General features: G+C 39.9%; 62 protein-coding genes (1 of these 62 running past the window's edge). 28 read left to right on the top strand and 34 right to left on the bottom strand.

The window, feature by feature from the left end:
* Together ACIQCO_RS20215 and ACIQCO_RS20210 are read left to right on the top strand one after the other, a co-directional pair.
* On the top strand, positions 1 to 404 hold the 3' portion of the coding sequence (locus ACIQCO_RS20215; RefSeq protein ID WP_400431699.1) for a metal ABC transporter ATP-binding protein. The gene continues 304 nt to the left of window position 1, outside the view; only the last 404 of its 708 coding nucleotides appear in the window; the start codon falls outside the window, past its left edge; it ends in the stop codon at positions 402 to 404.
* A complete protein-coding gene (locus ACIQCO_RS20210; RefSeq protein WP_400431696.1) occupies positions 350 to 1,225 on the top strand; it encodes a metal ABC transporter permease in 876 nt (291 codons plus the stop codon). Before ACIQCO_RS20215 ends, ACIQCO_RS20210 begins: the two co-directional genes overlap by 55 nt.
* Positions 1,226 to 1,331: 106 nt before the next feature.
* Here the strand turns inward: ACIQCO_RS20210 and ACIQCO_RS20205 are convergent, their stop codons facing one another.
* Both ACIQCO_RS20205 and ACIQCO_RS20200 read right to left on the bottom strand, forming a co-directional pair.
* A complete protein-coding gene (locus tag ACIQCO_RS20205; protein WP_400431693.1) occupies positions 1,332 to 2,252 on the bottom strand; it encodes a TIGR03943 family putative permease subunit in 921 nt (306 codons plus the stop codon).
* Positions 2,253 to 2,264: 12 nt separating this feature from the next.
* Positions 2,265 to 3,272 (bottom strand): permease, encoded by a 1,008-nt coding sequence (locus ACIQCO_RS20200; RefSeq protein WP_400431690.1) that lies wholly within the window; start codon positions 3,270 to 3,272, stop codon positions 2,265 to 2,267.
* Positions 3,273 to 3,570: 298 nt separating this feature from the next.
* Here ACIQCO_RS20200 and ACIQCO_RS20195 point away from each other — a divergent pair, with 298 nt between their 5' ends.
* Together ACIQCO_RS20195 and ACIQCO_RS20190 are read left to right on the top strand one after the other, a co-directional pair.
* The gene (locus ACIQCO_RS20195; protein WP_400431687.1) at positions 3,571 to 3,942 is read left to right on the top strand and encodes a hypothetical protein; all 372 of its coding nucleotides are present in this window, start codon (positions 3,571 to 3,573) and stop codon (positions 3,940 to 3,942) included.
* Between the two features lie 298 nt (positions 3,943 to 4,240).
* Positions 4,241 to 4,678 (top strand): GNAT family N-acetyltransferase, encoded by a 438-nt coding sequence (locus tag ACIQCO_RS20190; RefSeq protein ID WP_400431684.1) that lies wholly within the window; start codon positions 4,241 to 4,243, stop codon positions 4,676 to 4,678.
* A 27-nt stretch (positions 4,679 to 4,705) separates the two neighbouring features.
* Here ACIQCO_RS20190 and ACIQCO_RS20185 read toward each other — a convergent pair whose 3' ends face one another.
* Complete coding sequence (locus ACIQCO_RS20185) at positions 4,706 to 5,434, bottom strand: NAD-binding protein (RefSeq protein ID WP_400431681.1); 729 nt, start codon at positions 5,432 to 5,434, stop codon at positions 4,706 to 4,708.
* 169 nt (positions 5,435 to 5,603) lie between these two features.
* On the opposite strand from ACIQCO_RS20185, the gene ACIQCO_RS20180 reads away from it, so the two are divergent.
* The gene (locus ACIQCO_RS20180) at positions 5,604 to 6,092 is read left to right on the top strand and encodes a hypothetical protein (RefSeq protein WP_400431679.1); all 489 of its coding nucleotides are present in this window, start codon (positions 5,604 to 5,606) and stop codon (positions 6,090 to 6,092) included.
* A gap of 72 nt (positions 6,093 to 6,164) precedes the next feature.
* Here ACIQCO_RS20180 and ACIQCO_RS20175 read toward each other — a convergent pair whose 3' ends face one another.
* The 14 genes from ACIQCO_RS20175 to ACIQCO_RS20110 all read right to left on the bottom strand — a co-directional run bounded on the left by ACIQCO_RS20175 (position 6,165) and on the right by ACIQCO_RS20110 (position 17,711).
* Positions 6,165 to 6,398 (bottom strand): hypothetical protein, encoded by a 234-nt coding sequence (locus tag ACIQCO_RS20175; RefSeq protein ID WP_066087128.1) that lies wholly within the window; start codon positions 6,396 to 6,398, stop codon positions 6,165 to 6,167.
* Positions 6,399 to 6,430: 32 nt separating this feature from the next.
* On the bottom strand, positions 6,431 to 6,649 hold the full coding sequence (locus ACIQCO_RS20170; RefSeq protein WP_400431871.1) for a hypothetical protein: 219 nt from the start codon (positions 6,647 to 6,649) through the stop codon (positions 6,431 to 6,433).
* 63 nt (positions 6,650 to 6,712) lie between these two features.
* Positions 6,713 to 6,943: a hypothetical protein gene (locus tag ACIQCO_RS20165; RefSeq protein ID WP_400431676.1), complete on the bottom strand. Its 231-nt coding sequence runs from the start codon at positions 6,941 to 6,943 to the stop codon at positions 6,713 to 6,715.
* Positions 6,944 to 7,182: 239 nt separating this feature from the next.
* Positions 7,183 to 7,860, bottom strand: a complete 678-nt coding sequence (locus tag ACIQCO_RS20160) for an SOS response-associated peptidase (RefSeq protein ID WP_400431868.1) — start codon at positions 7,858 to 7,860, stop codon at positions 7,183 to 7,185.
* 128 nt (positions 7,861 to 7,988) lie between these two features.
* Positions 7,989 to 8,702 carry a trehalose operon repressor gene (gene treR / locus ACIQCO_RS20155; RefSeq protein WP_400431673.1) on the bottom strand — a complete coding sequence of 238 codons (714 nt, stop codon included), beginning with the start codon at positions 8,700 to 8,702 and terminating at the stop codon, positions 7,989 to 7,991.
* Positions 8,703 to 8,716: 14 nt separating this feature from the next.
* Positions 8,717 to 10,384: an alpha,alpha-phosphotrehalase gene (gene treC / locus ACIQCO_RS20150; RefSeq protein ID WP_400431670.1), complete on the bottom strand. Its 1,668-nt coding sequence runs from the start codon at positions 10,382 to 10,384 to the stop codon at positions 8,717 to 8,719.
* A gap of 252 nt (positions 10,385 to 10,636) precedes the next feature.
* Positions 10,637 to 12,061 (bottom strand): PTS system trehalose-specific EIIBC component, encoded by a 1,425-nt coding sequence (gene treP, locus ACIQCO_RS20145; protein WP_400431667.1) that lies wholly within the window; start codon positions 12,059 to 12,061, stop codon positions 10,637 to 10,639.
* A gap of 585 nt (positions 12,062 to 12,646) precedes the next feature.
* Positions 12,647 to 13,912 carry an FtsW/RodA/SpoVE family cell cycle protein gene (locus ACIQCO_RS20140; protein WP_400431664.1) on the bottom strand — a complete coding sequence of 422 codons (1,266 nt, stop codon included), beginning with the start codon at positions 13,910 to 13,912 and terminating at the stop codon, positions 12,647 to 12,649.
* Positions 13,912 to 14,310, bottom strand: a complete 399-nt coding sequence (locus tag ACIQCO_RS20135; protein ID WP_400431662.1) for a PadR family transcriptional regulator — start codon at positions 14,308 to 14,310, stop codon at positions 13,912 to 13,914. The genes ACIQCO_RS20140 and ACIQCO_RS20135 overlap by 1 nt, the downstream gene beginning before the upstream one ends.
* Positions 14,300 to 14,848, bottom strand: a complete 549-nt coding sequence (locus ACIQCO_RS20130; protein WP_400431865.1) for a sigma-70 family RNA polymerase sigma factor — start codon at positions 14,846 to 14,848, stop codon at positions 14,300 to 14,302. Before ACIQCO_RS20130 ends, ACIQCO_RS20135 begins: the two co-directional genes overlap by 11 nt.
* 252 nt (positions 14,849 to 15,100) lie before the next feature.
* Positions 15,101 to 16,291 carry a M14 family zinc carboxypeptidase gene (locus tag ACIQCO_RS20125; protein ID WP_400431659.1) on the bottom strand — a complete coding sequence of 397 codons (1,191 nt, stop codon included), beginning with the start codon at positions 16,289 to 16,291 and terminating at the stop codon, positions 15,101 to 15,103.
* 103 nt (positions 16,292 to 16,394) lie between these two features.
* Entirely contained in the window at positions 16,395 to 16,820 is a 426-nt protein-coding gene (locus tag ACIQCO_RS20120; protein WP_400431657.1) for a DUF1731 domain-containing protein, read from the bottom strand.
* A gap of 54 nt (positions 16,821 to 16,874) precedes the next feature.
* Complete coding sequence (locus ACIQCO_RS20115) at positions 16,875 to 17,303, bottom strand: NAD-dependent epimerase/dehydratase family protein (protein WP_400431654.1); 429 nt, start codon at positions 17,301 to 17,303, stop codon at positions 16,875 to 16,877.
* A gap of 15 nt (positions 17,304 to 17,318) precedes the next feature.
* On the bottom strand, positions 17,319 to 17,711 hold the full coding sequence (locus tag ACIQCO_RS20110; protein WP_400431651.1) for a thiol-disulfide oxidoreductase DCC family protein: 393 nt from the start codon (positions 17,709 to 17,711) through the stop codon (positions 17,319 to 17,321).
* Between the two features lie 326 nt (positions 17,712 to 18,037).
* On the opposite strand from ACIQCO_RS20110, the gene ACIQCO_RS20105 reads away from it, so the two are divergent.
* A complete protein-coding gene (locus ACIQCO_RS20105; RefSeq protein WP_400431648.1) occupies positions 18,038 to 18,685 on the top strand; it encodes a phosphatase PAP2 family protein in 648 nt (215 codons plus the stop codon).
* A gap of 97 nt (positions 18,686 to 18,782) precedes the next feature.
* On the opposite strand, the gene ACIQCO_RS20100 is transcribed toward ACIQCO_RS20105, so the two are convergent.
* From ACIQCO_RS20100 to ACIQCO_RS20085, 4 genes are all read right to left on the bottom strand, one after another.
* The gene (locus tag ACIQCO_RS20100) at positions 18,783 to 19,451 is read right to left on the bottom strand and encodes a DUF2642 domain-containing protein (protein WP_400431645.1); all 669 of its coding nucleotides are present in this window, start codon (positions 19,449 to 19,451) and stop codon (positions 18,783 to 18,785) included.
* 194 nt (positions 19,452 to 19,645) lie between these two features.
* Positions 19,646 to 21,136: a hypothetical protein gene (locus ACIQCO_RS20095; protein WP_400431643.1), complete on the bottom strand. Its 1,491-nt coding sequence runs from the start codon at positions 21,134 to 21,136 to the stop codon at positions 19,646 to 19,648.
* Positions 21,137 to 21,195: 59 nt separating this feature from the next.
* Positions 21,196 to 21,714: a hypothetical protein gene (locus ACIQCO_RS20090; protein ID WP_400431641.1), complete on the bottom strand. Its 519-nt coding sequence runs from the start codon at positions 21,712 to 21,714 to the stop codon at positions 21,196 to 21,198.
* Between the two features lie 156 nt (positions 21,715 to 21,870).
* Positions 21,871 to 22,941, bottom strand: coding sequence for a CotH kinase family protein (locus ACIQCO_RS20085; RefSeq protein WP_400431639.1), 1,071 nt, complete (start codon positions 22,939 to 22,941; stop codon positions 21,871 to 21,873).
* A gap of 315 nt (positions 22,942 to 23,256) precedes the next feature.
* Between ACIQCO_RS20085 and ACIQCO_RS20080 the strand changes: the two genes are divergently transcribed.
* From ACIQCO_RS20080 to ACIQCO_RS20070, 3 genes are all read left to right on the top strand, one after another.
* A complete protein-coding gene (locus tag ACIQCO_RS20080) occupies positions 23,257 to 23,616 on the top strand; it encodes a hypothetical protein (RefSeq protein WP_400431637.1) in 360 nt (119 codons plus the stop codon).
* 27 nt (positions 23,617 to 23,643) lie between these two features.
* Complete coding sequence (locus tag ACIQCO_RS20075; RefSeq protein ID WP_400431635.1) at positions 23,644 to 23,829, top strand: hypothetical protein; 186 nt, start codon at positions 23,644 to 23,646, stop codon at positions 23,827 to 23,829.
* 150 nt (positions 23,830 to 23,979) lie between these two features.
* Positions 23,980 to 24,177: a hypothetical protein gene (locus ACIQCO_RS20070; RefSeq protein WP_400431633.1), complete on the top strand. Its 198-nt coding sequence runs from the start codon at positions 23,980 to 23,982 to the stop codon at positions 24,175 to 24,177.
* 124 nt (positions 24,178 to 24,301) lie between these two features.
* Here ACIQCO_RS20070 and ACIQCO_RS20065 read toward each other — a convergent pair whose 3' ends face one another.
* Positions 24,302 to 25,648 (bottom strand): D-serine ammonia-lyase, encoded by a 1,347-nt coding sequence (locus tag ACIQCO_RS20065; RefSeq protein WP_400431631.1) that lies wholly within the window; start codon positions 25,646 to 25,648, stop codon positions 24,302 to 24,304.
* A 153-nt stretch (positions 25,649 to 25,801) separates the two neighbouring features.
* On the opposite strand from ACIQCO_RS20065, the gene ACIQCO_RS20060 reads away from it, so the two are divergent.
* From ACIQCO_RS20060 to ACIQCO_RS20045, 4 genes are all read left to right on the top strand, one after another.
* A complete protein-coding gene (locus tag ACIQCO_RS20060) occupies positions 25,802 to 26,215 on the top strand; it encodes a MerR family transcriptional regulator (RefSeq protein WP_400431629.1) in 414 nt (137 codons plus the stop codon).
* Between the two features lie 107 nt (positions 26,216 to 26,322).
* Positions 26,323 to 27,612 carry a hemolysin family protein gene (locus ACIQCO_RS20055; protein ID WP_400431626.1) on the top strand — a complete coding sequence of 430 codons (1,290 nt, stop codon included), beginning with the start codon at positions 26,323 to 26,325 and terminating at the stop codon, positions 27,610 to 27,612.
* 143 nt (positions 27,613 to 27,755) lie between these two features.
* On the top strand, positions 27,756 to 28,124 hold the full coding sequence (locus tag ACIQCO_RS20050; RefSeq protein ID WP_400431623.1) for an ArsR/SmtB family transcription factor: 369 nt from the start codon (positions 27,756 to 27,758) through the stop codon (positions 28,122 to 28,124).
* Positions 28,117 to 30,252, top strand: a complete 2,136-nt coding sequence (locus ACIQCO_RS20045) for a heavy metal translocating P-type ATPase (protein WP_400431620.1) — start codon at positions 28,117 to 28,119, stop codon at positions 30,250 to 30,252. The genes ACIQCO_RS20050 and ACIQCO_RS20045 overlap by 8 nt, the downstream gene beginning before the upstream one ends.
* A 153-nt stretch (positions 30,253 to 30,405) precedes the next feature.
* Here the strand turns inward: ACIQCO_RS20045 and ACIQCO_RS20040 are convergent, their stop codons facing one another.
* Positions 30,406 to 30,744, bottom strand: a complete 339-nt coding sequence (locus tag ACIQCO_RS20040; protein WP_400431617.1) for a YmaF family protein — start codon at positions 30,742 to 30,744, stop codon at positions 30,406 to 30,408.
* Positions 30,745 to 30,943: 199 nt separating this feature from the next.
* Here ACIQCO_RS20040 and ACIQCO_RS20035 point away from each other — a divergent pair, with 199 nt between their 5' ends.
* Positions 30,944 to 31,648 (top strand): DUF421 domain-containing protein, encoded by a 705-nt coding sequence (locus tag ACIQCO_RS20035; RefSeq protein WP_400431614.1) that lies wholly within the window; start codon positions 30,944 to 30,946, stop codon positions 31,646 to 31,648.
* Between the two features lie 71 nt (positions 31,649 to 31,719).
* Here the strand turns inward: ACIQCO_RS20035 and ACIQCO_RS20030 are convergent, their stop codons facing one another.
* The 6 genes from ACIQCO_RS20030 to ACIQCO_RS20005 form a co-directional block, all read right to left on the bottom strand.
* On the bottom strand, positions 31,720 to 32,058 hold the full coding sequence (locus ACIQCO_RS20030) for a hypothetical protein (RefSeq protein ID WP_400431612.1): 339 nt from the start codon (positions 32,056 to 32,058) through the stop codon (positions 31,720 to 31,722).
* Between the two features lie 77 nt (positions 32,059 to 32,135).
* Positions 32,136 to 33,308, bottom strand: coding sequence for an MFS transporter (locus ACIQCO_RS20025; protein ID WP_400431609.1), 1,173 nt, complete (start codon positions 33,306 to 33,308; stop codon positions 32,136 to 32,138).
* A gap of 171 nt (positions 33,309 to 33,479) precedes the next feature.
* The gene (locus ACIQCO_RS20020; protein WP_400431606.1) at positions 33,480 to 35,108 is read right to left on the bottom strand and encodes a PhnE/PtxC family ABC transporter permease; all 1,629 of its coding nucleotides are present in this window, start codon (positions 35,106 to 35,108) and stop codon (positions 33,480 to 33,482) included.
* Positions 35,105 to 35,863 (bottom strand): phosphonate ABC transporter ATP-binding protein, encoded by a 759-nt coding sequence (locus ACIQCO_RS20015; protein WP_400431603.1) that lies wholly within the window; start codon positions 35,861 to 35,863, stop codon positions 35,105 to 35,107. Before ACIQCO_RS20015 ends, ACIQCO_RS20020 begins: the two co-directional genes overlap by 4 nt.
* 14 nt (positions 35,864 to 35,877) lie before the next feature.
* Complete coding sequence (locus ACIQCO_RS20010; RefSeq protein ID WP_400431600.1) at positions 35,878 to 36,777, bottom strand: putative selenate ABC transporter substrate-binding protein; 900 nt, start codon at positions 36,775 to 36,777, stop codon at positions 35,878 to 35,880.
* Between the two features lie 218 nt (positions 36,778 to 36,995).
* Positions 36,996 to 38,549, bottom strand: coding sequence for an ABC-F family ATP-binding cassette domain-containing protein (locus tag ACIQCO_RS20005; RefSeq protein ID WP_400431597.1), 1,554 nt, complete (start codon positions 38,547 to 38,549; stop codon positions 36,996 to 36,998).
* A gap of 201 nt (positions 38,550 to 38,750) precedes the next feature.
* Here ACIQCO_RS20005 and ACIQCO_RS20000 point away from each other — a divergent pair, with 201 nt between their 5' ends.
* The 5 genes from ACIQCO_RS20000 (at position 38,751) to ACIQCO_RS19980 (ending at position 43,207) form a co-directional block, all read left to right on the top strand.
* A complete protein-coding gene (locus ACIQCO_RS20000; RefSeq protein WP_400431594.1) occupies positions 38,751 to 39,218 on the top strand; it encodes a hypothetical protein in 468 nt (155 codons plus the stop codon).
* Positions 39,219 to 39,318: 100 nt separating this feature from the next.
* On the top strand, positions 39,319 to 39,525 hold the full coding sequence (locus ACIQCO_RS19995) for a spore germination protein (RefSeq protein ID WP_400431591.1): 207 nt from the start codon (positions 39,319 to 39,321) through the stop codon (positions 39,523 to 39,525).
* Between the two features lie 130 nt (positions 39,526 to 39,655).
* The gene (locus tag ACIQCO_RS19990) at positions 39,656 to 40,654 is read left to right on the top strand and encodes an NAD(P)H-dependent flavin oxidoreductase (protein ID WP_400431588.1); all 999 of its coding nucleotides are present in this window, start codon (positions 39,656 to 39,658) and stop codon (positions 40,652 to 40,654) included.
* Between the two features lie 330 nt (positions 40,655 to 40,984).
* Positions 40,985 to 42,175: a glycine C-acetyltransferase gene (locus ACIQCO_RS19985; protein WP_400431585.1), complete on the top strand. Its 1,191-nt coding sequence runs from the start codon at positions 40,985 to 40,987 to the stop codon at positions 42,173 to 42,175.
* An 87-nt stretch (positions 42,176 to 42,262) separates the two neighbouring features.
* Positions 42,263 to 43,207: an L-threonine 3-dehydrogenase gene (locus ACIQCO_RS19980; protein ID WP_400431582.1), complete on the top strand. Its 945-nt coding sequence runs from the start codon at positions 42,263 to 42,265 to the stop codon at positions 43,205 to 43,207.
* A gap of 115 nt (positions 43,208 to 43,322) precedes the next feature.
* Here ACIQCO_RS19980 and selD read toward each other — a convergent pair whose 3' ends face one another.
* Positions 43,323 to 44,378, bottom strand: a complete 1,056-nt coding sequence (gene selD / locus ACIQCO_RS19975) for a selenide, water dikinase SelD (protein WP_400431579.1) — start codon at positions 44,376 to 44,378, stop codon at positions 43,323 to 43,325.
* A 133-nt stretch (positions 44,379 to 44,511) separates the two neighbouring features.
* Here selD and ACIQCO_RS19970 point away from each other — a divergent pair, with 133 nt between their 5' ends.
* Positions 44,512 to 44,751: an Rdx family protein gene (locus ACIQCO_RS19970; protein WP_400431576.1), complete on the top strand. Its 240-nt coding sequence runs from the start codon at positions 44,512 to 44,514 to the stop codon at positions 44,749 to 44,751.
* A 79-nt stretch (positions 44,752 to 44,830) separates the two neighbouring features.
* On the opposite strand, the gene ACIQCO_RS19965 is transcribed toward ACIQCO_RS19970, so the two are convergent.
* Positions 44,831 to 45,229, bottom strand: coding sequence for an Hsp20/alpha crystallin family protein (locus ACIQCO_RS19965; protein ID WP_400431573.1), 399 nt, complete (start codon positions 45,227 to 45,229; stop codon positions 44,831 to 44,833).
* Between the two features lie 104 nt (positions 45,230 to 45,333).
* On the opposite strand from ACIQCO_RS19965, the gene selA reads away from it, so the two are divergent.
* Positions 45,334 to 46,752, top strand: coding sequence for an L-seryl-tRNA(Sec) selenium transferase (selA, locus tag ACIQCO_RS19960; protein ID WP_400431570.1), 1,419 nt, complete (start codon positions 45,334 to 45,336; stop codon positions 46,750 to 46,752).
* 137 nt (positions 46,753 to 46,889) lie between these two features.
* On the opposite strand, the gene ACIQCO_RS19955 is transcribed toward selA, so the two are convergent.
* Positions 46,890 to 47,027 (bottom strand): small acid-soluble spore protein P, encoded by a 138-nt coding sequence (locus ACIQCO_RS19955; RefSeq protein ID WP_024026873.1) that lies wholly within the window; start codon positions 47,025 to 47,027, stop codon positions 46,890 to 46,892.
* 114 nt (positions 47,028 to 47,141) lie between these two features.
* On the opposite strand from ACIQCO_RS19955, the gene ACIQCO_RS19950 reads away from it, so the two are divergent.
* Entirely contained in the window at positions 47,142 to 47,411 is a 270-nt protein-coding gene (locus ACIQCO_RS19950; RefSeq protein ID WP_066087228.1) for a hypothetical protein, read from the top strand.
* A 50-nt stretch (positions 47,412 to 47,461) separates the two neighbouring features.
* On the opposite strand, the gene sspO is transcribed toward ACIQCO_RS19950, so the two are convergent.
* Positions 47,462 to 47,614 (bottom strand): small acid-soluble spore protein O, encoded by a 153-nt coding sequence (gene sspO / locus ACIQCO_RS19945; protein ID WP_066087231.1) that lies wholly within the window; start codon positions 47,612 to 47,614, stop codon positions 47,462 to 47,464.
* 329 nt (positions 47,615 to 47,943) lie between these two features.
* Here sspO and acnA point away from each other — a divergent pair, with 329 nt between their 5' ends.
* From acnA to abc-f, 3 genes are all read left to right on the top strand, one after another.
* Positions 47,944 to 50,649 (top strand): aconitate hydratase AcnA, encoded by a 2,706-nt coding sequence (acnA, locus tag ACIQCO_RS19940; RefSeq protein WP_400431565.1) that lies wholly within the window; start codon positions 47,944 to 47,946, stop codon positions 50,647 to 50,649.
* 59 nt (positions 50,650 to 50,708) lie between these two features.
* Positions 50,709 to 51,686, top strand: a complete 978-nt coding sequence (locus ACIQCO_RS19935; protein ID WP_400431562.1) for a phosphotransferase enzyme family protein — start codon at positions 50,709 to 50,711, stop codon at positions 51,684 to 51,686.
* A 261-nt stretch (positions 51,687 to 51,947) separates the two neighbouring features.
* A complete protein-coding gene (gene abc-f, locus ACIQCO_RS19930; protein ID WP_400431559.1) occupies positions 51,948 to 53,678 on the top strand; it encodes a ribosomal protection-like ABC-F family protein in 1,731 nt (576 codons plus the stop codon).
* 100 nt (positions 53,679 to 53,778) lie between these two features.
* Here abc-f and ACIQCO_RS19925 read toward each other — a convergent pair whose 3' ends face one another.
* Positions 53,779 to 54,819: an NAD-dependent epimerase/dehydratase family protein gene (locus ACIQCO_RS19925; protein ID WP_400431556.1), complete on the bottom strand. Its 1,041-nt coding sequence runs from the start codon at positions 54,817 to 54,819 to the stop codon at positions 53,779 to 53,781.
* Positions 54,820 to 54,997: 178 nt separating this feature from the next.
* Here ACIQCO_RS19925 and mtnA point away from each other — a divergent pair, with 178 nt between their 5' ends.
* The 3 genes from mtnA to ACIQCO_RS19910 all read left to right on the top strand — a co-directional run bounded on the left by mtnA (position 54,998) and on the right by ACIQCO_RS19910 (position 57,526).
* Positions 54,998 to 56,047, top strand: a complete 1,050-nt coding sequence (gene mtnA, locus ACIQCO_RS19920; RefSeq protein WP_400431553.1) for an S-methyl-5-thioribose-1-phosphate isomerase — start codon at positions 54,998 to 55,000, stop codon at positions 56,045 to 56,047.
* A gap of 21 nt (positions 56,048 to 56,068) precedes the next feature.
* Entirely contained in the window at positions 56,069 to 56,869 is an 801-nt protein-coding gene (locus tag ACIQCO_RS19915; RefSeq protein WP_400431550.1) for a class II aldolase/adducin family protein, read from the top strand.
* A 120-nt stretch (positions 56,870 to 56,989) separates the two neighbouring features.
* Positions 56,990 to 57,526: a TlpA disulfide reductase family protein gene (locus ACIQCO_RS19910; protein ID WP_400431547.1), complete on the top strand. Its 537-nt coding sequence runs from the start codon at positions 56,990 to 56,992 to the stop codon at positions 57,524 to 57,526.
* The last annotated feature ends 145 nt before the right edge of the window (positions 57,527 to 57,671 follow it).

Genomic DNA, 57,671 nt, shown 5'->3' with positions numbered 1-57,671 from the left:
AAAAAGGAAAGTGGTTCAAGCGCTTAAACTGTCAGGATGTACAAATAGTAGAGAATGCCTTAAAGATGGTGGGGATGTGGGAGTTTCGTCACCATAAGATTGGATCATTATCCGGAGGGCAAAAACAAAAAATTTGTATTGCCCGGACTTTAGCGTCGGAACCAGACTTACTTGTGTTAGATGAACCAACAACTGGTATGGATGCTAGCAGCAGAAAGGCGTTCTACGAATTTTTGTCTCATCAAGTAAAGGAACATGGAAGAACGGTTATTATGGTGACCCATAATCAGGATGAGGTAGATCCATATCTTACAAAAACACTGCAGTTGGAAAGGGGGGAACATGGGGGATGGAAATGCTTAGTCTTGAATTCATGCAGCGGGCTTTATGGGCTGGAGGAGTAATTGCCATCATTGCGCCTTTACTTGGCGTGTTCCTGATCTTAAGGCGGCAGGCATTAATGGCCGATACCCTTTCCCATATCTCACTGTCAGGAGTTGCGATTGGTTTTTTTATTCATATCAATATTACCTTTTCTAGTATTTTAATAGTCGTCATCGGTGCGATAGGAATTGAATATATGCGCCGTGCCTACAGGACTTATTCTGAAGTATCGATAGCCATCTTGATGGCTGCAGGACTGTCGTTTGCCTTATTTTTGATGAGTATCAGTAGTGGCGGGACGCCTACTTCAATCGATCAATACCTATTTGGCTCGATTGTAACGATTAGTCCAATACAGGTAAAGGTACTAACAGTGGTTGCAGCTTGCATCCTCCTATATTTTATTGTGCTCAAAAGACCATTATATTTGATGACTTTTGACGAAGACACCGCCTACACTAGTGGGGTTAATACGAATTTGCTTTCTCTTTCATTTAGTATTATCACAGGACTGGCAATTTCGGTGATTATTCCAACCATAGGAGTATTACTGGTTTCAGCTTTACTTGTCCTGCCGGCAGCTTTTGCGATTCGCTTGGCAAAGGGATTTACCATGGTAATTCTTGTTGCTGAATTCACATCGATTGTTAGTATTTACGCCGGTCTCGTTTCTTCATATGAATTAGGAACGCCTCCCGGGGCTACGATTACACTCATCTTAATTCTGATTTTATTGGTAGGTTTTTTTGTGCAGAAGATGGTTCTCTATTTCTCCAGGGTTTTGAAAACGAGGAGCAGAAAAATCATTCAAATACAGCAAACAAGATCATTTGACAATTAGGTAAAAGAGCTTAGAAAATCTAAGCTCTTTTTTTCAATAAGTGACGGCTTCTGAACGTAAAGTTAGCGATTCCGCCAGTAAAACCTTGCAAACACTATATATCGACCTATTCTATTCTCACCCCAGCATCATAAACGTACGGCTGTTTAGGTACGGGAATCATTTTATAATCTTGGATATTGATAATCGGAATAGGAGCCCCGTCGAATATAGTTTGATTGATTGCACCCGTCACTTGGATCCATTTGTCTTTTGGCAAGTTGGCTATTTTCCCTTTCGCCATGATGCCGTATACTGAGGCATCTGCTACACAACAAGTGATTCCATAGCGGGCAATGACGATTTGATCTTGGAAGAAATTTTTTTCCCGATAGATAAATCCCTTAATAGTAATCGTTTTGCCTAACATTTTCTCCATGTTTTCTTGAATAATATTGACCATTGGAACGTAGGTGTCGTCAGTAACATTAATGCTAGTAGCCTGTAAAAGGTTGCTAGTTAATGATGAATACTCAGCTTGTGATAATGGTTCCGGCATTTCCGCGGATGAAGGGGCGGGAGAGGAATCAGGTTGACCTGGATCAGATGATTCCTTATTCTTTTTTGCTGGTTGAATTTTTGTCATATCCTGCGTATCTGCGCCAAGTTTTAGGGTTCGATTCTTGGCAACAGAGCTGTCGAGGACATGATCGGCAAAAAGGAGTCCGGTGGTAATCGGAATAATAAAGATCGAATAAAGGAACAAACTCTTTAATTTCGATTTTGGATAGGAATGTTCTCCCTCACACTCACAATCGTAGTGTGCATTTTCTTCAGAGGTCCCTCGAAATATTAATAGAACCCCCAATAATAGAATAACAAATAGTGTAAAGTAAATAAAACCGTCCATCTTCGGTGCAATAAAAAGAGTGATATTATTCGTAAGGAGTAGTTTCAATAGCAGGAGCATAAATCCGATCAGAATAATTCCCCTAATTAGATGGTGATAGGTTTTTTTTTCGCTTTTCATTCTTTTCATTCTTTTCATTATACAGACCTCCTACCAAACGGTTAATTGAAAAATATATACCGTGACATAAACGACAAAGGGGATCACAACCATAAGGAATAAGACAAACCTTTTTTTAAAATAAGCAAATAACATGAACGTATTTTTTATATCCAGCATCGGGCCAAACACAAGAAAAGCAAGCAATGAACCTTTTGTAAAAGTGGAACCAAAGGAGGAAGCAATGAAGGCATCGGCCGCAGAACAGACAGACAACACATAGGACAAGCCCATCATCACTCCTGGCGCCCCGGACGTACTTGTCCCAAATGATAACAATACATTCCGATCGAAAAAGACCTGAAACAGACTTGCCAAAAAAGCACCGATAAATAAGTATTTGCCCATATCAAATAGTTCATCACTGGCATGATAAAAAGTTGCCAATAGCTTATTTTTCTGAGAATGATGATTGTCGTGATCGTGAGGATGATCTTGTTTCTTAGTCCTCAAGACGTCAGCTTTCCTGAAATATCGGTAAACAATCAATCCAATGATGATCGTACAGATAAAACTAACAAACATTCTTGCATTTGCCATATATGGCGTACTATTAAAAGCAAAATAGGTGGATGCATAGACAACAGGGTTTATAATGGGTGCGCTAAGCATAATGGCAACACCTACATGTGCAGGCATTCCTTTCTTGATCAATCGTCGAACAACTGGAATGATTGCACATTCGCAGATAGGAAAAATGATACCAATTAGGGCAGCAGGGATAACGGCCAAATAAGCATTACGAGGCATTAGTTTCTGAATCATATTTTCTGAGACAAAGGATTGAATGATCGCTGATACAAAGACACCCAACAAGATAAACGGAATCGCTTCTAAGATGATGCTAAGGAAAATCGTGTTGACATTGAAAAAAGCGCCAGGGAATTTATCGAAAATAGCCAGTTTATTTACTAGCTCTCCAAAAAGAAATAGAAAAATAAAGAGACAAAATAATAGAATGCTTAAACTACCTTTTAAGAACTTAGTTAAGTAGAACAAAATAATAGATCCCTCCTTAGCTCTATTGTTCCTACCATAATAGTATGTTCTTCTAGTAAGATAATGACTTCTTTAAAAAATTAGAAGAGAATAATCCCTCTATGTAACTGTCTTATTATTTTTAAAACGTAATTATTACTATTTATTTTTTTGAGGATTTTAATGAATCAGAAACCCTTGATTTTCGCTGCGACATCCACTATCCAATTTGTTTCGTAAAAAATAGGACATTTGCCCATGCCTTTTCGGGATTTCGACATAGTCTAGACTGTAACCTAAATAAAGGAGAGATGCTCGAATGTATGATACGAGACAATTTATGGGCGGTTTTGGAGGCATGGGAGGATTTCCAGGTGTTGGTGGCTATAGCGGCATGGGCGGATACCCAGGTATGGGTGGATACGGCACTGTAGGCGGCTATGGAGGATATCCAGGAATGGGCGGTTTTGGAGGCTATGGAGGATATCCAGGAATGGGCGGATACCCAGGCTATGGCTGGCATGGCGGCATGGGCGGATACCCAGGTTATGGCTGGCATGGCGGCATGGGCGGATACCCAGGTCATGGCTGGCATGGCGGCTGGGACGGATATCACGGACATGGTGAACATGGAGGCTGGGACGGCTATCATGGTCATGGAGGCATGGGAGGATTTCCCGGCCAGCATTGATGGAAGCTTTTAACACCGCAGTTAATATAAAATGTTTGTAAAATTGAAATTTGCTTTCCTTTTGAAAAATCCTTGAGAAATCAAGGGTTTTTCCATTTAACAAGTTATTTCCTTTAGCAACTACCAATTAATTTTGTTTTAAAAATTATCTTAACAGTCTGATGGGTTTTAGAAGGAATTAAATAAAATATAAAGAATATACAACTAAGAAGACCGAATTTAACAGGCATTATTCATTTGATTTTCTTTGTTAAATCTGAGAATTAGGTGTAGTCAAATAATAAAGGAGACTATCTAAATGATGATCCAAAAGGCAACATTACATGACCTTGATGCTTTAACTGAACTATTTGATTTGTACAGACTGTTTTATCAGCAAAAATCTGACCTAGGAGGGGCAAGGGGCTTTTTGAAGGAAAGATTAACGAACGATGAATCGATGGTATTTATTGCCTACGACAATCAAAATCCGGTTGGTTTTGTGCAGCTTTATCCATCGTTTTCCTCGGTGAGTATGAAGCGGTCATGGCTGTTAAACGATTTGTATGTAAAGGAAGAAGTCCGCGGACAGGGCGTAGGGGGAAATTTACTAAAAGAGGCAATCCACTTTGCCGCGAGTACGAGTGCAAAAGGAGTTTTGTTGGAAACCGCTGAGGATAACAAAAAGGCGCAGCGACTGTATGAAAAAGTTGGCTTTAAAAAAGAATCCAATTACTTTTATTATTTTTCGATTTAAATAATCGGATGCAAGTATTGCATCCCATTATTGAATTTTATTTTTGTTTAATTGGTCAAGGGTATCTTTGTCACAAATTACGAATAGCTGGGCATCCTCAGGAATTTTATCATCAAGTTTTTGGTTTATTTGCAGGTCACCGCGGTCGGCAACGAGTGTCGCGCCTTTGCCGAGAAGGTCAAAAAAGGCATCACGGTATGTCAGCCATTCAGGTTGTTTAGGAATCTCGTACATTGCTTCCTCATATTGTGTGCTCATCAGTTCCGAAAACATATGAGTAACACCATGAGAAAATAATGACCTTACTGCTGCATGAGAAATCATTTCTTCGGTCGGAATAAATTCATCGACTTTCACATGCTTGAATAAGGGAATATGGTTTTGATGAATGACCTCAGCAGTAACGTGGATGGACTTATGGTATCTTTCCTCGATGGTTGTGATGGCGGTCGCGATTAATAACGTTTTGCCATCAACGAGAAGCGGATCTTTTCTTGCATAGTTGTCTTGGGTAATTTGGTCAGCAAAAATAATGACCCCGGTTGCTTTTGGTAAATTTGCATCCAGTAGTGTTTTCTCATCGCTCGCATTCCCACGAACATAAAACAGTCGCTCCGCCATTATAGGGACCTTTTCCACATCATCAATGATGACAATATCGATTTTTTTATCAGATTTAACTATTTCTTCGATTGCTAATATTGATTTTGCACTCCAGCCAATCAGGATAATATGGTTTTTGCCTGTGTATTTCATTTTCCCTCCCATTTTAAGTTTATCGATTAGATAAATAGAATTAATCACTTTTCCAATAAAAACGCCGACAAGTCCAATTCCTGAGATATAAAGGAAAATGGTATATTTCCAGAAAGATTTTGCATAAAGAATGGAAAGGGCTTAAGTTGATTTAAAGGGGGTTAAACACATGAGGCAGCGTACAGTTTATTTAGTTTTTTGGATTATGTTAATGATTTTAAGTATTATGGGATTTATTTTAATTGACCTGTGTACAATTAACCCAACACAGATTTCGGGAAATGGAAATGTTGCCATTTTGTTTACCATCCCAACCGTACTATTTTATCTCCTATTTCTCTTTAACTTTGTCAGATGGTTTATAGTGGTCGTTCATGAATTTACACTTAAGCAGCGGCTCATCCTGCTCATAACTTTGTCCATAACCTTCATCGTCCTCATCTTACTGGAAATAGACTTTGTCCAAAATTTGATAGATCTGCTGGGTGGAGGGCCGGAGGATCCTGAATCGAGGATTTACCAATTTGGCTGGTACAATCAGTATACGAATACGCTCTTTTTTAACTGGATCACCTTTTGTATGGGAATCGTTTTTAGTATTTTTACAGCATTATGTTTTAGGAACTTAAAAAAACAATTGACGTCTTCGATTCATTAATATCAATAAAAGTGGGAAGAGTGATAACACATAAATTAGCCCCTATCCAAACCAGATAGGGGTAATTGATTTTTAAACGATGCTATTTTTGGTGATCCATGTATCGCTAATGTCAGAATCTAAGATATAGGAGATAGGGATGATCATGGAAACCAAATCTCCATTTTGTTCACCATAACCTTGGTTTCGTTTGTATGATACGAAATGGTCAATAAACTGGTTAGGTCCAAAATTGAGGACGGATGCGTGGTCGATTGAATTGACTTTTACACCTCCGAGATTTACCACCATCGGTGCGAATACCAAAATATCACCCCTTGTGATTAAACACATTACAGTTAAATAATGCTGTTCTTTGCTGAATTGGTATCATTAACATCAGGGTCAACCACCCATGAAATTGGGATATTTACAGGAGAAATGTCACCGTTCTGTTCGCCAACTCCCTGATTTCTTTTGTAAGAAACAAACTGATCGACAAATTGGTTAGGTCCCAAATTAACAAAAGCTGAATTATCGACTGAATTTACCTTAAATCCTAAAAAATTGATGGCCATTGGTGCGATATTCAAATTGCTCACTCCTATACCTTAAATTGTTTTGATCAAATGGAAATCATGTTAATAGTTATTCTTTATCACCGGCTTATCGATAATTTCATCATCGAAAGTAATATGAATGGGGCAAAAATCAAGAGTTAAATCGCCAATTTGCTGGCCAAATCCTTGATTTTTTTTCGCAAACGTATTATTTCCTTTTAGAAAATTTTCTCCAATGGATACGGCACTTTTATGTTCGGCACTGTTAATTTTAATACCGCCAATATTGACTTTTGTGGGGATAAAAAACATCTTTTTCTCCTTTCCTTGTCACTATTCGGAAAAAGGACGTCATTTAATCATGTGTATTTTTAAACTATATTCTCTGAAAATGATAATAAGACCATCATAATGGTAAGGCTGCAACGGACATTAAAAAAAAAGCGGCCGGAGCCGCTTTGTAAGAAGGAAAAACTTTATGGGTTAGTACATCATATGAACTAGCTTGGACTTGCTTGTAGTGAACATGTCCATTTTTAAAAAATATTTTTTTAACAAATTTTTTGAATCAGATCAATCGAGTTATTCTTAGGTGAGTTCACGAGCGTAGATACCTCGTATGTCTCCATTAATTTTTCATCGAAGGGAACTAGTAATGAATGGAGCTGATTGGAATCCGAAATGGACGGGTCCAGCCAAGTTTTTTCATTTTCCGGTAGTAAAATAACAGGCATCCGGTCATGAATATCCTTCATTAATTCATTGGGTCCCGTTGTAATGACCGAGCAGGTGTAAAGTGTTTTTCCCTCCGGCGCTTTCCAGCCCTCCCAAATACCGGCCATGGCGAACAAATCATTCGATTTTAGTTTGATGCGCATCGGTGTTTTCGTTTTATCTTCGTGGCGTTTCCATTCATAAAAGCTATCGGCAATAACTAAACAGCGTTTCTTTTTGAAAGCGGCGCGAAAGCTTGTTTTTTCAGCGATTGTTTCAGCCCGGGCATTGATCATTTTATTGCCAATGGATCCATCCTTTGCCCATGGCGGGACGAGACCCCATTTTAAAAAGCCCATACGATTCTTTTTCCCATCATGGATTACAGCTAGAACTGCCTGTGATGGGGCAATATTATAGCTTGGCGAATAAAGCTCTTCCTCCATGAAGGATTGAATATCAAAGCGATCGATGATTTCTTCGAATGTAGCTGTTAAAGTAAATCGGCCGCACATGCACATCACCTCGGTAATTGATACCATCATTGTAGCAAAATTTATGGATAAAATCTTTAAGCGTAGTCCAACAAACGGGAATGAGAAAAGACCTGCTATCAACTGACTAGCAGGTCTTTTCTCCATTGTTATCGTGTTCTCCGGGCAAAGTCAACAAAGCGGAATTTATCAGGACGATGCCTGGATTCGGTGTATTGGAAGAGGGTGGCATCATCTAGGTAAACATAGTTTTTAATGACGACCACATTGTGAAAGCCTTCAAGGTTCATTAGTGCAAGGTCTTCTTCATTTGGCTCTTCAACAACAATTTCCTTTTTCGCAAAACTAATCGAGAGGCCCAAATCGTTTTCAAGATACTGATAAATCGAATCGGCACAAATATCTTCCGTTAAGTTTGGCACGAATTTTTTGGATAAGAAATCCTTATCTAAAATAATTTTTTCCCCGCCCATTTCCCGAGTGCGAACAACCTTCCAAACAAAATCTTTACTTGAAAGCTGGAGCTGTTTTCTGATCATACTATCGGGCTTGATTAAAGCAAGCTCGTGGACGATGGTTTTTGGCTTGGTGCCCATTTTTTTCGCTAATTCCTTAAAGCTGACGAGTCCGGAAACGGGAAAATCAAATTTACTAATGTCGATGACAATCGAACCTTTTCCTCTCACTTTTTGAATATAGCCATTTTGCGAAAGCAAATTTAACGCTTTTCGAATTGTTTCCCTCGAAGTATCGAATTGATCCTTTAAGTCGTTTTCAGAGGGGAGAAGTGTCTGCGCCGGGATTTCTCCGCTTTTAATTTGCCGGGCAATTTCGTTATAGATGGTTTGGTACTTATTTGTCATCTCGACAGCTCCGTTCAATTTTTCAGGTGGTACACAATCGACTCATACGGCCGCAAGAGAATTTTCTGACCAAACGGGGCAGAATCCTCATAGTTAGAGATTAGCACCTTACTATCATAATCATCAAGCTGTAAATGAGCAGGAAGGACGAATACCTTTTCGTTGTCGTAAAAATGATTGATAACGAGCAGTTTTTCCGTTCCGCTTGTTCTTACATAAGCAAAAATTTCGCCATCATTGTCTAAAATAAGCTCGAAATCACCGTCTGTTATCACGTCATAGTCTTTTCTTAATTGAATTAGCTTTTGATAGTGATAAAATATCGAGTCTGTATCGTTAACGGCTTTTTCAGCATTAATTTCTTGATAATTCGCCGCTGTCGCAATCCAAGGGGTTCCTATCGTAAATCCACCGTGTTCACTACCATTCCATTGTACGGGCGTCCTCGAATTGTCCCGTGATTTTTGCTTGAGGATTTCAATAATCTCTGCCTCATCCAAGCCTTCCTGTTTCTTGAGGTTAAACATATTTAAAGTCTCAACATCGCGATAGTCTTCAATCGACTCGAATTTCGGATTGGTCATCCCGATTTCTTCGCCTTGGTAAATATAGGGCGTTCCCTGCATCATATGCAGCGAGTTCGCCAGCATTTTAGCTGACTCCTTGTGATATTTTCCGTCATCGCCGAAACGTGAGACGACACGAGGCTGATCATGATTACACCAGAAAAGGGCATTCCAGCCGCCGCCTTTGTACATTTCCACTTGCCAGTTGGTTAGAATTTTTTTCAGAGCCTGGAAGTCAAAGTCTGCTTTTGTCCATTTATCGCCATTAGGATAATCGACTTTTAAATGATGAAAACTAAACGTCATATTAAGTTCTTCCTGGTCAGGGTTCGTGTACTTAATACAATTATCAATCGAAGTAGACGACATTTCGCCAACCGTCATAATATCGTATTGTGAAAAAACCTGTGCGTTCATCTCATGAAGAAATTCATGAATGCGCGGTCCATCTGTATAAAATTTGCGCCCATCACTGTTATCTTGAGGGAACTGCTGATTCTTAGAAATAAGATTAATTACATCAAGCCGAAAGCCGTCGACACCTTTTTTCAGCCAAAAATGCATCATTTCGTATAAAGCTGCGCGGACCTTTTCGTTTTCCCAGTTTAAATCCGCTTGAGTAACATCAAACAAATGAAGATAATACTGTTTAGTCGCCTCATCATATTCCCACGCTGAACCGCCAAACTTTGATTCCCAGTTAGTCGGCGGTTGTCCGTCCAAGTCATCCTTCCAAATGTAGAAATCACGGTATGGATTGTCCCTGGACGATCTTGCCTGTTTAAACCACTCATGCTCAGTAGAAGTATGGTTAATAACGATATCCATGATAATTTTCAAACCGCGTTTGTGGGCTTCTTCCAACAGCTTTTCAAAGTCTTCCATTGTTCCATATTCTTCGTGAATGGAATAATAGTCACTAATATCATACCCATTATCACGCCCAGGCGATTGATAGATAGGAGTTAACCAGAGAACATCCACTCCGAGTTTTTTTAAATAGTCTAGTTTTTCAATAATACCCTGAATGTCGCCAATGCCGTTTCCTGTTGTATCGTTAAAGCTTTTTGGATAGATTTGATAGACGACTGCTTTTTTCCACCATTCTTGTTGCACAATAAACACCTGCCTGTTTTATTTGAAAAATTATAAGAAAAAGGAGGGAGGAATCTCCCTCCATTACTGGAGTTTTATTTATTTTTTGGGTGTAAAAAGTGAATGTTGAATTCCGTTCCAGGCGCTTCGCTTTCCGCGGGGCGGGCGGTGAGCCTCCTCGGCGCTAAAGCGCCTGCGGGGTCTCACCTGTCCCGCTGATCCCGCAGGAGTCTCGCGCCTGAAACGAAGATCAACATTATTCTTTAACACAGACTATTTTTTGAAAGAAAATTTATTCATCCTTGTTTTGGCGAAGGCAATGGTCAAAATGAATGGTACGACAATCGCTATAACCATGGAAATGGCGAACATTACCATATGCTGCGGCTGAATGGATAAGAATCCAGGAATTCCGCCGACACCGATTGAGTTGGCCATGACATTGCTACCTACGGAAATGACTGCTGCAGCCATTGATCCCAGCATAGCAGCTAAGAATGGGAAGCCATATTTCAAGTTAATCCCGAACATGGCCGGCTCTGTTACGCCTAAGTAACAAGAGATTGCTGCTGGAATCGATACTTGCTTTTCTTCTTCATTTTTCCAATTGATGAAAATCATTGCAAGAACGGCAGAGCCTTGAGCAATATTGGATAAGGCAATCATCGGCCATAGGTTTGTGCCTTCAAACTGATTCATCAATTGAAGGTCAATCGCATTTGTCATATGGTGCAAACCAGTGATAACAAGCGGTGCATAAGCAAAACCAAAAATAGCGGCAAATACCCAGCCAAAAGCGGATGTTAAGCTTGAATATACCACATTTGAAATAGCAGAACCGATGCTCCAGCCGATAGGGCCTAATACTGTATGTGCGATTAAAACTGTTGGAATTAAGGCTAAGAACGGAACCACAATCATTGAAATCGAATTTGGTACAATTTTTCTAAGTCTTGTTTCCAAGAATGCTAGTAATAAGCCGGCTAAAATAGCAGGAATGACTTGTGCTTGGTAACCAATCATCTTAATTTGCGTAAAGCCGAAATCCCAAACCGGAATATCTTTTGCTCCCGAGACGCCATAGGCATTAAGCAATTGTGGAGAAACGAGTGTAATACCAAGGACGATACCCAGTATTTGCGAACCGCCCATTTTCTTCGTCACCGACCAGGTAATTCCGACTGGGAGGAAGTGGAAGACTGCTTCACCAATCAGCCAGAGGAAGGCATGGACACCGGCCCAAAACTGGGAAACTTCAACAATGGTTTTGGTTCCATCTTCAAGTAATTTGATATCGCCAATCACGTTTCTGAAGCCGAGGATCAAACCTCCGACAACAAGAGCGGGAATTAATGGTGTGAAAATATCTGCAAGATGCCCCATCATCCGCTGTAGCCAATTCTGATTTTGTTTGGCTGCAACTTTTGCTTCTTCTTTAGATGTCCCATCTACACCGGCAATTTTGACAAAGTCGTTGTAAAAGCTTGAGACTTCATTTCCAATAATTACTTGAAATTGACCTGCTTGGGTAAAGGTACCTTTTACAAGTTTAATTGATTCAATTTCTTTAATATCTGCTTTAGTTGGGTCGTTTAAAACAAACCGCATTCTTGTTACACAATGGGTAACGGCAGCAATGTTTTCTTTTCCGCCAATGTGGTCCAGTAGTTCTTTAGATGGCTCAGTGTACTTACTCATTTGTCTTTCCCCCTGTTTAAATGGAATTTTAACCCCAATTTTATCTCTATCCTTTTTATATACAGGCTTGTTTGCGTTTTCATCCAATTGTTTTGCTTGTATATACAAGTTTTGATTACGTTTTCATTTTAACTTGTATATACAGGTATGTCAACAAGGATTTTTTTATTTTATTTATAGATGTTGCTTGGGTTTGATTTTGAAAAAGGGGGGAGTATTTGGGTTTCAGTTTTCAAAAATCAGCGTAAAACCCCTAACTTTAGTTATGGGGATACGCATTAAGTAATCCAAACGGCATGTACCATCGCATGCCATTTGGATTACTTTCACTCTTTACAGCTTTAAACATTGAAAGAATATTTCGAAAATGGTAAGATAGTGATGTTAAAATTCTTCTGAGTTTTGACCTCCTAATGAAGAACTTAGTCTAGACCACTAAGTCCTTATTTGAACCTTTGACTTTTGATCAGGGGTTCTTTTTTCTGATATAGAGAACCAAAAATAAATAAAATAAGAGTAAGGATTCATACGCGAATCCTTACTCCTGGAGTCCTATGTTCATTTTCTCAGGATCTTAATTTTGTACTAGTTAATGATCAAATTCTTCCGCCGGTAAATGCTCAGCGCTATTCCGATCACCAAGCTATTGATTAGGATCGGAACGGTCCCGTAGCTGATAAATGGCAGTGACATGCCGATAATGGGCAGGAGTCCAAATATCATTCCAATGTTATAAAGTAATTGGACGGAGTAGATGGTTAACCCGCCAATGATTAGTAATTTTCCAAACTCGTCTTTGATGTTTACCGCCATAAGCGCCATTTTGACAATGATTACTGATAAAATCGCTATCAGGAATAGCGAGAACCCCCAGCCTAATGAATAAGTTAGTGTTAAATAAACAAAATCTGTATGTGATTCAGGAATGAACAGACCGTTTTTTGGAATTGACTGAAAGCCCCATGTCACTTCCTTAAGAATTTTCTCCGCCTGAATCGCTATGTATCCCTCGGATGATGGGAACTTGTGTGGGTCTAAAAATGCATAGATTCGGGTTTTTCGGTATGGAACCATTTGATTCCATAAAACAACTGTCGCAAGCACAGCGGTGGTGGCAGCCAGCAAGGTTGTTATTACGATCTGTTTCCTGCTGCTGAACCAATACATAAACATTACCATCGTAAAATAAACACAACAACTCGCAAAATTTAAGGTGCCAAATAATAATATAAGCGAGATGACAAATAGAATTCCAAGCAGCCACGTTTTCATTTTGGGATTCTTAAAAAACGAAGCCCAGGCAATTAGGTAAAAGGGAAGAACGATACTCGTATCAGTAGAAAATGGGCCAATTGAGAAGTAAGGACGTCCATTTATGTGCTTTAATAAAGGCAAATTCATTCCATTAGCAGCAATCAAAAGAATCACGGTGCCAATAGCGAAAAAAATCCAGCCTTTTCTTTCCCAGCTTTTATAATTGAGAAACAATAATCCGCCGACGATGAGAATCCCGAGGGAAATGCCAAAAGCCTTTGACAACCAGTTTAATGGTAAATCCGAGTTTTTTAAGACTAGCAGTGGTAAGGTTCCCAGTCCTAAAACGGTTAGAAATAAAAGGATTAACGTCCAGTCAAGCTTTGGCTTATAGATTTTATTAAATTTTGTTCCGATGGCGAGAGGACTGCCCATTTGCTCGACAGCTTTTCGTTCCGCCTCTGCAGCGGAATAACCTTCTTTTAAATAATGGCCGATATTTGCTTTTATATGCAGTTCAAGCTCTTTGGTCACGATTTTCTTGGCATCTTTTGAGCGAACGTAAGTCATGACTGAAGCGAGGAATTCATTCTTCATCATGAGCTTTCACCTTCAATTAATTTTTTTAGGAAAGGCAATTCTAAGGTGTTTTTTTCTTCAAGCTTTTTTAACCATTTCCTGCCTTTTTGAGTTAAGATGTAATACTTAAATTGGTCAGCCCAGCGGCTTGTTAATAGAGCATCCTGTTCTAATTGGTGGAGCATGGTGTAGATCAAACCTTCTTGTTCTTCAAACCTAGTAATATTTCTTGCCCTTAAAAGCTGGACCAATTCTATTCCGGTTTTTTCCGTACTGAGGAGCTGAAGGCTGGCTTCAAGAACGTTTTCCTGCTTTGTTCTGCGATTAATTGCTTCTTGGTGCTTATCGGTAAACACTAATTCTTTAAAAACAGAGTTCTTCATTGATTGCTTTAGATTCCTTAGTTTATTTTCCATCCTCAAACCCCTCCAGTTCTTCTCTTAATAGAACTTTTGCACGCTTCAACCTTGATTTAACGGTGTTTTGATTAACTCCCAAGACGGATTCAATTTCTTTTAACGACATGTCTTCAAAATAGAAGAGGTAGATGACTTCACGATATTTCATCGGCAGTTTCAATACGGCATTCGCAAGTGTTTGTTCCTCTTCGTGTTCAAGGACAGCTTGCTCAACAGTTTCGCTCGATGAACCAGTCATTTCTGTCATTTTTTCGGTTACCATCACTTTTCGGAAATACCAGCTTCGTAAATAATCCTTGCAATGGTTGGATGCGATTTTATAAAGCCAGGTTTTTAGTTTAGCGTTTTGCTTGTATGTATGAAGCGCCTTGTAGCATTTCACAAAAATATCCTGCGTCAAATCTTCCGCTAATTGTTTGTTTCGAACATATGAATAGACAAGCTGCAATATATCTTGACCGTATCTAGTCATGATTTCATTAAATAGTAATTCGTCATCTTCTGATTTAATTAAGTCGGCAACAAACTCTTCCAGGATGAACATCTCCTTTCTTTGTCTTAATAATAGACGGAGCACCATAGGTAAAAGTTTATTCTTTTCTCTATTATTGTCACATTTTGCGGTGGAGAGGGGGAGGGAATGAGTTTATTGGAGCGTGTTTTTTTTGTTAGAAGGGGTGGTCCGGTCGCCAATAGCCCTTATTGGAGCCCGTTTTCCCTGAAAAATAGCAGTCACGGTCAATAAGAATGAGAAAAAGGAGGCCGATGAATATTTTCGACCTCCCGTTTACAGATAAAGTCCCGCTAAGAAAATTCCAAGTGATTTCTGGTAGATTTCATTGAACAGCGAAATTGGCAGGGGATTAATTCCATGACCAAGTTCAATCGTGAAGCCTGGTCTCCGCCAATCTTGAATAAACCAGTCTTTGTAACCGGCGTAGCTTTCAATTGTTTTGACAGGCACATAGCCGCTGACCCTGCTAAATTCCTCCACGATGTCCTCTGACTGTGGCGGTTCGAGATTACCAAATCCCCAATAAATCTCTTCACATTGCGTATGAAAGGCTAGCACTCGGGTAAAATCCCGCTTTTTGGTCAGCTCAGCCATTGCGATTGCTTCTGGCTCGGACAAAGGTTTTTCTCCTCCATAATCTCGTGGTCCAGGATGATTGGGATTTCTTGCCTTCTCGACCTCCCATTTTGCCGGGAATTGATCATTTAAGTCAACACCGCTAATATTTGCTTTCCACCCCGAGAAATCAGTATCTCCATTATTTAAAGCCAAAACTCTGTTTCTCAAGTGTTCATTTACAGGTGGTCCGTGCAAAACGAGATCAACACCGTCTGGATTCACCATTGGAACAATGGATAAAGTGGTTTGTTCGTATAAACGGGACGTTGATAAACCGCGAATACTGTTTTGATTTGTCAGCGATAATAAATAATCATTTAAAAAGGTCATGATAACAGGAGTGGTAATCCATTCATTGGCATGAAAGGAACCGTTATAATGAACCCTTTTTCCGCCGCTACCAATGAGGATTTCCGGAATGTTTTTCCCAAGAACCGTATTTCCGATTGAAGGAACTTGCAGAAACGGGTACACCTCGAGTAATCGCTCGATATCCTTCATCAATTTAGCATAATCATATGACTGCCTGCCATTCACTAATCTCCATGTAATTCGCCTTGGAACTTTGATAATTTGAGTTTCCTTGAGATTATTTGGGTTTATTCCTGGATTCACTAGATAAACAGCGTCAAGAGGGAGATTCCGACTTTGGGCAATGCTTGCTAAAGTGTCCCCCTGGCAAATTTGATATTCTTGGGTGACGAAGCCTGGAATTCGGATTCGCTGACCAACCGAAAGGCTATTATGCGGAATAGTCCGATTAGAATCATGAATTAACTGCAAATCAATCATAAACAACTGGCTGTATTGCGATAATGTATCGCCCTGCCTAACAACAATCTCCACCTGGCAACCTCCTGATGAAAAAACAGTTTTACTAAAATGTATGCCAAATGGAATGAAATATTTGTTTGTTTTATGGGTGTCAGGCACCGTGCCAGATGTCCACTTAAATTAAGTCTTTTAACGCTGTTTCTAGATTGTGATATTGAAAGCTAAATCCTTGCTGCTGCAATTTTTTCGGAAGGCAATTCCTGCCGGTTAATGCTAAGCTCGGTTCTGTTTTCATGAAAAGATAGGCTCCGAGCCAAACAAATGGCGATGGGGCAGGGGGTGTCCACCCTTTATTTAGCACTTTTCTTAAGGTAGCCATAAATTCTTTATTGGTAACAGGATTCGGGCCAGTTGCATTATAAACGCCTTCAAATGTGTCGTTTTCGATTGCCTGCAGGAACATTTCATTTAAATCATCGATATGGAGCCAGCTGATATATTGTTTGCCAGAACCGACTGTCCCACCGAGGTTACGTTTAGCCAATTTTGTTAACGGTTCAAGAGCACCGCCATCACGACCGAAGGCAAAACCAATTCTCAACAGAGCTTGACGTGTAGCTGGCAGGGATTCCTTGAAAAATTCTTCTTCCCATTGCTAGCAAACTTCTACAGAGAACCCACTCCCGTGCGGCGAAGATTCGTCACAAATTGCTGTCGTATCACCAAAAATAGCTAAGGAGCCGGCTTGGACAAATACTTGCGGTGGGGTTTTACATGTATAAATCGCTTCCCGTAAAACTTTAACTGAATCAAGGCGGGAGGAGATAATTTCTTCTCGATTCGCCTTTGTATAAATACAATTAACGCTTTTCCCAGTAAAATTAACGAGCGCATAGCTGCCATCAATTTCTTTCGCCCAATCCCCTAAATGAATCCCATCCCATTGGACGTACTTCATTTCACCCTCAACTTTTGATTTACCTCTTGTTAGAATGATAACTTGATAGCCCTTATTGACGAGAAAAAGGGCTAATGACTTGCCTAAGAATCCAGTTCCAGCTGCTAAAATAATTCTCTTCTCCATCATTGCCTATCTCCTTTAATCTAAAAATCTATTTTTCCATTCTGGTTTAGGGAGCATGCAGCTGTCTTTTTTTCCAAACCAACGATACCTGTTTTTTGCGATTATTCCGTATAAAGGGTCTCTGATGAATGCGGGGATAATAAGGAAGACTGCAAGCAATCTCCAAGCCCCAGTTAATTTCCTGCAGACTCTTAGTGCTGCGGTTGATTTTACATGTATTTTTTCATTTTCTATAAAAACAAAACTATCGCTGTCTGTATTCAAGCCGTACTTTTTTAGCAGCGCCTGTCCTGTTTCACCTTGGAGGGAGGCAAACTTAAACGTACCAGTAGGGTCTCTTTTTATAATAAATTGCACGCTGCTGTTACAAAGGTTGCAAACACCATCAAATAATATGATTCGTACCATGCAGGACACCAACCTTAAGTTTCAACTATGTATAGGTGATTTAAGCATAGCATATTTTCATTTTCTTTACTTTGGAATTATGCACCTACGTGGAACAGCTGAGTACTATATAAGAAAAAAACACCCAATTTGCTTTTTGTAAAGTTGTCTACCTAGCGACATGATTGATGCTAGGTAAGGGGAAAATTTAATTTACAACATAATTTATAGAGTAATCTTGGAAAATATATGGATTTTTCACTAATTTATGATATTATATTAAAGGTTCGACATTTTTTCTATTAAACTGTTAATTTTGAGGGTTTTCGAGAAGGGGAGGGGCGTATTTGAAATTACTAATAAAAAAGACTCCCTACTTATTATTTTTGCTCGTGATGCCTCTGCTAGGTAAAGTTTATGAACTATTAAACACCCGAGCAAATGATGCTGTGGATCTTACAGCCACAGTTGATAAAGCCATTCCTTTTATATCCGTTTTTATCATTCCCTATATACTTTGGTATGCTTATTTGTTTTGTTATTTAGTCTATTTTTGCTTTAAGGATACCAAAATATACATTAAAACGTTGATTTTGATTGTGATTGCCGAGCTGATTTGTTTTGTGATTTACTTCTTTTTTCAGACAACAGTACCAAGGCCTACAGTGGAAGGTAACAATTTTGTTATTTACCTTGTTCAATGGATTTACGCGAACGATCGCCCAGTTAATTGTTTCCCGAGTATCCATGTACTTACGACATTTGCCATCATGCTTGCTTCACTAAACATTAAAAATAAACATGTACTAAACAACTTAACAATCCATATTTTAGGGACATTAATTATTATCTCGACTCTTTTCGTTAAGCAGCATGTGATTCTAGATATGATTGGATCCATGTTCCTTGTTACCTTCCTATATGGAATAACCTTTGAACTATTATCTTTCCGTGTTAGCAGAAAATCAGAGACCGTTTATGTGAAAGATAAATAGTTTAATAAAAACTCATAAAAAGAGTGTCGCTAAAGACACTCTGTTTGCGGTTTATAAAAAAAAGCTTGTTTACTAATCAGCCATAGGACATGGCCAATTAAGTCATATGAACGGTTTTAATATGTTGTAGATTTAAATAAACCGGATCCTCTTTCGCACTAATTAATTCCACAAAGTTATTCTTGATTCCCTGAATTTTGCCAATCACATTCTCGTTTTCGCCAATATTAAAGACGATTAATTCTCCCACTAACTTTTCAATTTGTACTTCAAAGGAGCGTGCAAATGATATGCTGCTCGGGTTAACAGGCAGACTTGCGTTGCTTAGACCGTAAGGCCGTTGATTATTGGTATATGGGATTAGCCATTTAAGATGGTTCAGCGAGATAAACATGGTCTTGTATATAGGGGAGTAAAAGACAAAGTAATTGTTCATGATGCTAATAATATAACCATGAAGTGCTTGGTTACTTGTTACATAGATTTCTGTAAAAATCCCCTTTGCGGAGGTAAGAGTTTTCCGTAATGAAATTTCTTCATTATGATTATAAATCGGTGTTGGTTCGTCATTGAAATTAATCTCATCAATTTCATCTTGCTTTAAAAATTGCCAGTTTTGTATATGAACAATTGGAATATAAAGATAATCATACCCATTGAAAATTACCCATAAATCACTGCCAATGTCCACTAATAACCCGCTGATAAATTTCTTTCCTGAAATCTCTACTTTAATATATCTTCCTCTAATATTTTTCAAATTCATTAACTCACATCCTTTCCTGGGTTTTACCAATTTACAAATAGAGAGGGCTTTAGGAACCAAGTTCATTTACGATTTAAGAATGCTGACACCTGCCCAGCTCATATTTGTAAGAATTCTTTGGAGTGCTGCCATAAGACGGGAAGTAAGATTGAAGGGAACTGTAATTTTTTTATCATTTCTTAAAGTGACTATAGCTAAAATCTAAATGTTCTTTTGCTTCTGTTTGGCCAGCCTGCAAATGGGAAAGCAGCCCTGCTATTTTCACGGGAAACGGGTTCACCGGCAAAACGGAAATTCCTCGATTCTTGCTGTTTTTGTACCCCTTCTATCCTAGTATCCTTTTTATTTGCACTTGTCACGTCTGTCCAAGAATCTCCTTTATTTGGACTTGTCACGTCTGTTCTAGTATCCTTTTTATTTGCACTTGTCACGTCTGTCCAAGGATTCTTTTTATTTGGACTAGTCACTTCTGTTCTAGTATCCTTTTTATTTGTACTAGTCACTTCTGCCTTAGTATCCTTTTTATTTGTACTAGTCACTTCTGTCTTAGTATCCTTTTTATTTGTACTAGTCACTTCTGCCTTAGTATTCTTTATATTTGAACTAGTCACTTCTGTCTTGGTATTCTTTTTATTTGTACTAGCCTCTCTTGTTTTATGTTCAGTTTTATTTGGAACAGCTTTTTCTGAAATAACCGGTTTAGAAACATTTGCTGTTTCTTGAACTTTTGCAGATTTTACTTCCTTTTTTGACTCCGGTAAAACTGATGCAGTTGTCGTTTCCGTTTTAATTGGTGAGGTTTCCTTTACAGGTTTCATTTCTTTCGGCTGCTCGCTCAGTTTCGCTTTGCTCATCTTTTGAGCTTCAATCTTTGCCTCTGTTCGAATCACTTTATTGGTAGTTGGAGTATTTACTTCTTCAGACTTCTGTTGATTACTACTGTTAAGGGCTGGGACTTCAACCTTTGTTTCGATTATAGGAGTTTCCGTTTTTATCGGTTGTGACCAAACCATTGAATTGTTGGGTTCGGCAATCTCATTAATTTCAGCAATTGGAGCAGCTGCTTCCTGCATTTCAGGCTGTTCTTTGTGAGTCGAAGCCTTTTGATTCTTTTCCGAGGAATTGCTGGCTTCATTCATTGTTAACGTTGATTTTGTTTCCTTTTTATTCTCTGACTTTTGTGCGGAAATGGTTCCTTGTTCGTTTGTTTCGTTATTTTTTTGTGCACTTCTCTTTGGCGCTTTCGGTTTGGCGGGTTTTTCTTCTTTAACAAATCCTTTTAAAATGTTTGAGACATGCGATAATTTGATTAAAATTCGCTCTTCACCATTAATTAATGTGACAAAATCGGAATCAATGTCACTTAATACGCCGCTAAACTTTTGTTTATTAACACTAAGGATACTTACCCAGGAATGTTGAAATGATTTAAGAAGTTCTGTTAAGCTCTGCGTCTTTTGAAATTCTGCAGTGGTTTCCTCGGTCTGGAACAGTCTTGTGTTTTTTGTAATCGCTTGGATTTTATCGATGTTATAATAGAAAATGTATTTATTTTCGGTCTCTAAAACCACATGGTCTGTTTCCACACCAATCAGTTTTCCTTTAAATACGTCTTCACCTACATAAAGATTTACATTGAAGCCCTTTAATAAATCCAATGCAGCTGAAAATCTTTCTAACCCCATGTATTTACCCTCCTTAAGAGATAATGGGTCGCTTCTCTAGTGGAGAAGCGACATTTTGGTTACTCGTTATTATCGTTGTTATCTTCAGAATTTTGATCATTATCCTCATTGTTTTGATTATTATCACTGTCATCAGAGTCATTTTTTTGTTTCTCTACCATCAAGCCATAGCTGATGTTTCGAATGTGCTTCATCGAATAACGGACGACTTCTTCCTTCACAATTAAAGAAGCAAAATCTTTATTTACATCATTAAGGACGCCTTCAAGGGCTTCCGTGTTTCCGCGATTAATTCTTACCCATTGATATTTGATACTTTCTAATAATTTATGGAAATTATCTCCGGTTTTAAAATCAAAGTTTTTGGGAATTTCTAATCCTAATTTCATTAAGTCCTTTGAACTCTCGGTAACACTTTTGACATGATTTGTTTTGTAATAAACAACTCCATCCCTTTCAGTTAGAAGGACGAAATAATCATCAAAAACGGCCAGTAATTTTCCTTGCCTGGATTCTGGGCCCCCCCGATCCACCCTGATTGTTTTGCCAACATGAAGGTTCATTACTTCTTTATTCATAACCCATAGTTTCCTCCTTTTATTTAAATAAACATTTACACTGCATCTATATGTATCACGGGGTGATGTTGTACTAATAAAGCCGCCTTTTTTTCGAATAATAGGTAAAAAATAGGCAAAAAAAAGTATATGATATTTAACCATATACTTCGTTCCTTATTGGAGAATAACCACTTGTTGTTTGAGATACGTATTCCTTTTCTGGATGAAATGGATGATAAATTCCTTCTCCTGCTTTAATATTTCCGGGCTTGCTTTAATACATGAATCTAGGTGAATGTACGGCATTATTGTTTGAAAAAGCTCATCAATCCTCTCTGTTTGCGTTTCAACCGTAAATTGGTAATCTAAAATCGAGGATAAAATATCGAGATAGGTTTTTTTAAACTGTGGAAAAAACAGCAATCTGCCTGTCAGGGTATTATAGCCCGTTACCGGTACAAAATCATAGTCAAGCGGCAGTCCGTGAAGGTCGCGGCCCCAGGTCCCATCATAGTCCCATGGTGTAATCTCGAAAACTCCGGTTTCACTATTTTGGTAAAGGGCATAATTATGGATAAAGCCATCGAAATTTTGCGTACAAACTACTCCTGCCAGCCACGTTAAATATTGATTGACATCAAGAATAATAGGTATTTGCTTTTCAAATTCCTCATTGCTTAAGGTGTTTGTCATGGCGATAAGGTTTTCTAACTTTGAAAGGTCTTTTTCATCACCATATTTTAGTGTGTAACCGTCATCCAAGCTCGTTTTCAGTTCATTTTCTGGAGTTAATAAGGAGAAATTTGCATGATAATTGGTGGCATAAATGATTGGCCCTAACGGCAATTTTCTTTTTTCTAAAAGATATTGATCGAAGGATTCGAGCTCTAAGTAAATCCCTTTACAAAAGCCATTTATATATAGAATAATATGTTTCGAGTGGGGAGCGGTAACCCCAATCTTGTCAAAGAAATCAAGTGAGAGTTTATTCCGGCAGAGCGTTATATCATTGAATTCTGCATTTAGGTGGATTTCATGTGCACCATTTACTGTAAATGGTTTTTGAAAAACGATATTATAGGATTTCTTTCTCTTCTTTCTAATTACATTCCCTCGGTAAGATAGTCCAATTGTGTATTGACTGCTGCCTATTTTAAGTACGGCAGGTACATGTTTATCCATCCAAATGTCTTTATCCAGTTGGTTTAGGTGCTTAGGATTAATAAAAATTTCATATTTTTGCAATTTATTTACTCCTAATTATACATGTTTTTTAGAATTGTATGCTCGCTAATTATTAATGGTTCCGTATCTTGGTCTTTGGTGTTAAATTCAAAAAAAATAAATGGATGTCTATATCAAAATCCACTTTATTCCCATAGATTATCAATGAGTATAAAATTTGGGGAAAGTGGTGGAGAATGGCAATGAGAATCGTCATGGAAGAATTGCTATCACAAGCACAAGAAAATGGTGTTGTCGGATTTTTAGATAATAATCCGGTTGAGTTCAAACTAGGAAAAAAGGGCAGTAAAGGGAAAAAGGGTAAGAGAGGAAGCCGTGGATCAAGAGGAAGTGCGGGCTCACGCGGAAGCAGAGGAAGCCGCGGATCAAGAGGAAGTGCGGGCTCACGTGGAAGCAGAGGAAGCCTCGGATCAAGAGGAAGCGAGGGCTCACGCGGAAGCAGAGGCAGCCGGGGATCAAGAGGCAGCCGGGGCACACGTGGAAGCAGAGGCAGCCGTGGATCAAGAGGCAGCCGGGGCACACGTGGAAGCCGAGGCAGCCGTGGATCAAGAGGCAGCAGAGGCTCACGTGGAAGCCGAGGCAGCCGCGGGTCAAGAGGGAGCAGAGGCTCACGTGGAAGTAAAGGCATACGCAGATCAAGAGGAAGACGCAGATCAAGAGGAAGACGCAGATTAAGACGCAGCCGCAGAACAAGAGGAAGCCGTGGCTCACACGGAAGTAGAGGAAGCCGCGGGTCAAGGGGAAGCCGGGGCTCAAGCGGGAGCAGAGGAAGCCGCGGGTCAAGAGGCAGCCGGGGCTCAAGCGGGAGCAGAGGAAGCCGCGGGTCAAGAGGCAGCCGAGGAGGCTCACGCGGAAGTAGAGGAAGCCGCGGGTCAAGGGGTCCACTAGGAAGCCGAGGCAGCCGGGGCTCAAGAGGAAGCCGAGGATCACGTGGATCAAGAGGAAGCCGAGGATCACATGGAAGCCGAGGCAGTCGTAGATCAAGAGGAAGCCGAGGATCACGTGGATCAAGAGGAAGCCGTGGATCAAGAGGAAACCGTGGCTCACGTGGAAGCCGAGGCAGCCGTGGTTCACGTGGAAGCCGAGGCAGCCGTGGATCAAGAGGAAACCGTGGCTCACGTGGGAGCAGAGGAAGCCGTGGATCAAGAGGAAGATAGGGCTCACGTGGAAGTAGAGGCAGCCGCGGAACAAGAGGCAGCCGAGGTTCACGCGGAAGCCGAGGCAAACGTAGATTAAAAGGCAAGAAAGGTCTCATCTTTGTAAGTCAGATATTACACAGGATTCATCAAGCGATGAGTCCTGTTCTAATTTTTATAAATATTAGGAATACAAGGAAAAATAAAAGCAAGATTCAAGATCATTACTGGCTGTTCACTATTCCTTTTTGATAATATTGATCCATTAATGCTTTCGGAACCATGCTCCCGCCCGTCGCCCAGGCAATATGGGTACCATTACCCGCTTTGTTCACTAAATCACACTTTTGTAAATAATCGGTTCCCTCTTTAGCTAATTTAACCGGCCCAATCAATCCCGCCAGTGCAGAAGGTTCTAAATGAATATCCTCTGTATCCACGAGGTCCTTTAACAATTTATACAAACAAGCATCACTGACTGTGTAATTTCCGCTTAAAAATGGTTCCACGGTTCTGCCGACAAATCCGGATGGTCTTCCGACAGCAAGGCCATCTGCGTCGGTGATATTATCAATACCAAGATCTTGGACCGAAATTTGCTCATGAAGTCCCGTCATTAAGCCGAGTAACATACACGGTGAGTGGGTCGGTTCGGCAAAGAAGCAGTGGACGTGGTCCTGGAACATTAATTTCAACCCAAATGCTACTCCTCCAGGGCCGCCGCCGACACCACAAGGAAGGTAAACGAACAATGGATGATTTTCATCAACAGTAATCGCTAATTCTTCTAATTGACTTTTTAATCGTAAAGCCGCCACTGCATACCCTAAAAATAAATCACGGGAATTTTCATCATCCACGAAATAACAACTAGGGTCTGCTTCAGCTTGAATTCTGCCTTCCTCAACAGCTTTACTGTAATCTGCGTCATACTCGATTACATGGACATTTTGGCTTCGAAGCAAGTCCTTTTTCCATTGCTTTGCATCAGCGGACATATGGACGGTTACCTTAAACCCTAACTTTGCACTGATTATGCCAATACTTAAGCCCAAATTTCCTGTGGAGCCTACGGCAATTGAATAGTGAGAAAAGAAGGTGCGGAACTTTTCGCTGGCTAAAACTGAATAATCATCATGAATGGATAACAATTGGTTTTCCAATGCCAGTTCTTCTGCATGCTTTAGGATTTCATAAATGCCGCCCCTTGCTTTAATCGAGCCTGAAATAGGGAGATGACTATCACATTTTAACAGGAACTCACCCAATATAGGTCCACCGAAATCTTGCTCCAATTTTTCTTTCATCGTCGGAATCTTCAACAAGGGAGATTCTATAATGCCCTTTGAAACGCTGGTCTCAGGAAAAACCTTAGCAATATAGGGGGCAAACCGTTTTAACCTATCCTCAGCACCTGCCACATCCTTTTCGGAAAGCGGAGATTTTTCGATTCCATTCAGGAATTTTTCAAGTTTTGGATTGATCCAAAATACTTCTTCCAAGGATAGGAGCTTTTCCAGCAAAGGGAGTTTTTGATTCTCTAGCCATAAGTGAATATCAGTTTTTTCCATCATATAATCCTCCAACCGTATCAGGATATATTCAGTTTATCATAAATACAGCTTAGCTAACTTACCCCAAAAACCGGCACGTTGACTGTACGGTTAATATTATGTTATAGTATTTTAATAGAAAAACAGAAAAGGGGGAAGTCCATTGGGAAGTTGTATCGAATTGGTGAAATAGCAAAGTTAATGAATATCTCTAAAAGGACAATTGATTACTACACCCAAATGGGCTTACTTAACCCGATTAGAACGGATTCTAATTATCGATTGTATGGGCGTGAGACGATTCAGATTTTAGAGCTGGTAGAACATTACAAGAATCTTAAGATGCCGCTTGAGGAAATCAAGTCTTCCATTGAAATGATTCACTCAGAAAATAGTATCGACAATCAAAAGGTCGAGCAACATTTTGAACAAATTGCGCTGATTATGGAGCATTTAAAAGAGGAATTAAAGGCGATGCAACCTATTCTACAAAAATTGAACAAGCAGCAAAAAGAACAACTGGTAAGCAAATTATCGTCGCAAGGACTTACATTGGCACAAACTTTATATTTAATTTTTAAATAAAAAAATATATGCTCGAAAATAATAAACTAACTTGGAAAAAAACGGGAGGTGTATTCCTTACTTGAAATTTTTAAGTAAGGAGACTATTGATCATTTTTAATTTGCTAATGATAGCAATCTTAATTGCTTTTACAGCGTTTTTCGTATCATACGAATTTGCTATTGTTAAAATTCGCAGCACGCGAATTGATCAGCTAGTTGCAGAAGGCAGCAAAAATGCAGCCGTGGCTAAAACAATTGTTACAAATCTTGATGAATATTTATCTGCTTGTCAATTAGGGATTACCGTTACAGCATTAGGTCTAGGCTGGCTGGGCGAACCAACAGTGGAACATATCCTGCATCCGCTATTGGTTAAATTAAACATGCCGGAATCAGTTTCTAGTATAACATCATTTATCCTGGCGTTTGCTTCGGTAACCTTCATTCACGTCGTAGTGGGTGAGCTGGCACCGAAAACGTTTGCCATTCAAAAGGCTGAAACAATCACGTTAATTTTCGCCAGACCAATGATGCTATTTTATAAAATCATGTATCCTTTTATCAAGTCATTAAATGGCTCTGCCCGCATGATTACTGGACTATTCGGTTTGAAGCCCGCTTCAGAACACGAAACGGCACACTCAGAAGAGGAGCTTCAAATCATTATATCTGAAAGCTATAAAAGCGGTGAAATTAATCAATCTGAATATAAATACGTGAATAATATTTTTGAATTCGATGATCGAAATGCCAAGGAAATTATGGTGCCAAGAACTGAAATTGTCGCTTTTGATATCTCACAATCGTTAGATGAATGTCTGAAAATCGTGACGGAAGAAAACTATACGCGGTACCCAGTCATCGATGGCGAAAAAGATAACATCGTTGGAATGGTCAATATGAAGGAAGTATTTACTGAGTATATTAAAGGAAAGAATGTTGAAACTTCTATAGAGGAATATGTTCGTCCCGTCATCCAAGTCATTGAAACCATTCCAATCCACGATTTGTTAGTCAAGATGCAAAAAGACCGGCTTCATATGGCCATTTTAATTGATGAGTATGGAGGAACCGCCGGGTTAGTAACGGTAGAAGATATCTTGGAAGAGATTGTCGGTGAAATTCGCGATGAATTTGATGCTGATGAAGTCCCAGATATAAATAAAATAAGTCCAAATACAACAATAGTTGATGGAAAAGTCCTCATTAATGAAATCAATGATTTGTTAGGATTAGACATAGACGAATCTGATATCGATACAATCGGCGGCTGGATTCTCTCGGAAAAAATGGAAGTATCAGAAGGCGATACCATTAGCTACAAGGATTATGAGTTTAAAGTTCTTGAAGTCGATGGCTATCATATTAAGTCTTTAGAGATTGTCAAAACAATCAAGCAGGAATCCTGTGCTTAAAGGAAATTTATACATTTTAAAAAAAGCGGTACACTTTATAAGGTGTTACCGCTTTTTCATTTGCAAATAAATATTTGACCATTTTAACAATAAAACATATACTAATAATCAAACAGACATTTGAATAATGGGCGGTGAACTAGATGAAACATGATGATATATGTGAAATAACCTGCGTTGATGAGGATAAAGTTAAACGCGTAAAAGAATCGGTTTCCCAGCAAAATACAATGGCTGTTTCACAAATATTTAAAGCGTTATCTGATGACACTAGAATTAAAATCGCTTACGCCTTAAGCGTTGAAGATGAATTATGTGTATGTGATGTAGCTAATATCGTAGGAAGTACGACTGCTACTGCTTCCCATCATTTACGGCTGCTGCGAAATTTAGGGTTAGCGAAATATCGCAAGGAGGGCAAATTGGTTTTCTACGCTCTTGACGATGACCATGTTAAACAACTTATTCAAATCGCATTTGAGCATCAAAAGGAGGTGGCCTCCCATGAGTAACGCGTTAGAACAACCAAATGAAAAAACCGTCTATCGGGTACAGGGATTCACCTGAGCTAGCTGTGCGGCAAAGTTCGAAACGAACGTAAAACACCTGGATGGTGTTTCTAATGCAAGTATAAATTTCGGTGCTTCCAAACTTACCGTTTATGGTGAAACAACCATAGCAGAATTAGAGAAGGCAGGGGCTTTTGAGAATATCAAAGTCATTCCTGATAAACAACGATTTGAAGAGAAAAAAGAACCTTTCTTGAAAAAATATTCAACCGTCATAGCATCATTTGTTTTCTTGCTTATTGGCTGGTATGCCGGACACTTGAACGGAGAAGAGAGTTTCTTTGCGATTCTTGCGTATGGGGCAGCCATTTTAATAGGCGGTTATCGTCTTTTTATCACCGGACTAAAAAATTTATTCCGTTTAGAATTTGATATGAGAACCCTGATGACCATCGCCGTTATAGGAGCAGCCATCATTGGAGAGTGGGGAGAAGGAGCAACAGTTGTCATCTTGTTTGCCATTAGTGAGGTACTAGAATCCTACTCAATGGATAAAGCACGGCAATCGATTCGCTCGTTAATGGATATTGCACCTAAAGAGGCCTTAATTCGAAGGAACAACGAAGAAATTTCGGTAGAAGTGAACGAAATTCAAATCGGTGACATCTTAATCGTAAAACCTGGACAGAAAATCGCCATGGACGGTATCGTAGTAAAAGGAATATCCGCAGTTAATCAGGCAGCCATCACGGGTGAATCTGTCCCCGTGTCGAAAACGATTGATGATGAGGTTTTTGCTGGCACCTTAAATGATGAAGGACTTCTTGAAGTGAAGGTTACCAAACATGTGGACGATACCACGATTGCCAAAATCATTCATCTTGTCGAAGAAGCTCAAGCTGAAAGGGCTCCATCCCAAGCATTTGTCGATCGCTTTGCCAAATATTATACACCCGTTATTATGTTTATTTCCCTGTTAGTAGCAGTGCTCCCACCGTTATTATTTGATGGGGATTGGAATAAATGGATTTATCAAGGGCTGGCTGTATTAGTGGTTGGCTGTCCATGCGCACTTGTCATTTCGACTCCTGTTTCGATTGTGACTGCAATTGGTAATGCTGCACGAAATGGGGTTTTAATCAAGGGCGGTATCCATTTAGAAGAAATGGGTGCAATTAAAGCGATTGCCTTTGATAAAACAGGAACTTTGACGGAAGGAATTCCAGTTGTAACGGATTATCTTCTCCAAACCAATAAAAATGTGAATGAACTGCTAGCTATCATAGCTGCATTAGAAAATGGATCACAGCACCCCTTGGCTTCGGCGATAATCAAAAAAGCAAAGCAGGAAAACGTACCATACAAAGACATTAAAATAGCTGACTTCTCTTCCATTACAGGTAAAGGAGTCAAAGGCAGAGTCAATGATAAAATGTATTATGTCGGCAGTCCAAATTTATTCGATGAAATCTTACCGGATGGGATTTCGGCGAGCCTAAAAGCAAGGATTACTGAACTGCAGAATAATGGGAAAACCGTTATGGCGGCTGGTACGGCAGCTGAAATACTGGCACTACTTGCAGTTGCTGATGAAGTGAGGGGGAACAGTAAGACTGTTATCGAGAAACTTCATTCATTAGGGATTCAAAAAACAATCATGCTTACGGGTGATAATTCAGGGACTGCCAATGCAATTGGTAAGCAGATAGGAGTTTCTGATATTCAGGCAGACCTATTACCTCAGGATAAATTAACATTTATTAAAAATTTACGAAACAAATATGACCATGTTGCAATGGTCGGTGACGGTGTGAATGATGCTCCTGCTCTAGCTGCATCAAGTATAGGGATTGCTATGGGCGATGCAGGAACAGATACCGCGTTAGAGACAGCGGATATTGCTTTAATGGCCGATGACCTAAGTAAACTTCCATTCACGTTAAAACTAAGCAGAAAAGCCTTATTTATTATCAAACAAAATATCACCTTCTCACTAGGCATTAAACTTTTGGCGCTTTTACTAGTCATTCCAGGATGGTTAACACTATGGATTGCCATCTTTGCGGATATGGGTGCCACACTTATTGTCACATTAAATGGATTACGACTGCTCCGTGTAAAAGATAAATAATATATTGGGCTTCAAAATGTGGATGAGAATAACTATGAATAATGGTTTAAATCATAAGAAGGCGCGATTACTCGCACCTTCTTATTCTCTTCATCGATTCCTAATCGGTATCTAGTGGTTGGTGGTTATTTCTCTCCTTCTGTGCTTATTTGGTTACTTCGTTCCGGGAGCTGGGTGATCAACCCCTTTAACGTGATGACTATGTCCAGCATCTTCTGTAGTATGGAAATCATAGTAATGAACGTGCATTCCATTTCCAACTGGAATCGCCGGTCCGGAGTATGCTTTATAATGGTGGGTATGACCATCCTCAAACAAAACATATCCTTCAGTATAATGGATATGACCTCCATCTTGGGTTTGAATAGGTGGTGATGTAACATCCAAGCATTGATGAACATGATTTAAACTTAGTCCTGTATAATCAACTGACCCATGGTTATGGTGGGGAACAAATCCATTTACAAAATCATCCTTTCCTATTTTCGCCACTTAAATCATCCTTTCCTATTTACTATCATGATTAATTAAATATACGCAACGTCCTCAGTGAATAATTCAATTATTTTATAAAAATATGGTGGTCGTTAATTCTCTTCGTATAGAAATATTTGAACCATAGAATACTAACGATAACTTACGTTCAAATTATCAGATCGGTAAGCAGAAGAATTTTAGGGGAGAAGGAAGATTGGAAATATTTTACCGTGCTTTCATCGTTTTTATTATGGGCTATTTGTTTTTACGGGTGACTGGAAAAAAGGCTGTAGGCGAAATGCATTCATTTGACTTATTATATATCTACGTACTGACCAATATCATCAGTACGCCTGTGGAAGTCAATCATATTGGAAAATCGTTAACGTACGCTGCTATCATAGTCATTTTATATAAAATCTTTGTACGTTTATCTTTATATAATAAATTAAGATGGATTCTTTATGATAGTCCGACAGTATTGATTCGTAACGGTGATATTGATAGAAAAGGGCTGAAAAAGGTCCGGATGACGATTAATGAGCTATTATCACAATTAAGAGTAAAAGGGTACACGGATAGTCAAAATATTGAAATGGCTGTAATGGAAGATACAGGGAGTATAAGCGTGATCCCTAAGTCAGATTACCGGCCAATCCAGCCGAATGATTTAAACTTAAATGTAAAGAAAGAATATATACCTATTCCATTGATCATGGATGGGCAAATTCTTGATTATAATTTAAAATATCTTCAACTAGACCGGAGCTGGTTATTTAATGAGGTGGAAAAAGCCGGGGAAAAGGTAGAAACAATTACGTTAGCTACTTTTTTAGAAAATCAAAAAGTTTTTATCGATAATTATGAAATGAAAGAACATAAAAATGATCCGTATTACTACAAGCCAGGGAAGGGGTAGCATAACCTGTATAATTGATTATATGAATGAACAGTTTAGGAGGAATAATAGCAAAAAGACCGCTAATCGATTTAATCGTCAGCGGTCTTTTTGCTATAATCCCAATATCTTATGCTATCTGTTTTTCCTGTCGATTCACTTTTTATAACATTTCCATCCTTGTCCTTATATACTTCATATTCCCCATATGTTTCTACGATATAGCCATCTACTCTTTCAAGTTTCTCTAATTTTTCTTCCAATTCTGGAATATCACTTGATGGCTCAACAGCAACGGGTTGGACCATGGCAGGCTGAACGGATGAATAGGCATAGTTTTTATTGAAAAATGAGTAAGGTGAATCCAAGTAGGCAGCTGCCGCTAAGGTCACCAAAAGAAAAGCAACACTTGTAAAGGTTTTTATTTTCATGATATACAGGGCTCCTTTTATAGAATTATCCTGTATCCATTTTATGCATGTCCGATGAAGCCATATGCCTAAAAAATTTAGTTTTGTACATTAGTTGCTTTTGCCGTATTCAGCTGTGGGCGGAAGACGACAAATAACAGAAAGGCAACGATTGTGATAATGGCTCCTGAAATATAAGGCAGACCTGCCGCCATTGAAAACAGCCAGCCCCCTAGCGGCGGACCGATAATGCGGCCTAATGAATCAAAGGATGATAAAAGTCCGGTAGAGCTTCCATGCCCTGCTGTGGACGTCTTTGTCAGCAGGGAAGAGACGCTTGGGCGGATCACTCCGTTACCGAGCCCAAAAATAGTTAAATAAATCGCAGCAGTTGTAAAACTATGTACAAGCAAGATTGAACCGAATCCTATGGCTGAAATAATCATGCCGCCTTGTATGACTGCACTTTCCCCGTATTTTTTTGTTAATCTGCCGACCAAGCCACCTTGAACCATTGCACTCCCAAAACCCATGATCATGAAAATGTATCCAAGCTGGATTGCGTCTAACCCTGCTTTTTTAGCGGCAAAATAAGCAAAAGTTGCCTCTAAACCTGAGAGGGATAACGAAATTAATAACTGTACGAAAAACAGCACTGACACAGCTCCATTGAAGGCCTTCCAGATGGATGTTTTTTCCTTTGAGGCAGGACCTTTTTTTTGTTTTGATTCCTTTAACAGAATAAATACTAGGATCAAGGTGATAAAGGATGATCCACTTGCAAGATAAAAAGGCATACTTAAGCTGAATTTCGAAAAAATACCGCCGATCGCCGGTCCGAACACAAACCCTAAACCTGTGGCAGCACCGACAATTCCCATTCCTTTCCCGCGATTTTCTTCCGTTGTGATGTCAGCAACATATGCCATTGCGGTTGGCATATTTGCAGATGAAAGAATACCGCCCAGAATTCTGGCTGCAAATAACATCCATAGCTCAGTTGAGAGAGCTTGGATGAGGAAAGATAAACCGAGACCGAATATCCCGATCATCATCACTGGCTTCCGTCCGATGCGGTCGGAAACCTGACCCCATATTGGTGCAAAAATAAGCTGCATCAGTGAATAAACTGCCATTAACAATCCGAGTTCAGTGGGATTTGCCCCAATTGCCTCGGCGTAAAAAGGTAATACTGGAATAATAATTCCGAAACCAACCATAACCAAAAACATTACCACAAATAAAATCGGTAAAGCAGATTTTGTTTGCAATGGATTCTCACTCCCTAGATGATTAAAAAAAATCATTTCTGTCCTATTATAGGATAATTGAAATAATCGTTCGAATCAATTTTTACCTATCTTGACGTTAGTATGCAGCGAAACCATTCGTATAACCTTATGAAAAAGAACACATCTCTATTTGGAAATGTGTTCTTTTGCTTATTTAACCGCTTTTCTTGTGCTTTCTGATGTAAAGTCGGCGATGATGACAAGAATCATATAACATAAGAGAAGCAGGGTGATTTGTGTGTAATTGAAAAAGCTCATTGCCAGTTTGAAATCCATTCCCAAACCGCCGGCTCCGACAAAGCCAACGACAATCGTAGTTCTCATAATAACTTCCCAGCGGTAAAGAATATAGGTGAGAAATCGCGGTAAAACCATTGGAAGGATGCCGTAAAAAAATATTTCTACCTTAGAAGCACCAGAGGCAGCTAAATTTTGAATCGGCCTTGTATCCATGTCTTCGATTACTTCTGCCCAAAGCTTACCTAGGATTCCAAAGTTATGAAGGGCAAGGGCAACCGCTCCCGGCAGCAGTCCAGGTTTAAATATAAAGATTATCATCATCGCCCAAACTAACTCTGGGACAGCTCGTGAAAAAACATAAACGACACGGACAATTCCATATAGAAACCAATTGTACCATTTCTTATTTGAAGTCAAACTGCCATTAGCAATGTTCCGGGCCGCTGGAAGAACAGTGAAAAACGCTGCAATCGTTGCAAACCCAATCGCCATGATGCTCATTTCAAGCGTTTCAAGCGTTAAATTTAATGCGGCAGCCCAGCTTGCAGTATCGAGGAAAGCCGGATGCCTATCGTTTAAGCCAATCAAGCCCCCGAAAAACTTCTTCGCATATTCGAAATTTTTACCAGAAACTAATTCAAATAACCGGGCATTCTCGCCCAATCTGATATACACCCAAGAACCAAGGATTAACAGAATAGCAAAAAAGGTGGAACACCACCCAGTGCTGAAACCATGGCTCCGCTTCCGTTCCGTTAACCCTTTACGTACAAAATTACTCCAAATATCTACAACAAGCACTAATCCGATTAGAAAAAACACATACGACCATACTTGATCATATTTCAAATCGGCAAGCGAAAGTTGAATCTGATAGCCTAGGCCGCCGAGCCCGACGAAACTCATAATAGCTGAAGAACGAATTGCACATTCAAAGCGGTACATCGTATAACTGATCATATCCGCCCAAATCAATGGAAGATAGCCATAAAGCAGGATTTGAAGCCTGGTTGCACCTGCAGATTTTAATGCCTTAATGGGCTGCTCGGAAACATCATTTAACATATCCGCAAAAATCCGACCAAGGATACCGCCATATGGAATCGCAAGGGCAAAAATTGCCGAATATGGTGAAAGACCGACTGCGGCAACAAAAAGCCAAGCCCAAATTAGTTCATGAATGGAACGAGTGAATCCTAATATACCCCTGAAAAACACCTTTGAAATCATCCTGGAGGTTTTATTAGAAGCAAGTACACCTGAGGCGAGAATTCCGATAATAAAAGCATAAATAATTGCAAGCGACATCCCGGCAACGGCGTAGGCAAGGGTAATCCACGCCGATTCAATGCCAAGTGATAGCACTCCTGTGGACAAATCAGGATGAATGAGACCTTCAAAAATTTGCAGCATCGTCGGTATGCCGCCAGCGTGGAATAGGTCTGTACCCCATTGGATTGAGAAAAGACTCCAGACAAAAACAGCTGCCAAAACTAAAGTAAGGATGAACCGATTATGCATGCGAAAGATCGATTTCATGCCTTATCACCGCTTTTAAGCTGGTACAATTCGGCTAAAAGGTCATCTGTTACATTTTCTGTTGGCAGGTCAAAAAATATTTCACCATTTTTCATAGAAATAATTCTGGTAAAATACTTCCTGGCGTATTCAACAGAATGTAAGCTCGTGATTAACGTTTGCTCTTCTTCAGTAACGATTTTCGTCAGCATCGCCAAAATATCATCGGCTCTTGCAGGATCAAGGGAGGCAACCGGTTCATCGGCCACAATCACTTCAGGTTTTTGCACCAATAATCTTGCCATGGCAACACGCTGCTGCTCACCGCCGGATAAGGTTGAAGTGATTTCAAACGCCTTCCCGTGAAGTCCAACCCGCTCTAATGCTTTGAGTGCCATTTCTTTTTCCTGTGGAAAAAGTAAGGAAAAGAGTGATTTAACAGAACCCCATTCAGACAGTTTTCCGGCTAACACATTATGAATCACTGCAAGGGGTCCAATTAAATCGAATTGCTGGCGGATTACACCGATTTTTTTGGCGAACTTTTTACTTTTTTTATAGGCAGAAAGGGGCTGGCCATCCAGGAGGATTTCGCCGCTAGACAGTGGTACCATTCTAGCAAGGGCATTAAGCAGCGTCGTTTTACCGGCTCCGCTTGGTCCAATTAAAGCTACTAATTCCCCTTGTTTAATGGTAAAAGAAAGGGAAGATAGGGCTATCTTCCGCTCAAAGTGTTTTGTTAAATTTTTTACTTCAATCATGTATTTTGAAGACATTTCTATAACACCTACTACTTAATGATCTTTAGTTCTTTGGCAACCGTCTCAATCTTTTTGTAATTGTCATTTTTTGTTTCAACAAAACGATCGGTTTGGAATAAATCAGCAATTTCTTTTTGCTCGCTAGTAATCGAGAGAAGGGCTTCTTTTACTTTACTCTTCGTACCCTTTCCGAAAACATCTTCAACATTGCTGTTTACCGTCCAATTATAGTCAAAATAGGCAGGAGTGGTGTAGAATACTTTTACTTTATTCGTATCTACTTTTTTTTCTTTTACAGCTGCTTCCCAAACTGCCTCGTTCAATGCCCCTGCTTTAAAAGCACCTGATTCAATCAGCTTGTATGTTGTATCATGTGAACCAGAGAAGTTAGGCTTGCCGTCAAAGTCCTTATTCGGATCAATTCCTGCCTCCGTTAAATAGTAACGCGGCATTAAATGCCCGGAAGTGGAGCTTTCACTGCCAAAGGTAAATGACTTGCCTTTTAAATCTTCCAGTTTCGTGAAATTTTCGGAAGACTGGGTAATAAATACGGAGTGGAACTCAGCATCGCGCGGCCGTTGGACAATCGACTCTGCTTCTGGAACAAGGTTTCTTGCCTGAACACTTGTTAAGCCGCCAAACCAGGCCATATGAATTTCACCGCGTTGAAAACCAGTTACTAGTGCTGCATAATCAACAGACGGTACAAATTCAACCTTTAATCCTGTCTTTTCACTAAGATATTTAGCAACTGCCGTCATGCCTTTGTCAAGATCAGCGGCATTTTGGTCAGGAATTGCACCGATTTTAAACACTTCTTTTGTTGCTGCCTCTTTTTTTCCTTCACTAGCTTTATTATCCTTTTGCCCGCAAGCAGCTAGGGAAAATACAACCATGACAAGAATAAGGGCGGAAAGCCATTTTTTCATTGTAATACACACCTCATATTTTTCTTAAAATTACACCCATTGATAATTCCAATGGAAGTGTCTTAACCTTTATATTATAAAGAATAGTTATATCAAAATAAATTCAATTTATCTATTTGTTCGATGGAAGGTAATCGGTTTTTTGTATAGGGTAATATTGGAAGCGAATCAAAAAGCAAAACCCCCCGCGAAAAGTGCAGGGGGCTTTGAAGTTATCCCTATACAGTCTGCTGCGACCATTCCTCAACATTCCATACCTTCGTCACCCAATCTTCATAAAAATCAGGTTCGTGGCAGACAAGGACAACGGTACCCTTGTATTCTTTAAGGGCACGTTTCAATTCTGCTTTTGCATCGATATCTAAATGGTTTGTCGGCTCGTCGAATAAAATCCAGTTACTTTCATTCATCATTAGCTTACAAAGACGGACCTTCGCTTGTTCGCCGCCGCTTAGTTGATTCATCTGGCGGGAAATATGTTCATTCTTTAAGCCACAGCGGGCAAGTGCTGCGCGAACTTGGTGCTGATCCATCGAAGGGAAGGCATTCCAAACATCATCAATCGGGGTAATTCCTGCTGCTTTTACTTCTTGCTCAAAATAAGAAGTGAAGAGGAAATCACCGCGTTCAACCTTTCCATTTAAAGGCTCAAGTTTGCCAAGCATTGTCTTAAGAAGCGTAGATTTTCCGACCCCATTACAGCCGATGATTGCGACTTTTTCTCCGCGCTCTAACGTCATACTCATTTTTGGCAGCAGCGCATGGTCGTAGCCAATTTCTAAATCATTAGCTTCAAAGACATACCGGCTGCTGCTGCGTGATTCTTTGAAACCGAAAGTAGGCTTCACCGCAGTTTCTGGTCGGTCAATCCGTTCCATCCGGTCCAGCTGTTTTTGCCGGCTCTTTGCCCGGCCTGTCGTCGAATAACGGGCTTTGTTTTTAGCGATGAAATCTTCTTGTTTTTTAATGAATTCCATTTGTTTTTCATAGGCATTAATATGCTGGTTCTTATTAATTTCCGCAAGTTCCAAGAATTTTTCATAGCTTGCCGTATAGCGGGTCAGCTTGGAAAATTCCAATTGAAAAATGACATTGGATACGGGATTCATAAATTCCGTGTCATGGGATATGAGAATAAACGCGTATGGGTAATCTTTTAAATAAGATGTCAACCAGCGAATATGCTCAACATCTAAATAGTTTGTCGGCTCATCAAGTAATAAAACTTTTGGCTGTTCCAATAGAAGTTTAGCAAGCAGGACCTTGGTACGCTGCCCGCCGCTTAAGGCGGCAACATCACGTTCTAAACCAATCGCATCAAGCCCCAATCCCCTAGCGGCTTCCTCAATTTTGATATCTAACGAATAGAATCCGCCGGCATCAAGGGCATCTTGGATTTCACCCATTTTTTCCAACAGAACTTCCAGCTCTTCGGGTGAAGCATCAGCCATTTGGGCGGTAACCTCATTTAATTCCCTTTCTTTTTCAAAAAGAGGAAGGAAGGCGTCGCGCAGAACATCGCGCATCGTTCTTCCTGGAGTTAGTACGGTATGCTGATCCAAATAGCCGTAATGGACACCAGGCGTCCATTCTACCCTGCCGCTGTCATGAATTAATTGGCCGGTAATAATATTCATTAACGTGGATTTACCGACGCCATTGGCACCGACAAGGCCGACGTGATCTTCAGCTAATAGTCGAAAGGAAACATCCTTAAATAAGGTGCGGTCTCCAAATGTATGTGATAGGTTATCAACAGTTAATAAGCTCATTTTTATTCGTAATCCTCGCTTTGTTCAGGAGTTTATACATTTCTACATCATACTAGATTTTTACGAATTCGACTAGATTTTAAAAAAGAAAAATGCTGTAAATTTTCGAATGATGGATTCTCTAAATCACAAGCTATTTGAAAGGCAATGAATAAATCCCAATATTATTTGGGCAATTTAAATAAAAAAAGGAAAAAAAGTATGATAGGACTTTTAATTGCTATTTTTGTATTTAATTTTATTGCCTTTAAGACCAATAAAAGATTAACGCCCAATCATATTGTTCATATCTGGACATTTACGATCGCTTTCCAAACGCTTTTCGATATGTTCATGGAACTTAAATTTCACGGCTACTGGTATTTTAAAAAAGCAATTGAATGGGAAGGAGTCCTTCCGCATGTGTTGCTTGTCCCGCCAGTCAACATGATGTTTTTAAATTGGTATCCATTAAATGCTAAAATCAGTAAACGTATAGTTTATATTATCGTATTTGTATGTGCCATTTTACTGTACGAACTAATTACCTTGCTTCCGGAGCCGTGGGGATACTTCCATTACGGCTGGTGGAAATTATGGCATGCCGCTCTGATTGACCCCGTACTTTTATTAATTTTGTTATTTTATTATAAGTGGATAGGCAGGATTGAACGAATCAGGGAAACGTAGAGGCTGAGAATGCAGCCTCTTTTTCTATTTCTAATGAAGACGTTTAAACAAGGATACTAGCTTGTACATATATTAATAAAAATAGTTGGGAGGAGTGATGATGGTGGTTAGACAAGATGGTGTTACAATTGGCACAGTTTCAGGAGGAATTGTCAACTTTGGCGGCGCTGAAATAATTGCACCAATAACCATAACAAAAACGGTTGCAGGTTCTGGTTCTGAAAATGCAGGACAGACAATTATCACAAACTCTGGGCTGAATCCAGCGCAGCAGAAGAGGTTGAAAGAGTTAGTAGACTTCGTTTAGACGGTGCTTTAATAGCAGCGTCTTTTTTTCGTTAATCTCTGTGATTTTACTGATTGAATAGTCATTCATTTTCAGTTATGATAAATGGAGTAATAAAATCAGAAAATTCAAAACCGTGAGGTGAGAGGATATGAAAAAGTCGATTCCTGATCAATGGTATCGTCAATTAAGGTTGCCGGTCATTGCTGCCCCTATGTTTCTGGTGTCAGGCACCGAGCTTGTTAAAAATTGCTGCTTAAATGGGGTTATTGGCTCATTTCCAGCCCCTAATGCCAGGCCAATTGAGGTTCTTGATCAATGGATGGGGAAATTAAACGAGGAACTTGAGGAGGAGCGCGTTAAAGAGCCTAACCGAAAGATTGCGCCGTGGGCGATGAATATGGTCGTACATAGCTCTTACAGCCGCCTTCAGGAAGAATTGGCATTACTTAAAAAACACAAGCCACAATTAGTCATCACCTCATTAGGCAGTCCCAAACAAGTTGTTGAGATTGTCCATGAATATGGGGGCTTGGTTTTTTCGGATGTCAGTGACCTGAAATTTGCTAAGAAGGCAGCAGAGGCTGGTGTTGATGGGTTAATCTTAGTTGCTAACGGTGCCGGCGGGCATGCGGGGCAAATTAATAGCTTTGCCTTTGTGGATATGGTCCGAACTTTCTGGGAGGGAATTATTATCCTTGCTGGATCGATTTCAACAGGAAAGGGAGTATTAGCTGCTCAGGCTGCTGGAGCAGATTTTGCCTATATGGGAACGCGCTTTATTGTCGCGACTGAAAGCATGGCAATTGATGATTACCGGGAAATGCTGGTTGCGGCAACCCAGGAAGATATTATTTTAACGGACGCCTTCTCCGGCATTATGTGTAATATGTTAAAACCTAGTATTGTCAAAGCAGGTCTAGATCCAAATCAACTGGAGAAAAAGGACAAGGTTGACTTCGATACGATGCAAAAAGAAACAAATGCGAAAGCCTGGCGCGATATTTGGTCCGCCGGTCACGGGGTAGGAGCAATTGACCGGATTGAATCAGCTGCAGCTATTGTCAACCGTTTGGAAGCTGAGTATCATGATGCACTGGAAAAGGTTAATATCAATGCAGCTAAATTTAGCATAATTCCCGTAAACTAAGCGTATGTCTATAGGCATCATGGGCAACAGGATCATAAAGTTGAAAGAAATAAGACCCAGTATTAAAGGTCTTATTTTTTTATTTCTTCTTAAACAAGCTTCGAGCAAACTATCTGAGCAAATAACCTGATTTCTAATTGGGTAATCTAAAAGGAAGAAAAATATTTTTCACACTTTGTCCACCAGGTATGAACAAATAGCGTAAAATATGATAAAGTATACTAGAAGAATCCATAAGTACTGCCATTTAACGAGTACATAAGTGTCCGTGTGGAGTGGACAAATGTCTTTTTCTACTACCATTATCCAGATAACTAAGGGGGAATTGAAGTGTCCAGTAACACTTTGGAGCAATTTTTAAATGATAACCTTGAAGATTTAAGGGGTAAGGGCCTATATAATGTCATCGATCCGCTGGAAAGCCCAAATGGTCCAATTATAAAGATTAATGGAAGAGAACTCGTCAATTTATCTTCCAATAACTATTTAGGCCTAGCCACCGATGAACGACTAAAAAAAGCGGCAGCTGAGGCGATTGAAACATACGGCGTCGGCGCAGGTGCTGTCCGAACAATCAATGGAACTCTTAAGCTTCATGTCGAATTAGAAGAGAAATTGGCTGAATTCAAACATACAGAAGCAGCAATCGCATACCAGTCTGGTTTTAATTGTAATATGGCGGCCATTTCTGCGGTAATGGACAAGAATGACGCAATTTTATCGGATGAATTAAACCATGCCTCGATTATTGACGGCTGCCGGCTGTCTAAAGCAAAAATTATCCGTGTCAATCACTCCGATATGGAAGATTTACGTGCAAAAGCCAAGGAAGCAAAGGAATCTGGCCTGTACAATAAGATTATGGTGATTACCGATGGCGTGTTTTCGATGGACGGCGATATTGCCTTACTTCCGGAAATCGTCAAGATTGCCGAAGAATTTGATTTAATTACCTATGTGGACGATGCCCATGGCTCAGGTGTTCTTGGTGATGGTGCAGGGACAGTCAAACATTTTGGATTATCTGATAAAATTGATTTTCAAATCGGAACGTTATCAAAGGCAATTGGTGTTGTTGGCGGTTATGTAGCAGGTAAGAAAAACCTAATTGACTGGTTAAAAGTCCGCAGTCGCCCGTTTTTATTCTCGACTTCTTTAACCCCAGCCGATGTGGCAGCGAGCAAGAAGTCAATCGAGATTTTAATGGAGAGTACCGAGCTTAATAAGCAGCTATGGGAAAATGGCAACTATTTGAAAAAAGGCTTGAAAGAATTAGGGTTTAACATAGGTAACAGCGAAACGCCAATCACCCCATGTATCATTGGAGACGAATCGCTCACCCAGCAATTCAGCAAACGTTTGAATGAAGAAGGAGTCTATGCAAAGGCAATTGTCTTCCCAACCGTTCCACAAGGGACTGGTCGTGTCCGCAATATGCCGACGGCTGCCCATACGAAGGAAATGCTGGATCAAGCCATTGCGATTTACGAAAAAGTCGGTAAGGAAATGGGTCTTATTTAATCCAGCAGTGACACCCTTGATATGAGGGTGACGTACCTATAATGTAAAGCAGAATTTTTTAGCATAAGTGAAGAGGACGGAGAAACGATGAAGCGTATTTTAATTACAGGTGCTTTAGGGCAAATTGGCTCAGAATTGACCTTAAAGCTGAGAGACATCTATGGAACAGATAATGTAATAGCCACCGATATTAAAAAGAATGACAGCGAGGCAGCAGGGAGCGGTCCGTTTGAAACGGTCGATGTGACCGACTTAAACCAAATGGTGGAGACAGCGAAAAAATACAAAGTAGATACGGTCATGCATTTGGCTGCACTTCTATCGGCAACTGCAGAAGCTAAGCCAGTATTTGCCTGGAATTTAAATATGGGCGGGCTGTTGAACGGGCTTGAAACTGCAAGGGAACTAAACGCCCAATTTTTTACACCGAGCTCAATCGGCGCCTTTGGTCCATCTACGCCTAAGGATAACACACCGCAGGACACGATTATGCGCCCTTCCACTATGTACGGTGTTAACAAAGTGGCCGGCGAGTTATTGGCCGACTACTACCATCAAAAATATGCGGTCGATACCCGCGGCTTACGTTTCCCAGGGTTAATCTCCTATGTGGCCCTTCCTGGCGGCGGAACAACGGATTATGCTGTTGAAATCTACTATGAAGCAGTCAAAAATAGCAGATATACCTCTTATATTGATAAAGGTACTTACATGGATATGATGTATATGCCGGATGCCTTAAATGCAATTATTGATTTAATGGAGGCCGATTCAGCCAAGCTAATTCACCGCAACTCCTTCAATGTCACTGCAATGAGCTTTGACCCTGAAGAAATTGCTTCTAGTATTGCCAAGTATGTACCTGGATTTGAAATTTCTTATCATGTTGATCCGGCTCGGCAAAAAATCGCGGATAGCTGGCCAAATTCGATAGATGCAACGGCGGCAAAAGAAGAATGGGGCTTTAAATTCGAGTATGATTTAGACAGAATGACAAAGGAAATGCTTGAAAAGCTTCGTCAGAAACTATAAAAAGTAAAAATCCTGAACCAAAAAGGGTTCAGGATTTTTTATATAAAGATATTGGGTTATGAATGTTTTCCATTATAGATAAATGGGAAACAGCGAGGCAATAAATGCCACGCTGTCAGCGGTTTACATAGATAAGTTTGTCTTTCTTTTCGGTAACCCGGCCAATGATTGCTGCTTGGACTAATCCATTTGAATGCAGATTATCAACATATTTAGAAGCTTCCTCTTCACTAATGGCAACAAGGAGGCCGCCTGAAGTAATCGCATCACAAAGGACAAGCTGTTCTTCTGGAAGGATATTGTAGTAAATGACATCGTCAGCTAACCATTTTTGATTAGACTTCGAGCCTCCTGGTACAACACCATCCCTTGCTAATTCAACAGCTCCTTCAAGAAGCGGTACTTGACTAAATGAAATTTCAAAGCTTACGTTACTTCCACTTGCCATTTCACTCCCATGACCAAGTAAGCCAAAACCGGTTACATCTGTAACGGAATGCGGGTGATAGTTCATTAACACTTCTGCAGCCGTTTTATTCAGCATTGCCATTGTGTCAGTAACAATTTGTTCCTGCTCTTGCGTTACGACGCTTCTTTTTATCCCAGTAGTCAGGATTCCTACCCCAATAGGTTTGGTCAAAACTAGGACATCGCCGGGTTTGGCCCCAACGTTTTTCCAGACCTTATCCGGATGAACAATTCCTGTAACAGACAGACCAAACTTAGGCTCTTGATCATCAATCGAATGGCCGCCAACCGTAATTGCGCCTGCTTCTTTTACTTTATCAGCAGCACCGCGGAGAATCTCGGCAAGCATGTCTGCACCAAGCTTTTTAATTGGAAAACCAACAAGATTCAATACTGTTTTCGGTTCTCCTCCCATTGCATACACATCGCTTAACGCATTTGCAGCCGTAATTTGGCCGAACATATAGGGGTCATCGACGATTGGAGTAAAATAATCAATAGTCTGAATAAGTGCAATCGTGTCAGTTAACCGATAAACACCAGCATCATCGGAAGTATCAAGCCCCACTAATAATTCTGGGACAGGTTCTTGTTTCGGTAATAAGCGCAACACTTGCGCCAGGTCCTCGGGACCAATTTTGCAGCCTCAACCAGCTTTTGTAGATAAAGAGGTCAGGCGAATTTTTTCTTGTTCACTCAACATGTCCACCTCCATTTTATTAGTATAACTGTTTCGCAATAAATCCGCACTACAAGTGCAGAAGATTTGCCCAATAATAGCTGATGGGATAAAATATTTCTAACATCAAGGTGTTGGAAAATGAGGAGGAAATTTCATGAAAAACTATCATATTATTGTCGAATTCTGCATGCAATGAAACTATGCACCAAAAGCTGCGAGTTTCGCGGAAGAGTTATTTAACCATTTTTATCGTGATATACAAAAATTAGAACTAATCCCTAGCTCTGGAGGCGCGTTCGAAGTGTCAGTTAATGGAGAGAAAATTTACTCAAAGCTTGACACAGGGATTTTTCCAGATACAGCAGAGATAATTGATATTATTTCTACGAAGTAATCCTAATTCCTTTTCTTGAAGAGGGTTTCGGTAATATTGTTATGTAAACTGCCCGTTAAAAAGTAAACCAAATTTGGAATTAAGGCAGTGTAATAAATCTGTTTTTTCCTGATCCTTTTTCTGTCTTTGAAATAAATACTTCAAGGATCCCATTTGAAAAAGAAGCCGATACTTTTCGTTGATTTATCTTATAAGGGAAATCAATGGAACGAATTCGTGTTTGTTGGTCCGGGGAGGGGGGGTATTTAGATGCAGAAATGATTAATTTTTCTTCTTCTATATATACCTGGATTTCTGATGCCTCAAACTGGCTTAAAATCGCTTCGACAATCCATTCCTTGTCAGTTTCGTAAACATCGATTTGGAATTGAGTCTGGTCATAATATGAGGTCAATGGATCAAGAAAATAGTTTTCCAGCCACTTCTCTACTAAATCAAAATCAAGGTCCTGGTTTTGATCATCTTTCTTTTTTGTCATATTCAATCCCCCTTGCTTGTTTCATTTTATTCATTCCGAATTAAAACGTGAAACGGATGTGATATAATAGGAATAAAGAAGGATAAGTGAAGGAGTTTTTACTTGTGAAAGAATGGTTACGTTCAATTCCAGCCATTCATGAGCTGCAAAGCCATGATGCGTTTTTGTCTCTGCAAGAGGAGAGTAATCTTGATCACTTGCAGCTTACGAAGCAGTTAAAAGATGTTGTGGATCAAGTAAGGGATACCATTATTCATGATAAGTGGGCAGGCGCTAAACCAGGGACAAACCGCTTTATTGAAGAGTTATTTGCAATTCTAGAAATGAATTTAAAAAAGCAATTTTCCTATACAATTGAAAAGGTAATCAATGCAACGGGAACAATCCTACATACCAATCTTGGCAGAGCAAGATTAAGCGAGAATGCAATTAGCCATGTGGTGGAAACAGCCAGAAATTATTCAAATCTAGAATATAAGTTGAATGAAGGCGCACGGGGTTCACGCCATAGTCATGTTGAAGCATTGCTAAAGGAGATTACCGGTGCCGAAGCGGCCATGGTCGTCAATAATAACGCATCTGCTGTTTACCTAGTTTTAAGGGCAATGGCTAAGAATAAAGAGGTCATTGTATCAAGGGGGCAGCTAGTTGAAATTGGCGGATCTTTTCGAATTTCCTCGATAATGGAGGAAAGTGGCGCACAGCTTATAGAAGTAGGAACAACCAACAAAACACATCTTTACGATTACGAGAACGCAGTAACTACAGAAACTGCGATTGTTATGAAGGTCCATACGAGCAACTTTAAGGTAGTCGGTTTCACAAAGTCAGTTGAGACAGAAACACTGATTGATTTAACAAAAAGGCTTGATGATGTTATTTTTTACGAAGACCTTGGAAGTGGTGCACTTTATGACTTCAGGAAGCATGGAATTGGTGATGAACCGGTAGTCAAAGAGGTTATTGAAATGGGGGCAGATGTCGTAACTTTTAGTGGAGACAAGCTCCTTGGCGGTCCACAAGCTGGGATTATCGCCGGTAAAAAGGAAATTATTGATTGTTTGAAAACACATCAGTTAGCCAGAGTGGTCCGGGTGGATAAGATGACTTTAGCAGCGCTGGAAGGGACGTTAATTGATTACGCACGCGGTGAAAAAGCAATGCGAAATATCCCCGTCATCCGTGATTTATTAGTTTCTCTTAATGAAATAGACGAAAGGTCTAGGGTCTTCGTTACAAATTTGTTACATAGGACAAGCTCCTTTCAGGCAAAAATATTTCCACATACAAGTCAAGTTGGCGGGGGAACGATGCCGGACGTTGTGCTTCCAACCTTGGTTATTGCTTTAATACATGATTCTTTAACGGCTGAACAGCTTAGCAGAAAACTGCGTACCGAATCGAAACCAGCGATTATCGCACGAATTCAAAAAGAAGAATTTATTATTGACCTAAGGACTGTTACTCTCGAGGAAGAAGCTATCTTGCTTGAAAAATTAGTAAATATAGGAGACCCCTCTTAATATAAGAGGGGTCTATTGTTTTTTTTACAGAATTTATTTCTATGAACTTTGAGAATTGTCCAGCTCCAGCGCCCTAGCGGCTAGTGTCCTTCGCGCTCCGCCCTACGCCGCTGAACAGGGCGCTTACGCTTTTCTTATCACATATCATGGTGTGAATTGTGTTTGGCTCGGGTATGATTGCGATTCTTTACTTTGTGAGAACCGCTCAATGGTTCCGGCTGCCCGGATTGTTTCGGTGCGTTTTTTCGCATATCTTTGCCGTCGTTTTTGTTCATTTTTTTATCCCTCCTCTGTAATTAGGATGTAATCAATAAATCTTTTTATGCCGAATATTTTTTGCTGTTCTGTGCAATTTAACGGTATACAAAATGAAGGAGTGAACAAGAGAAATGCAAAAATATCCTTACAACAAGGACAAACAACAGGCTTTTCAAGCGGCACAGCAAGGATATGAAGAGGCCCAAGGACTGTTTAATACCATCATTAGTGATAGTGCCAGTTATGGCCATCAGCTTAAACATTTAAAGAATGAAGTAAATGAAGCCTACCAGCAAATTGAAAATGCCCTTGAAGTGGCTTCGGAACATCAAAGATCACAGTTAGAACGGTTTCAACAAGACCTGCAAAGTATGGTATCCGAAGTGAATCAGACCGAATAGATAAAGCAGGAGGGGGGCCCTGCCATATGGGTCACCCCTTTTTGTTTTTCTTATTGATTTTTCTTGCGCTTTTTATTGTTCATTCTCTCTTTTGCTGTTAATTCCGGTTCACTGGCTAATTCCTCGTTAAAACCTGCTCCTTTTCCTTGCCCTTTAGCAGCATTCATTCCAGGAATTACATGATTAGACTTTCGTTTTACCATATCATTCACCTCCCAATACTGTTACTATTTCCTTTATATCTTGAAAAATGACAATGAAAAATTTTTTTGAGATAATAATAAAGAAGATGAGTATTTTCCCTAAAGTAATTCCACTCTATTGCTAATGCGATTTTCATAATATTTCGAACAAATTACATAAAAGACATAAGAAAAACTTATCAAGCTCAATAACTTTCTTGTTATTTACTTATGTAAACGGTTGTATTAAGATAAGAATTGTGAGAAAAGTGAAGCTGGATGGGAAAATTCAAACTTTTCGACTTTTCGTTAATTTTGTTTTATTATGACGAATGAAGGGGGTTTTACACATGGTAAAAAATGATGTTTTTAACGCACGCGCTTCCTTTGAAGCGAACGGCAAACACTACCACTATTACCGTTTAAGTGCATTGGAAGAGGCAGGTATTGGCAAGGTATCCAAACTGCCATATTCCGTGAAAGTCTTACTTGAATCCGTACTTCGCCAATATGATGGCCGTGTAATCACACAAGAGCATGTTGAAAACTTAGCAAAATGGGGAACAGCTGAGCTGAAAGAAGTGGACGTTCCTTTCAAACCAGCGCGTGTCATTCTCCAAGACTTTACGGGTGTTCCAGCGGTTGTTGACCTTGCTTCCTTAAGAAAAGCAATGGCAGACCTTGGCGGCGACCCAGACAAAATCAATCCTGAGAAAACCGTTGATCTTGTTATCGACCACTCCGTACAGGTTGATGCTTATGGTTCAGATGATGCTTTAAAAATTAACATGGATTTCGAATTCGAACGAAACGCTGAGCGCTATCAGTTCTTAAGCTGGGCGCAAAAATCATTCAATAACTACCGTGCCGTTCCACCAGCAACAGGGATCGTACACCAAGTAAACCTTGAATACTTGGCAGATGTTGTTCACGTGGCTGAAACAGACGGTGAACTAGAAGCATACCCAGATACACTTGTAGGTACTGACTCACATACCACGATGATTAACGGTCTTGGCGTTCTTGGCTGGGGCGTTGGCGGGATTGAAGCAGAAGCAGGCATGCTTGGTCAGCCTTCTTATTTCCCTGTACCAGAAGTTGTTGGGGTTAAATTAAATGGCGAGCTACCAAACGGCGCAACTGCAACGGACCTTGCACTAAAAGTAACACAAGTACTTCGTAAACACGGTGTGGTTGGTAAATTTGTTGAATATTTCGGACCAGGTGTTTCTTCATTACCACTTGCGGACCGTGCAACCATTGCTAATATGGCTCCTGAATACGGTGCCACTTGCGGATTCTTCCCAATTGATGATGAATCCCTTGGCTACCTGCGCTTAACTGGCCGTGAAGAAGAGCAAGTTAAGGTTGTTGAAGAGTATTGCAAAGCAAACGGCTTATTCTTCGACCCATCATTTGAGCCAGTTTATACTGACGTAATCGAAATCGATCTTACTGAAATTGAAGCAAATCTTTCTGGTCCAAAACGTCCACAGGATTTGATTCCACTTTCAAAAATGAAACAAGAATTCGTTAAAGCTGTTTCTGCACCACAAGGAAACCAAGGCTTTGGTTTACAAGGCACCGAACTTGATAAGTCAGCAACCATTAAATTCACGAATGGCGACCAAGCGGAAATTAAAACAGGTGCTGTCGCGATTGCTTCCATTACAAGCTGTACAAACACTTCTAACCCATATGTATTAGTGGGGGCAGGCCTTGTAGCTAAAAAAGCGGTTGAACTTGGAATGGAAGTTCCTAAGTTTGTGAAAACTTCTTTGGCACCAGGTTCAAAGGTTGTAACTGGATACCTTCGTGATTCCGGCTTACTTCCATATCTTGAGCAAATTGGCTTCAACCTTGTTGGGTACGGCTGTACAACATGTATCGGGAACTCCGGTCCATTAAAAGAAGAAATTGAAAAAACCATTGCAGAAAACGACTTATTAGTTACCTCTGTTCTTTCTGGTAACCGTAACTTTGAAGGACGTATTCATCCGCTTGTTAAAGCAAACTATCTTGCATCACCGCCGCTTGTAGTCGCATATGCCCTTGCTGGTACGGTGAATATTGATTTCGCTTCTGAAGCGCTAGGAAAAGATAAAGATGGAAATGATGTATTCTTCAAGGATATTTGGCCATCAACTGCTGAAGTGAACGATGTCGTGAAGCGCACTGTTACACCTGAATTATTCCGAAGAGAATACAAGAACGTGTTCGGTGATAACGAGCGTTGGAACGAAATCCAAACAAGCAATGAGCCATTATATACTTGGGATGAGAATTCAACCTATATTGCTAACCCGCCATTCTTTGAAGGTTTATCACCAGAACCAGGTGAAGTTGAACCATTAACTGGACTACGTGTGGTTGGTAAATTTGGTGACTCGGTTACAACTGACCATATCTCTCCTGCAGGAGCAATTGGTAAAAATACTCCAGCTGGTAAATACTTGCTTGAAAAAGGCGTTCAGCCTCGTGATTTCAACTCTTACGGATCACGCCGCGGTAACCATGAAGTGATGATGCGCGGAACATTTGCAAACATCCGTATTCGTAACCAAATCGCACCGGGCACAGAAGGCGGCGTCACGACTTACTGGCCAACTGGCGAAGTAACTTCGATTTACGATGCATGCATGAAATACAAAGAAAACGGTACTGGCTTGATTGTTCTTGCTGGTAAAGATTACGGAATGGGTTCTTCACGTGACTGGGCTGCTAAAGGTACAAACCTATTAGGCATTAAAACAGTTCTTGCTGAAAGCTTCGAGCGTATTCACCGTTCAAACCTTGTGTTAATGGGTGTTCTTCCGCTTCAATTTAAACAAGGCGAAAGTGCTGAAACACTTGGTCTAACAGGTAAAGAAACAATCGATGTTCAAGTCGATGAAAACGTAAAACCACGTGATCTTCTAAAAGTGACAGCTACAGACGAAGCTGGTAACAAGAAAGAATTTGAAGTACTTGTCCGTTTCGACTCTGAAGTGGAAATTGATTACTACCGTCACGGTGGTATTCTGCAAATGGTATTACGTGAAAAATTACAAGCATAAGCACAGTAAGAAAACACCATGTCATCTTCGGCATGGTGTTTTTTTAGAAAGGGGTACATATGTTTTTGAATGAAATGGCCAAGAGATATGGGTTAGAGGCAGCTGCTCTTATACAAATCAGTGATGGCTATCAAAATTCCGTTTATAGCTTTAGCCGTTCAGGTGGTGAATACATTTTGAGATTATCATCTGGCAGCCGGTGGAGTTTCCTTGAGCGACAAAGTGAAATGAAATTTATACATGCATTAGGAAATGAGGGTGTACAGGTTTCCCGTCCAATTCCTTCAACTAATAGGAAGTTGATAGAAGAATTGCTTTTTCAAAATCGGCATGTTTTTGCCACCACTTTTGAAAAAGCTCCTGGCAAACCCGTAGAGGTTACAGATGAACAGGTTTGGAATGCTGATTTTTTTTACCAATGGGGGATGTTAATCGGTAAAATGCACTCAGCCTCAACGCAATTAACAGAGAAGTTTGATCGACCGATCTGGTCCAAGGATCAACCGGACCTGTTTAACTTAATTCCAAAAATCACTTCAGACCAAGTAAGGGAACGATACATCCAACACTTGTCAAAGCTGAAGGATTTCCACCAGGACCATGAGATTTTTGGACTGATTCATAACGATTTCCATCAAGGAAATTTCTTTGAAAGTGGAGGTAGGATTACTGTTTTTGATTTTGATGATTGTGCCTATCATTGGTTTGCTTATGATTTAGCCGTTTCCTTCTATCACGCGTTCTGGCAGACATCGGCGTTTACACCGGAAAACAACCAATTTAGCACCATTTTCTGGGACCATTTTTTAAAGGGGTATGCGCGCGAGCATATCATCAAGAAAGAAATGCTTCAGCAGATTCCGATTTTTCTAAAAATCAGAGAGATTTTCTTATATGTTTTATTTTCAGAGAAATGGGATTTACAAAACCTTGAGGACTGGCAGGTATTTACTCTTAAAGATTTACAGGACAAAATTGAGCAGAATATTCCATATTCTGCTGTTAATTTTCAGGAAGTGATTGACAAACACATCTGATGTTCAATAAAATGTAAGTATCAAACGAAAAGGGATGAATAAAGGGCCAATGAAATTATAATCTTATTTTTCAGCACATGATTCGAATAATCGAAAATGATGAACCTGAAGAATGGGATTAGTTTGCCCTTTTTTATATCCTAACCGTATAAACCATAATGCCGAACCTTTTTAGGGTTATTTTTGCTGTGCATTTATTATGGTTAATTATGATAGAAGGAATTAAAAAACTCGCTTCAGGTTCATGAAGGGAGTTTTTTTATGTTTAATAATCAGAAGACGATCGTAAAAGTAATTGGATTAGAAAAAAGTTATCACTTAAGGAAGATATTAGACAATATCAACTTTGAGATTAAAAATGACGATAGAATCGGCCTTGTCGGTTATAATGGCACTGGGAAAACGACACTTGCCAATTTAATTTTTGGAAAAATAACTCCAGATAATGGATTAATTGATAAATCAAGCGATTTGCGGATGGGTTATCTTTCGCAGTCGATAGATTATGAAGTAAGTCATTTTCAACAATCCATTGCTGAGGTCGAAGAACACGAGTTGTTTAAGCATGCCAGTGAGCTTGGACTTCAAAAGGTTTATGATTGGGAGGATAACCGCTTGTCCACTTTAAGTGTCGGCGAAAAATTAAAGCTCGCTTTATCAATGGTTTGGACCTCAAAGCCGGAGTTCTTAATCTTGGATGAACCGACAAATCATTTGGATTTCACTGGAATAAACTGGTTGGTTTCGGAATTAGAAAAATTTAATGGTCCTGTATTAATAATCTCGCATGACCGCCATTTTTTAGATAAAACAGTTAATCGTATTTTTGAATTAGAGGATAGCCGAATTCAATTTTACAATGGAAACTATAGTGACTATCGTATAGAAAAAGAGCAGAGAATAGAGAATCAGCGTCATCAATATCATGTTCAGCAGCGCCAAATCGAAAAGATTGAATCGCAAATGGATCAGTTAAAGTCTTGGTCAGAAAAAGCACATCGGGATTCTACAAAGCAAGGATCTGCCTCAGAAAGAAGACAAATTGGTTTTAAAGAATATCATCGGGTAAAGGCAAAAAAGCTGGATAACCAGGTGAAATCGAAAATGAAACGATTGCAAAATGAGCTTGATAAACACAAAATTGAAAAACCGATGGAGGAAGCTGCGGTTCGATTTCAGTTTGACAGCCATGGAAAGAGGGGCAAACGGATTATAGAGGCGAAGAAGCTAACAAGAGCGTTCGAGGAACGGATTCTATTCGAGGATTCGCATTTCTACATTAACCACGGCGAACGAATTGGGTTGTTGGGTGAAAACGGCTGCGGGAAAACGACATTAATTAAGATCATACTCGGTGATGATTTATCCTTTGATGGGGAGCTGTGGAAGAGCGACTCCGTAAAAATTGCATACTTAAGCCAGGATGTAGCTGATTTGCCCGCTGATAAAACAGCGATTGAGACATTAGGGTTTACGGATAGAGAAAGTATTCTAAAGGCAAGAACAATGCTTGCTAATTTAGGCTTAAAGGAACAGCTGATCACCAAGCCAATTGGGACACTAAGTCTTGGTGAGCGAACGAGAGTGAAGCTTGTCGATATTTTAATGAAGGAATATGATGTTCTTATTTTAGACGAACCAACCAATCATTTAGACTTACCAAGCAGGGAGCAGCTTGAACAGACATTAAGTGAGTTCACTGGGACGATCATTACCGTTTCACATGATCATTATTTTCTTAATAAACTTTGTGACCGGCTGCTTGTGTTTGAAAATCAACAAGTTAGACGAGTTGAAATGAAATCAGAGGAATATCTCAATAAGGATGTAAAGAGTGGCGATGGCTCTGATGAAGCACTGTTAATCATTGAAAACAAAATCGCCTTAATCTTGGGTGAATTATCATTAATTGATCAAAAAGATCCAAAATATCACCGTTTAGACGAAGAATTTAACGAACTTCTTAAACAAAAACGAAATTTAATGGGGTAAATCGTAACAGAGAGCAGGAATTCCCGCTCTCTTTGTTCGCTATCAGACTTTTTTCAATTTTAATTGCAGAAATGCCAGGTTTATTTGCGAATCACTTACCTCATCGTTTTGAACCCCATAATTGAAGCAGCTCTTTCTCTCTTTCCGAACGCATGCCCGATTTCCACTCGTCTTCAGACAGTTGTCGATTTTTTTCCCATTCATAAATTTCCACTAAGCTCTTCTCAATGGGTCTAAAACTAAGCCCGCTTTGAACTGCCTTATCGATATTTATTGAAAAGGCACCCCGCCAAGGCTGCTCAAGCTCTGGCGATAATGGTGAATCTTCAGGTACCCAGAGTGGCATTTCGGTCCATGGTTCCACACCTTGATCAAGCAGGAACTTTTCATCAGCCCAAACTAGTTCAGCATCAGAGCCAGTCACGTTAATACAAGCATCGAGAAACTCTTTCATCGTTAACCGATAATTAGGTCCAGTGGCGTTAAAGGTACCGGTTGAATGGCTTGCCATCATCTGCAGCATCCAAACAGATAAGTCTTTATTATCAATTACCTGTACCCGGCGATTTGATTTACCCGGTACTAATACTTTACCGCCTCTTGCGATTCTATTTAACCAATAGGGAACACGATCCGTATAATCGTTCGGTCCCATTAATTGACCCGCCCTGATATTCAAGACCCGGCCAGGCATATTTTTTTCGGCAATCCGTTCACATAATGCCTTGAAATGCCCATAATGATCATAAATTGGACCTTTCGCATCCTTTGAAAGCTCATTTGCTTCATCAAGTGTCATTTCTAAAACGGGGTAGTTTTCATCCAAATTTTCCGGGACCCAGTCTTTATAAACGGAGATACTTGAAATAAATATATAATGTTTTACTTGGTCTTTCAAAAATTCAGTAGAATTTTGAACCGTATAGGGAATAAAGCCGCTCGTGTCTAATACTGTATCCCAGTTGCGGTTCTTAAGCTCCTTTAAGTTGCCAAAACGATTTCCGGTAATAATTTCAACGTCTTTTAGGCCGGCATTTTGAAAGCCGCGATTAAAAATCGTCACTTCATGATTTTGGGATAGCGCTTCTTCCACAAACGTTCTTCCTAAAAAGCGGCTGCCACCTAAAACAAGAATCTTCAAATGAATTCCCCTCCATTTCCTACTTCTATTTTAACAAATTTTCCAACAATTGCATTAAGATTAGCACTTTCAGTCTTTCGAAAATGAAAAGTTTTGCATATGTCCTGGATATTGTTAAAATTAAATGGATGGTTAATGACCAGAGCAATTTTACATATAGTTGAGGAGATGTTTTAAGTTGGAAAACACATTTTTACAATCCGTTTCCTATGAAAACGGTGTATTAAAAATATTAGATCAAACAAAAATTCCTAACGTAACAGAATTTCTTGAAATCACGAAAATTGAAGATGCCTGGGATGCGATTAAACAATTAAAAGTGCGCGGTGCTCCGGCAATTGGGATTGCTGCTGCCTATGGACTAGTAGTCGGGATAAAAAATGCACCGGAAAATTCCTTTGCGGATTTTTATACCTTTTTTAAAAAACAAGCGGACTATTTGGCTTCGTCCAGGCCTACTGCTGTTAATTTGTTTTGGGCATTAAAACGGATGGATGAACGGGCGCAAAAGGAACAGGAGCAGCCAATCGCAAAAATTAAGCAAGCACTAGAAGACGAAGCCCACTTAATAAGAAAAGAAGATGAAGAAGTTTGCCGGACCATTGGCGAGCATGCCTTGCGCCTTTTACATGACGGAATGGGAATTCTAACACACTGCAATGCTGGCGGCATTGCTACTGCGAGATATGGAACGGCACTTGCTCCATTATACATAGCGAAAGAAAAGGGCTGGGATATCAAAGTATTTGCCGATGAAACAAGACCGCTGTTACAAGGTGCTCGCCTAACCGCTTGGGAGCTGATGCAAGCAGGGATTGATGTCACGCTAATTACCGACAATATGGCCGCAATGGTGATGCAAAAAGGCTGGGTCCAAGCAGTAATCGTCGGCTGTGACCGGGTTGCAGCAAATGGGGATGTCGCCAATAAAATCGGAACATACGGTGTCGCATTACTGGCAAAAGCCCATCAAATTCCTTTTTATGTAGCAGCGCCCATGTCCACGATTGATTTGGAAACCAAAACAGGTGCTGATATTCCAATTGAAGAACGTGAGGCGGCAGAAATTACCGAGGGTTTTGGAAAAAGAACGGCACCTGAAGGCGTGAAGGTGTTTAATCCAGCATTTGATGTGACACCACATGAGCTGGTCACGGCTATTATTACGGAAAAGGGCATACTAACAGGAAATTATCAGGAAGAGCTGCCAAGACTTTTTCAAGTGTAGGAATGGAAGGGAGGGGTGCTTATGATAACGGAAATAAAATATAAAAAACAAATTTGTGACATTGGAAAAAGGATTTATGACAAGGGATTTGTTGCTGCAAATGATGGCAACATTTCAATGCGGGTCAGCGAAAATGAATACCTAATTACGCCAACGGGTGTAAGTAAGGGCTTTATGACTCCTGAGATGATTGTAAAGGTGGACGGGCAAGGGAATGTGCTTGAGGGGACCCCTCCGTTCCGGCCGACATCAGAAATGAAAATGCATCTGAGAATTTACCAAGAACGTCCGGATATACAAGCTGTTGTTCATGTTCATCCGCCATATGCAACGGCATTTGCTATTGCGGGAATCCCTTTAGATCAAGCGATCATGCCGGAATCGGTTGTTTACCTTGGAACAATCCCTGTGGCGGAATACGGAACCCCGTCGACAAACGAAATACCAGATGCCATCCAAAAGTTTGTTCATCACCATCAAGGCGTTTTATTAGAAAATCACGGCGCTTTAACATGGGGAAAAGACTTAGAGCATGCCTATTATTTAATGGAATCATTAGAATTCACGGCAAAAATTAATTGGATTGCCAAACAAATGAATGGCGATCGGGAACTATCTAAAAAGCATGTTCAAACACTTATTGAGCTAAAAACGAAAATGGGTATTAACAGCCAATCACCAATTGGAGCTGAATCTGAAGAAGGTTTTCATGCGAAGAAAATTACCCCTCCATTGGAACAATCCTTATCGGAACATGATCTAAACTTGATAGTTGAGAAGGTCACCAAAAGTGTTCTAGAGGAATTGAAAAAACTATTTTAATAAAAGTGTGGTCCCGCTTTTCTAAATTGTCACAGATTTGGCATATACAAGTTTCGTTTCACCTAAGTTTATAGTGTAAAATCGATATAGTGTATTTAGAAATAAAGGAGGTTTTCGGGTATGATTAAAAAAGTAATTGCTGCCGTATTATTAGTTACATTATTGACAGTAGCGGTTGTGCAGGCTATGAGTAAACAGACAGAGAAACCCGAAACGGCAAGTCAAACGGCATCAACTAAAGAAGGACTTAGTATTGGAGCAAAGGCACCCGATTTTGAGTTAAAAACATTGACTGGGGACACGGTTAAACTCTCCAATTTAAAAGGGAAAAAGGTAATGCTTAACTTTTGGGCAACTTGGTGCGGTCCATGTAAAGCAGAAATGCCGGAAATGGAACAATTCTCTAAGCAAATTGGAGACGATACGGTGATATTAGCCGTTAACATTGATCCACAATTGGATGTAAAAGGGTTTGTTGACGAAAATAAGATTACCTTTCCAATCCTTCTTGATACCGATGACAAAGTAAATGAAACTTATCAAATTATGGCTATTCCTACTACTTATTTTATCGACAGCAAGGGAATAATCCAGAATAAATATCCAGGAACCATGAAACTGAATATCATGGAAGACTATACAAAAAAATTAAAGTGAGACGTTGGTAATTTTCCAATGTCTTTTTTCTTTTTGGCTGTGTTAAAAGTGAATGTTGATTTCCGTTCCAGGCGCTTCGCTTTCCGCGGGGCGGGCGGTGAGCCTCCTCGGCGCTAAAGCGGAGGGCACTGAAAAACTTACGTTT

The organism is Neobacillus sp. NPDC093127, assembly GCF_044754175.1.
In the GTDB taxonomy this organism is placed as follows: domain Bacteria; phylum Bacillota; class Bacilli; order Bacillales; family Cytobacillaceae; genus Neobacillus.
This window is presented reverse-complemented; position numbering and strand designations above follow the sequence as displayed.

Coding starts and splice junctions, on each gene's coding strand:
- sspO (WP_066087231.1), bottom strand. CDS start 47,614: ATGGTAAAACGAAAGTCTAATCATGTAATTCCTGGAATGAATGCTGCT.
- ACIQCO_RS20050 (WP_400431623.1), top strand. CDS start 27,756: ATGAAACATGATGATATATGTGAAATAACCTGCGTTGATGAGGATAAA.
- ACIQCO_RS19955 (WP_024026873.1), bottom strand. CDS start 47,027: ATGAACAAAAACGACGGCAAAGATATGCGAAAAAACGCACCGAAACAA.
- ACIQCO_RS20185 (WP_400431681.1), bottom strand. CDS start 5,434: ATGAAATACACAGGCAAAAACCATATTATCCTGATTGGCTGGAGTGCA.
- ACIQCO_RS19950 (WP_066087228.1), top strand. CDS start 47,142: ATGCAAAAATATCCTTACAACAAGGACAAACAACAGGCTTTTCAAGCG.
- ACIQCO_RS20190 (WP_400431684.1), top strand. CDS start 4,241: ATGATGATCCAAAAGGCAACATTACATGACCTTGATGCTTTAACTGAA.
- treP (WP_400431667.1), bottom strand. CDS start 12,061: ATGAGTAAGTACACTGAGCCATCTAAAGAACTACTGGACCACATTGGC.
- ACIQCO_RS20010 (WP_400431600.1), bottom strand. CDS start 36,777: ATGAAAAAATGGCTTTCCGCCCTTATTCTTGTCATGGTTGTATTTTCC.
- ACIQCO_RS20000 (WP_400431594.1), top strand. CDS start 38,751: ATGATAGGACTTTTAATTGCTATTTTTGTATTTAATTTTATTGCCTTT.
- ACIQCO_RS20030 (WP_400431612.1), bottom strand. CDS start 32,058: ATGAAAATAAAAACCTTTACAAGTGTTGCTTTTCTTTTGGTGACCTTA.
- acnA (WP_400431565.1), top strand. CDS start 47,944: ATGGTAAAAAATGATGTTTTTAACGCACGCGCTTCCTTTGAAGCGAAC.
- ACIQCO_RS20210 (WP_400431696.1), top strand. CDS start 350: ATGGAAATGCTTAGTCTTGAATTCATGCAGCGGGCTTTATGGGCTGGA.
- ACIQCO_RS20115 (WP_400431654.1), bottom strand. CDS start 17,303: ATGGAGAAGAGAATTATTTTAGCAGCTGGAACTGGATTCTTAGGCAAG.
- abc-f (WP_400431559.1), top strand. CDS start 51,948: ATGTTTAATAATCAGAAGACGATCGTAAAAGTAATTGGATTAGAAAAA.
- ACIQCO_RS19935 (WP_400431562.1), top strand. CDS start 50,709: ATGTTTTTGAATGAAATGGCCAAGAGATATGGGTTAGAGGCAGCTGCT.
- ACIQCO_RS20005 (WP_400431597.1), bottom strand. CDS start 38,549: ATGAGCTTATTAACTGTTGATAACCTATCACATACATTTGGAGACCGC.
- ACIQCO_RS19990 (WP_400431588.1), top strand. CDS start 39,656: ATGAAAAAGTCGATTCCTGATCAATGGTATCGTCAATTAAGGTTGCCG.
- ACIQCO_RS19995 (WP_400431591.1), top strand. CDS start 39,319: ATGGTGGTTAGACAAGATGGTGTTACAATTGGCACAGTTTCAGGAGGA.
- ACIQCO_RS20015 (WP_400431603.1), bottom strand. CDS start 35,863: ATGTCTTCAAAATACATGATTGAAGTAAAAAATTTAACAAAACACTTT.
- ACIQCO_RS19980 (WP_400431582.1), top strand. CDS start 42,263: ATGAAGCGTATTTTAATTACAGGTGCTTTAGGGCAAATTGGCTCAGAA.
- ACIQCO_RS20195 (WP_400431687.1), top strand. CDS start 3,571: ATGTATGATACGAGACAATTTATGGGCGGTTTTGGAGGCATGGGAGGA.
- ACIQCO_RS19965 (WP_400431573.1), bottom strand. CDS start 45,229: ATGACAAAAAAGAAAGATGATCAAAACCAGGACCTTGATTTTGATTTA.
- ACIQCO_RS20140 (WP_400431664.1), bottom strand. CDS start 13,912: ATGAAGAATGAATTCCTCGCTTCAGTCATGACTTACGTTCGCTCAAAA.
- ACIQCO_RS20170 (WP_400431871.1), bottom strand. CDS start 6,649: ATGGCCATCAATTTTTTAGGATTTAAGGTAAATTCAGTCGATAATTCA.
- ACIQCO_RS20110 (WP_400431651.1), bottom strand. CDS start 17,711: ATGGTACGAATCATATTATTTGATGGTGTTTGCAACCTTTGTAACAGC.
- ACIQCO_RS19915 (WP_400431550.1), top strand. CDS start 56,069: ATGATAACGGAAATAAAATATAAAAAACAAATTTGTGACATTGGAAAA.
- ACIQCO_RS20020 (WP_400431606.1), bottom strand. CDS start 35,108: ATGAAATCGATCTTTCGCATGCATAATCGGTTCATCCTTACTTTAGTT.
- ACIQCO_RS20160 (WP_400431868.1), bottom strand. CDS start 7,860: ATGTGCGGCCGATTTACTTTAACAGCTACATTCGAAGAAATCATCGAT.
- ACIQCO_RS20205 (WP_400431693.1), bottom strand. CDS start 2,252: ATGAAAAGAATGAAAAGAATGAAAAGCGAAAAAAAAACCTATCACCAT.
- ACIQCO_RS20135 (WP_400431662.1), bottom strand. CDS start 14,310: ATGGAAAATAAACTAAGGAATCTAAAGCAATCAATGAAGAACTCTGTT.
- ACIQCO_RS20165 (WP_400431676.1), bottom strand. CDS start 6,943: ATGTTTTTTATCCCCACAAAAGTCAATATTGGCGGTATTAAAATTAAC.
- treR (WP_400431673.1), bottom strand. CDS start 8,702: ATGACAAATAAGTACCAAACCATCTATAACGAAATTGCCCGGCAAATT.
- ACIQCO_RS20090 (WP_400431641.1), bottom strand. CDS start 21,714: ATGAATAAAGAAGTAATGAACCTTCATGTTGGCAAAACAATCAGGGTG.
- ACIQCO_RS19910 (WP_400431547.1), top strand. CDS start 56,990: ATGATTAAAAAAGTAATTGCTGCCGTATTATTAGTTACATTATTGACA.
- ACIQCO_RS20100 (WP_400431645.1), bottom strand. CDS start 19,451: ATGAATTTGAAAAATATTAGAGGAAGATATATTAAAGTAGAGATTTCA.
- ACIQCO_RS20055 (WP_400431626.1), top strand. CDS start 26,323: ATGATAGCAATCTTAATTGCTTTTACAGCGTTTTTCGTATCATACGAA.
- ACIQCO_RS20095 (WP_400431643.1), bottom strand. CDS start 21,136: ATGGGGTTAGAAAGATTTTCAGCTGCATTGGATTTATTAAAGGGCTTC.
- ACIQCO_RS20065 (WP_400431631.1), bottom strand. CDS start 25,648: ATGGAAAAAACTGATATTCACTTATGGCTAGAGAATCAAAAACTCCCT.
- ACIQCO_RS20180 (WP_400431679.1), top strand. CDS start 5,604: ATGAGGCAGCGTACAGTTTATTTAGTTTTTTGGATTATGTTAATGATT.